Source organism: Bacillus sp. LQ16, assembly GCF_057784645.1.
In genome coordinates this window covers 355,172-412,842 of record NZ_CM173491.1, presented here as the reverse complement: position 1 = coordinate 412,842, position 57,671 = coordinate 355,172, and the positions used below count along the sequence as shown (strand labels likewise).

The window sequence follows — 57,671 nt, the reverse complement described above, 5'->3', positions numbered from 1 at the left end:
TCCACTCAAGTAAAGCAGGATTCGACTTCGCGAATAGTTGCAACGCCTTTTTAATATCCCAACCACTTATATCTAAATCATCACTAATTGGATATTCAATTACATCTCGTTTGTCATGAATTGATAAATACCATTCTACCGGGTGTATATAAACAAACCTAACATCATAATCGCTATCTTTCGATGGAAAACCCCAAGCACGACTCCCTGATTCTACCGCAAATAAAATTTTCACATCATTCTCTTTTTCAATTCTTTCTAACTCCAACTCGATTTTCTCTCTCATTGCATAACACCTCCATTTTTTGATTATTTCCTTGGAAATTCGACAAATACAATACTAATTTTACTACATACCAAAAAAACTGTCAGAAATTACTGACAGCCTAATGAAACGTCTATTGTTGCTTTTCGATTACAGTAGTAGCAATTCGTTCAAACTCTTTTTGAATCTCCTCTTTATATGCATCTACTATTGAAAAATCCATAGCAGCAATATAAATTCGTTCTAATTTATCACGAACCGATTTTGCTTTCGCTAAGAAAGACATCGCCTCATTCATTTTTGCTTTATATTGAATGGAAACATCACGAATTTCCTTCGCATATTTCTCATCCGTCCCTGGCGTAACAATAAGGGCATACATATCAATAATTTCATCACCCTCGCGACTTGGAAAATATTCATGTGGTGCGGTGCTATCAAAAATTGCAAAGCCTAATTCTCTTACGATAACCATATCAAGACTATGCGGGTCAAATCCGCAATGATATACTTCAACTTCAAATCCTTTTTCTTCAGCTGCCTTAGCTAACTTTTTGAGCATCGTTGATTTTCCAGAGCCTGGGCGCCCTTTTATAAAATAACGATGTGGTAACCCTTCTGTTAAATTAGGAACAAAATCAACTGCTCCTTTCGGTGTAGCAGCTCCTAAAAAACGATGTTTTACAAGCGATTGTCTCCCGTTTTTATCTGCAAATAATTTCTGGATTAGCTGATTGGTTAGTTCATTTGCTTTATTAAAATCTATATTATCAATATATATCTTCTCCCACTCATCATGTATAACCAATGCCTCTTTAAAACGTGCGTAAGCAGACTGAAAAGCTTTGCTTGCTTCTGAAACAAATCTTTCAATTTCTAACTTCTGCTTTCTTAGTTTATCTGAGTCCCAAGCAATTCCTAAATTTATATACTCTTCAACAACTCCTGGCATTTTTGGCTCAATAACATGCGGCGATGTCCCATCAACAATTCCTGCTTTTAATTTTGGGATAATTACACCATCAACCGATTTATTATCAGAAGAACAATGCAAAAATTCAATATCATATCCTTTTTCAATCCATTCACGACCTATTGCCTTTATTAAAGAAGATTTTCCCGTTCCTGGGCCACCCTTTAAGATAAATACTCTGTCTAATCCTTTTAAATTCTCTTCGTATAAATTGTGAAATCCCCTAGCTGTATTACCACCAGCATAATAATTTAATATATTTCCTGTCACTGCACTCACTCCTTCGCAGCATTCTATTTACATAAGCTACAATATGCGAGCAGCTTTATTTGGGTGAATACCTATTTTGTATTGCACGAAAAAAGGAAATGAATTACAATTTAACTATCGGAAAATTCAGATTTTAAAAACTGAATACTTCTTTATCAAGAGAGGCAGAGGGACCGGCCCTTTGAAGCCCAGCAACCTCAGTTTATACAAACTGAATAGGTGCTAATTCCTGCAAAATGCATTGCATTTTGGAAGATAAAACTCAACTAGCATGTAAAGCTCATCTTTCTTGATACTGAAGGATGAGCTTTTTATTATTTGAAAAACATATATTGGAGGTATGTAAAATGAAAGTAATTGATCTATCGCAAACATTTGAAAATAATATGTCTCAATTTCCTGGAACACCTAAAATACAACTAGAAGCTGTTACAAGTGTTGAAGAATCAGGCTATCAAGTTACAGATTTTCATTCTGTCGTTCATGTTGGCACGCATTGTGATGCCCCTGCGCATTTTATTTCAGGCGCAACGACCATCGATCGATTACCGCTGGATCAATTTGTAGGCGAAGCTGTTCTTATAGATGTAACACATATTCAAGAACGAAAATTACCTAAGGCAGTATTGCATAATGCTGATATAAAAGAAGGTGATATTGTTATTTTTCATTCTAATCTATCCACCAAATGGAATACAGAAGCTTATGAGAAAGAAGCATTTTATCTTTCTGAAGAATTAGCTAAAGAACTAGTGCGATTAAAAGTAAAATCTATCGGTTTAGATTTCATTTCTCCTGATGAAGTCACAACAGAAACATCACCGATTCATCACATATTACTAGGGAATAATATTTACTTAATTGAAAACTTAACAAATCTAGATGCTATCGAAACAAAACGTTTCTTTTTCTCAGCAGCACCTTTAAAAATTAAAAATAGTGACGGTGCTTTCGCAAGAGCATTTGCTGTTATTTTTTAAACACAGCCTATAAAAAAAGCAAAGGCCACTATTGGTCTTTGCTTCTATATTTTCTATTTAAATTAAGAAAGAATTGTTCCACACGGGGACGCACCCAAGCTAAACAATCTATCTCTTTCTTCTTTGTGCAAGCTATCTCTTCTCCATCTACCATTTCAACAAGTTCTAGTTCTAACAGTTGCCTCGTGAATGCTAACATATTCACTTCTTCGGATGGATACTCTTCTTTTAATTTCTCCTCAATTTCCCCCAATAAAAAACCGTCACGCATCATTGCCAATGCATCAATCCAAAGTGGCGGCATTTCATATTTTTCTCCTGTAATTGTATCTTTTACAATATAATTCTTTTGCTCTTTTCGAAATTGAATCGTGTGTAAACATACAGTCGAATTTAATGTTAATTCCATCATACCACCTCTTTCATAATATCTGCATAGAAAAAAGGATGCGCGTGCACCCCTTCTTATCTTTTCATAACACTACTGAACCGTTACATGAGCAATCAATCTCATGTCGATATTTTCCTCCATTATAAACGAAGTATTTTATAAAAAAAACCCTTCTTGAAACATTTTATAAAATGTTTATATTTACACAACAAGAACACTTTTCTGAAAAATCTTTTCTCCCAATACATTAAACGGTCGGCAGAAAAATTTCTACTTTCGTTCCTACTCCTAGACTACTTTGGATCGTGATACTCCCTTGATGTTCCTTAATAATTTTATATGTAATCATTAATCCAAGTCCTGTACCAGTCTCCTTTGTTGTGTAAAACGCCTTGCCGATTTTTTCTAATTCCTCATTCTCTATACCAAATCCTTGGTCTTCAACAGAAATACACAAATGTCCTTGCGTTTTTTGATATGCACGGATATGAATTTCTCCGCCCTCTGGCATTGATTCTATTCCATTTTTAATGATATTTAATAACACTTGTTTTAATTGCTTATCATCACCGTTTATAGCCGGTAAATTCCCATCTACTTGTATATGACATTTAACTCTATATTGCGTTGCATAACTTTCCATTAGATGCACAACATATAGAAGGATGTCTCGTATATTACACCTTTCATAATTTGTTGGCTTTGGTTTTCCTAACAACATCAATTCACTAACAAATCCATTAACCCTTTCAATTTCTTGTAGCATAATGTCGTAGCTCATCGTATCAGTTGGATTTCTTTCTTTTTGCATTTGCGTAAACCCTTTTAACGCTGTTAGCGGATTTCGAATTTCATGGGCAATTGTTGTAGACATAGTCCCAATCACAGCTAAATTTTCCGTCTCTTTCATATTGTTCATCATTTCAACCACTGTTCTTACATAAGATTGAAATCGTTTTAATAAAGAATGTGAAATAATGAAATAGAATATACATAAAACAAGTGGAATTACCACTTTTAAATCTTGTAATAGCAATGTGAAAAATACGTACTTTCCAATTACACTAAAGGACACTAAATAAAAGTATTTTCTATTCACGAAAACTGGGGCAAATAAAATTAATAACATTTCTACCATACTACCATGTTCAAAAGGTCTATCCGTTCGTAAATAAATCATTAAATTATTCACAAGATTGATAAACATGTACCCAAATAAAAATAAATATTTTACAGAATATACATACCCTCTTTTTTGAAGATATATAGAAATAGGAAATAATGCTATTACAAATATAGGCACACCTATCCCAAGACTACCTTCTGGCCAACCTACCGCTGTTCCACTAATATTCATAGCAGGATATACAAAATAATATATAGCGTCATATAAAAAGAATATAATATAAAATAATAATATAAATACCTTTAAGGCTCTTCTTTCTTCATAAATCAAGCTCTTGTATTTATTCATATAAAAACTCCCCTTGATCGATACAAAAAACTTTCATTGTTATCTCCTTAAAGTATAAGTATGAAATTGCTTTCAGGGCAATATTTAACCTTATAATAATGAAAGGAAGGAGATCTCTCCTTCCTTTTGGTAACAACTTACATCCATCTTACCCTGTCATGTAACAATCCATCCGTAAAATTATTATGCCCTATTACAAAATCCTTCATATATAAATTTAAATACTCACCGTACTTACTTTCTGTATTTAATAACAACTCCTCGACGTAATAAGCACCTTGTTCAAATTGATCTAAAAGTAAACTGGACAAGCCCGCATAAATCCCGCACCCTACCTGAAAATACGTTGCATTCGTTTTATATTTACGAAAAACTTGGCTACTATTCATCACATTATACATATATGTCTCACTATTTTCATAAACGAGTAACACACCGACCAAGTCCTCTCCAGCAACCTCTTCTTCCGCTGGATTAAACACTTTACGATTCCAGTTCCATAAATCTTCTACTTGATCTAAGTTCTGTCTAATTATATTTGTTGTATACTCATTAATTCGGTAAAGAAAACCAACTTCCATATTAAAGTTTTTCCCTAAAATTAATACTTCCTCATGTGGCATTAAACAACCATAGAATTCTTTTTCTCCTAACTTCACTTTATACTCTGAAGCATATACATCTTCATAAAAGTAAAGAGGACGATGATGACTCATATACATCGGATAACTCCAGATTGCTTCATCTAAAAATCGCTCTACTGCCCATGAAGCATAAAGTGTATGTGGCTTTATAAGTGCTGTATCATTCAAAAACGATGTGTCATGTTCTACAATATAACATGCTCTTGGCCTTTCATTTGGTCGTTCCTTCATAAGCTCAACAACCATCCATTGAACAACACCTGGATTCATACCTGAACCTATAATCGCTTTTGTATTTGTAAATTTCTCTTTCTCCTTCTCAAACCTTGTATATCTTTCCGTAAGCTGAAAGCCGATTAAGCTATCGTCCTGATCTACTGCCTCATTTTCCAAGGCTGAGTTAATATAACAAATTCCTAGTTCATTACAGCAGCTTAATACTCTAATTGTATCTGCCCCTGAAACATCAATCACAACACTCGTTCTTTTTTCTTTTAAATGTTGTTTAAATTCCACTACATTTTGAAGATTTATTTCATATAAATATAATTGACTTTTCAAATTCGAAAACAACTCATCATAATAAGTCCTATCTTTTTGTTTTATATCCACCAAATGAAATTTGGCATTCTTTAATACTTCATAAATTGGATCTTTTTCATTTGCTATCGCTTGATTTAAAATTGCTAAAACTGCTTTTGCTGCTCCACCAGCACTACCAAGCAATGTAATTGATAACGAATTCGGAAACTGCTCCACAAACAAAACCCCTTTAATAAATTAGTTGAGCAGCTCCTCCTCAAAAAATAAATTGAATACATAAAAAGATAGCTCGTACACAATTTTTATAAGTTAGTGTAAAGTTACCTTTTAAAAAATCACACTATACTATATTTATATTCAATTCATTTTTCCCCTCATCTTTAAATTAAACTAAAACAAATAGGCTCGACCTTTTCTTCTGCATATAAAAGAAAAAGTCAGCCCTTCCAACTAATCTACGGACAATGGACGGATTTTACATGTTGAATATTCACATACATTTTTGCATCACGTGCTTTTGATATTTCAATATGACCTTCATCAATTTTCGCCATTTTTCCAATTTTATTGGACTCCTCACCTAAATCAAACACCATAATTTTCCCAGTCATTTTAATAAGCTGTTCTTCAAATGTTCTAGCTAATGTAATATTTAACGGATTTACGGGGAGTTCATTTTTATTGAGGGCATACGGTACTTGGTTTTCTTTATACGGAATTAACCATTTTAAATGCTTTAAAGATATATATACCGTTTTATAAACCGGACTATAAAAAACAATATAGTCGTTCATCACACTTGTAACATAACCATGTATTGGAGCATTTCCTGCTACATAAACTTCTGTAAAAATCCCTTTAGAAGTACTTAATACTTTTCTCAAAGAAATTGAAGGGGATTCCCTCTTAATTACAGAATCAACATCTGGTTTTAGTATGTCTTCGTCATGTGGTCTTAAAAATTTATAGTATTGTACATGATATAAAGATATATATACATAGTCTTGTCCATTGTAAAGAACAATAATGTCATTTCCTACGTCTATTAATACACCCTTAAATCTTTTTTCACCGATTAATTTAACATATATATTTTCCCCAATACTTTTGTTTAACTCATTCATCTATATCCTCCTTCCTATAAATTTCAGCTTTCCTATCTTCCGTTTCAAAAAAATAATCAGGGCAATGTTCTGTCTTAATAGTAAGTAATTCCTTTTCATACTATCGAAATAAGAAATTGTTCTTCTCTTTCCCTCATAATGCCCCTCTTATTTATTAAACATTATTCATCTTCATTCTTTTTACATTTCACTACTTGACTCACACTCTTAATATGATAATTAATGATATAAATAACTTCATCACCGTTTACTAGCGTAATACATTCTTCATGCACTTCACTTAATAGGCCTTCTACACACTCTGGGCCGCCACGGTTAATCTTTACCCACTTATACTTCAAGTCACGTAATACATCGACAAAAGTATCATCATCAGAGCAGAAACATGAAACATAGCCATCGCCACATTTACTTTCTTTCACTTTCTTAACTAGACTCTTCACATGTTTCAATTGGTAATATACTAATTCACCAAGAGGAAGTTGTAATGTAAGGTAATCTCTTCCTAACGATACAAGTACCCCCACTCGACTCTCTGGTCCACGAAGATTTACTTTTACAGTCTCACCGACTAAGCCTTTAATTTGTTCACAGCATAATATACTTTCCAAATTTGTATCCTCCTTTCTTATTATCTTCCTCTTCTTGACTGTCTTTGTGCGCGAGCTCGACCCGAATCATCACTTTCACTATTGCTTTCACTGTCGCTTTCTTCGCTTTCTCTACAAGCTACTGCGACACTCTTAATATGAGATACTGCAACTAATATAACTTCTTCTTTTACAATTAGTGTCACAAATTCACAAGAAACATCTTGTAAAATACCTTCAACTTTCTCTGGGCCACCACGATTAATTTTCACCCAGCAATATTTGAAGCTTTGAAGTAACTTTTCAAAGTCATCTTCACATTCACATTCCAACCATCTGCAATCATCTGCTTTACAATCTTTCGCATTTTTTGTAATACTTTTCAGATGACGAATCTGATAGTAATAGAGCTCTCCTTTTTCATTCTTTAATACAAAGTAATCCGAACATACAGCGACTATTGTCCCTTTTTGAGATTCTGGACCACCCCTGTTTACTCTCACAAAAGATCCAATTAAGTCTTTCAGAAAATCACAATGAAATAAACTCACGAGAAAACCCCTTCCATTAATTTATAAGCTTTTGCACTGATAGTATATGTATCTGTACAGGTTACGTTCTCTATGTTTGTCCTAGCTAGAAAAAAATATGCTTTTAACATGGTAGACTACTACCTATCAAAATTTGAAGAAAGGCTAAAAACTCCTTATGTTTTTGATATCTTCAAACAAAAAATCCCTTATGAATATACATTTCTGCATATCTTCATAAGGGATTTTCCATAGTTTAATCTTCGTCTTTAACATCCATATCTTCTGGAATTGGTTCGTTCAATATTTCTTCCACTAATTGCTTATATTTCTCCATTTGTTCTAAATGTGTATTAAATTGTTCTTTATTTACTAAATATTGCTCTCCATCGAATAGCGCACGAATTTTCTTTTGCTGAATTAACTCTTCAATATACGATTTTGGTAAATCCAAATACTCCGCAGTCTCTTCTACTGTTATATACAATGCGTTCATTCCTTTATTATTTTTTCATCTATACTGTATCTTACTTTACTTTATTTTTGTAAACAAATAAAAAAGATTTTGTAAATGCAGTTCAAAAAGCAGGTAGATGCATTCCATATATTGTATAGTATTATATAGTAAGAATTTTTTAAATATAGAATGGTATTACCCATTTACACAAAGGAGAGTTAACATATGGCTACTCGTCACATCATTACAATGTTAGAAAAAACACTACAAGTTGAAACAGAAAACACAATTTCTCATTTGAATGTATCTTTATCTGATCGTTTTCTTTCTCAAAGCACAGCAATACATGAAAACAATTGTTATCATACAATTGGTGAATGGTACAAAAATCATTTTTTATTCCAACAAGATGATTTCCTTTGGGCTAAATATGCTTTCTATGACGCATATTGTGAAGCCATCAAAAAACAAGGCCATCTTACAAAACGCGTCCGTCAAATATTAGAATCATTGGCTCGAAAACATGGAAAACAATATATTGCTTCTATACTAAATATGCCATTTCCTAATGAACGCGCTAAAGGGACAGCGTAATTTAGCCATGTTCTGCGTAAGCAAAACATAGCTAAATTGTTTTCTAAGATGCTTTACCAATAAAAATGTTCATATCATATGAACTGATGAAACCGGTGTCATTATAATGATTGAAAATATAGTAAACAGGAAAACCCCCACGTACATCTCTCATCCATTTGAATAGAGAAGTATGTGGGGGTATACTTGTTCCTTATTATTTTATCATCTGCTTAATCAGTTCGCGATTTCTCTTCTTAAATACTTCATTATGAGAAGAAACCATTCCGTACTCACTTGCATCTGGTTGGATAAATTGCTTTGCTTTATTCACAGCATTTCCAGCATCTTGGAATGCACCTGCAATTAAGTGTAGTTTCCCTTCATGCTTTAAAATATCTCCAGCAGCATATAATCCATCTACTGAAGACTCACTATTTGCATTACCTGCAATATAATAATTATCTATAATTGCAACGTCTAACTCACTATTTTCTAATAATGTAATGTCGCGTTCATATCCATGATTAATAATAACTTCATCAATAGGTAAGTGAGAAACCTCACCTGTTTCATGATTTGTTAATTCTACATATTCGATCGCTTCATGATTATCACCAGCAATTAATTTTGTAATCGATGTATTAAAGAAACACTCCGCTGAGCTGTTCATAAGTTGTTTTACTTGTGCTTCATGACCAGATAATTCTTCTTTTCTATAGGTTACATACACTTTTTTCGCAATTGGTTCCAATTCATTTGCCCAATCAACAGCTGAATTGCCTCCACCGGAAATAATAACTGTTTTACCTTTGAAACGCTTTAAAGATTTAACTGTATAATTTAAATTCGATACTTCAAATCGCTCAGCACCTTCAATAGATAACTTTTGCGGTTTCAATATACCACTTCCCGTTGCGACGATAACTGTTTTTGAAAAGTGTTCTTCGCCAGTACTTGTTTTTAATGTAAAAGTACCATCTTGATTACGAATAATCGATTCTACTTTTGTATCTAATACAACTTCCGGCTTAAATGTTAACCCTTGCTGTACAAGTTGTTCAATTAACTTATCACCTGTAACCGGCAATAGTCCTCCTACATCCCAAATCATTTTTTCCGGATACACATGTATTTTTCCACCTAAATGTGGTTGAAATTCTATTATTTTTGTTTTCATTTCTCTGAGTCCACTATAAAAAGCTGAATAAAGCCCTGCAGGTCCTCCGCCTATCACGGTTACATCAAACAATTCTTCTCGATTCATTCGTGCTCACTCCTCAGCTATTAATCATTGATTATCATTCTCAATAAAATATAACCTGTTTCCGCAAAATTTACAATCAAAATTACTATTGACAATACACCTATATAAAATTATATTATTTAAAGAATCAATAGTGATAATCATTATCATTTTGTTAATAATTAGCAAATTTGAGATTACATCTTCTTTCATTAATATGGTTAATACTATATTATAAAATCTCATATTCAAGATTTTTAATAAATCATTTTGCTTTACCACTACTCTTTCAAAAAGATTACAGTTAAACAAATTATTGTATACACATATCATCTATGTTAAAGGAGAAAGACGATGAAAAAGTTATTTATTTCACTAACAGTTCTTTTCGTTCTTGTTATGAGTGCTTGTAGCAATGGCTCTACAGACAAAAAGAACGATGCAAAAGGTAGTAAATCAGAAACAATTACATACCAATCTGAAAATGGTAAAGTAGAAGTTCCTGCAAATCCAAAACGCGTTGTTGTACTATCATCATTCGCTGGTAACGTAATGTCATTAGGTGTAAATCTTGTTGGGGTAGATTCATGGTCTAAACAAAACCCACGTTTTGATAGTAAACTTAAAGATGTTGCTGAAGTATCAGATGAAAATGTTGAAAAAATCGCTGAACTAAATCCAGATTTAATCATTGGTTTATCAAATGTTAAAAATGTCGATAAGTTAAAGAAAATCGCTCCTACTGTAACATACACTTACGGAAAAGTTGATTACTTAACACAGCATTTAGAAATTGGTAAGTTATTAAACAAAGAAAAAGAAGCAAAAACTTGGGTTGATGACTTCAAGAAACGTGCACAAGAAGCTGGTAAAGAAATTAAAGCAAAAATCGGTGAAGATGCAACAGTTTCTGTTGTAGAAAACTTCAACAAACAGCTTTATGTATACGGCGAGAACTGGGGCCGCGGAACAGAGATTCTGTACCAAGAAATGAAATTAAAAATGCCTGAAAAAGTAAAAGAAAAAGCATTAAAAGAAGGTTATTACGCATTATCTACTGAGGTATTACCTGAATTTGCTGGTGATTACTTAATCGTAAGTAAAAACAAAGATACTGATAACTCATTCCAAGAGACAGAATCATATAAAAACATCCCAGCAGTAAAAAATAATCGTGTATATGAAGCAAACATGATGGAATTCTATTTCAATGATCCACTTACATTAGATTTCCAACTAGACTTCTTCAAGAAGAGCTTTCTTGGTAAATAATACAAACATGAGGAATTCTTAATTTAAGAATTCCTCTTCCTTTATTCTATGAACAGAAAAGATGTGAAACGAATGACAAAAGATCATGATAATCCACGTTCTATAGCTTTTACATACAAACTAATTTTAAGCTTAATTGCATTCTTTCTTATTTTTATGGTTGCAATGGTATTAGGTGCTGCAGATACTTCGATAAAAGATGTATGGTTAGCACTCACTTCCTCCGCTAAAGGAGACAAAATATCTATTATTCGAGAAATACGTTTACCACGTGAAGTTGCTGCTATTTTTGTAGGAGCTGGATTAGCCGTTTCTGGAGCAATTATGCAAGGATTAACACGAAATCCACTTGCGGACCCTGGATTATTAGGGCTATCTGGTGGAGCAAATGCTGCGCTTGCACTAACACTTGCTTTCAATCCTTCCATCAGCTATCTTTACTTAACGTTAGCTTGCTTTATCGGTGCTGCAATTGGCGCAATGATGGTATTTGGAATTGGTATGGTGAAAAAAGGCGGCCTTTCTCCTCTTCGAATTGTATTAGCGGGTGCTGCAGTTTCAGCATTTCTACTCGCAATTTCAGAAGGAATTGGCATTTACTTTAAAATTTCACAAGATGTATCACTTTGGACTGCTGGGGGCGTAATTGGAACAACTTGGAGCCAATTAAAAATTATTATTCCAGTCATTTCAATTAGTATCTTTATCGCTATCTTACTAGCAAAAAAATTGACAGTTCTTAGTTTCAGTGAGGAAGTGGCTATTGGACTAGGTCAAAAAATTATTGTTATTAAAACTATTTTATTTATCATTATTGTCTTACTTGCAGGTGCATCTGTAGCGCTTGTTGGAAATATGGCATTTATCGGTTTAATGGTACCTCACATGGTACGCCCAATTGTCGGTCCAGATTACCGATTTGTTATACCGATGTCAGCAATTACTGGAGCTTCCTTTATGCTACTTGCAGATACAATCGGACGTACTATTAACGCTCCGTACGAAACACCAGTTGCGGCAATTGTCGCGATTGTAGGATTACCATTCTTCCTATTCATTGTACGTAAAGGAGGAAAAACATTCTCATGATGCAATCTATTTTAAGAAAACAGCGTCTCATTATACTCGCTTTACTTATAGTAATCATCACAACCATTGTAGTTGGAATGGGACTTGGTTCAGCATCTTTATCTTATGATCGACTACTCCCAACATTAATGGGGCAAGGGACTTTTAAAGAGGAGTTCGTTTTATACTCTTTAAGACTACCTAGAATTGTCATTACATTATTAGCTGGTATGGCTCTCGCTTTATCAGGGGCTATTCTGCAAGGAATTACCCGAAATGATTTAGCTGAACCTGGTATTCTTGGTATTAACTCTGGGGCTGGTGTTGCTGTTGCTATTTTCTTTTTATACTTTCCAATAGACGTAGGTTCATTTCTTTACTTACTACCTGTCGTTGGATTTATTGGGGCATTTCTGACAGCTGTTCTAATTTACGTATTTTCATATAGTAAATCAACTGGACTTCAACCAATACGATTAACATTAACTGGTATCGGTTTTGCATTTGCACTATCTGGAGCGATGATTGTCCTTATTTCATCCGCTGATCGTATGAAAGTGGACTTTATCTCAAAATGGATTGCCGGAAACATTTGGGGAGATGACTGGACATTTGTTTTAGCAATACTTCCATGGCTAATTGTATTAATCCCATTTGTCTTCTATAAAGCAAATCGATTAAACATTCTAGCATTAAACGAACCGGTCGCAATCGGTGTTGGAATTGAAATTGAAAAAGAACGAAGATACTTATTAATCGCAGCCGTTGCACTTGCTGCCGCTGCTGTTTCCGTAACAGGAGGAATTAGCTTTATTGGACTAATGGCTCCTCACATCGCAAAATCTTTAGTAGGTCCAAGGCATCAAATATTCATGCCTATCGCCGTTTTAATTGGCGGATGGCTATTATTATTAGCAGATACAATTGGACGAAATATCGTTGATCCTAATGGCATTCCAGCAGGTATTGTCGTTGCTTTAATTGGGGCTCCTTACTTTATGTATTTGTTGCTTAAGAAAGCGTAAAAACATCCTCAATTTTGAGGATGTTTTTTCCTTTCGTTTCCTTCTCCTAACCCTTTATTCACCATTCATATTTCCTACCTCAATACAATTCCTGAACAAAATATTTTTGATTATAAACTCTATTAATGTTATATTATCACATATAACTTTTACGTTTTAAGGAGTATCGTATAATGAAAGCTATTTCTATTATTCTTATCTTAATTGGAATTTTTGGTATCTTAATGGGCGGAATGATGTTCGGAGATATCGGTATTGCTGCAATTATTGGTTCATTAGCAGCACTATTCTCAGGAATCGGTTTTTGGAAATTAGATTCGCAACTCAAAAATATATCTAAATAATTAAAATCCTAAAATGGCCATGGAAGAATATATATTCTTTCACGGCCATTTTAATACACATTGAATAACATTTCCGTTAGATTTCTACTGTTGCCCATACCCTTCAAACTTCTTCGCCAAATTCTCCATCTCGTCTTCTGGCAGTAACTTCGGTTCTCCGACGCTTTTTGTTTGATAATAAATTTGAGCACAAAACTCAATCTCTTCTGCAATAGTAAACGCCATTTTTATATTATTTGCCCCAGCAATTAAACCGTGATTCGCAAGTAACACTGCACGGCGATCAATCATGCCTTCAAAAGCAGCATCTGCTAATTGCTTCGTACCAAATGTCTCATACGGCGCACAGCGTACATTCGGGCCTGCAAAAGCAATTAAATACGATACTGCAGGAAGTTCCCATCCTAATGATGCAATCGTCTTTGCATAAGGAGAATGTGTGTGTACAAGCGCATTTATATCTTCACGCTTTCTATAATAAATAAGGTGCATATCTAGTTCACTTGATGGCTTTCTTTCTCCTTCTACTACTTCACCATCTAAGTTTAATATAACTACATCTTCAGGCTTTGTTTCATAATAATCTAAACCACTTGGACTAATCGCAACAAGACCTTGTTCACGATTAAAGATACTAATATTACCTCCCGTCCCCTTTGTTAAACCACTAGAAATCATTTTCTTTCCATACGCTACAATTTCTTCTCTTTCTTTTTGTAATAACATATACATCCCCCTAAGTATGAAGCTTATGATGACTGACTTTTATATTTATCTACTTATTGAAATAGCTTTTTTAAATTCTCCGTAAACGGTGCCTTTACAATCCCTTTTTCTGTAATAATCGCTGTTACATTTTCATGTGGAGTAACATCAAATGCTGGATTATATACTTTACTTTCTTTCGGAGCTGAATATTGTCCGAAACGATTAATCACTTCAGAAGCATCTCTTTCTTCAATCGGAATTTCTTTTCCTGTCGATGTCTTTAAATCAATTGTCGGTGTTGGCGCTGCTACATAAAACGGAATGTTGTAGTACTTAGCTAAAATAGATACGCCTAATGTGCCAATTTTATTTGCTACATCACCATTTGCTGCCACACGGTCGCATCCAACGATTACTGCATCAATCTTCCCTTGTGACATGACCATAGCTGCCATATTATCCGTAATAACAGTAACGTCAATACCCGCTCGCTGCAGTTCTAATGCTGTTAACGTTGAACCTTGTAATCTAGGACGCGTTTCATCCGAATAAATTTTTAAATTCCATCCTTTTTCTTTCGCTAAATACATTGGAGCCGTCGCAGTACCATACTTAGTCGTCGCTAAAGCACCTGCATTACAATGCGTTAATACTCCCATTTCATCATGGAATAATGTTAATGCATGCTCTCCAATTTGACGGTTAATTTCTTCATCTTCTCTATGAATTTCTTTTGCCTCTTCTAGTAATCTATTTTTCAGCTGTGAGATTGATAAGTGAGCATTATCTGTCGCTACACTTTCCATTCTTTCAAGCGCCCAAAATAAATTTACTGCAGTCGGTCTTGATGTCGCCAAGTATGTACATACCTTTCTTACTTCATCCATAAATCCTTCTTCCGTACTTTCAGCAAATTCCTTTATCCCTAAATACACTCCATAAGCAGCTGAAACACCAATCGCGGGTGCACCTCGTACTTTCATTACTTGTATTGCATCCCACACACTTTCAGCTGTTTTAAAAGATTCATAGACAATCTCATTTGGTAATAACGTTTGATCTAACAAAACTAAAGCATCATCTTTCCACTGAATTGGTATTAATTGCTCTTCCATCATATTCTCCCCTTACTTCGCGTAGTGCGTTGACTGTTCTTTTAACGTTTCCACAAAACTTGTGCCCGTTCTATATTGATTCGCTCGTAAAATAAAACTCTTCGCTACTTGAAGACAAATTCGCTCCGCTCTAGCACGTGCTTCCTCATTCCCAATACAAGTAATATCTTTTACTTTCGCTAATCCAACAATACGGCGAATTAATTCCAGACCTGTCACTGCAGCTGTATCCTCTAATACAGATTGCAAATAGACTTCGCTAAAGCCTTCTTCCTTCGCCATAATCTCGGTCACATGAATATCCCAAGCACCTAAAAACTTCTGCTTAAATAAATCAATTACCTCTACCATCGTAGTTTGTAACCAATCCATATACGTATCTTTCTCAGCTCCAGGTGACATCGTTGCATCTGCATTCACCCAAGCAAACATTAAATTCGCCATTACATTCCCAACGTCATATCCCATAGGTCCATAAAAAGCAAACTCAGGATCAATAACCTTTGTAGAATCATCTCTTACAAAAACAGAACCAGTATGTAAATCACCATGAAGTAATGCCTGTGCATTCGTCATAAAAGAAAATTTACGTTTCGCTACTTCCATACGAAGCTCTTTATCACTATAAATATGTTCCCTAATCCATCCCTCATTTAACGGAAATAACTCATTACGCTTATTATGATTGGTAAATGGTTCTGAATATACGAGGTCCTCTGTAATCTCACATAATTCAGGATTTATATAATTCTTCACAAATTCCTTCTTCTCTTTATGATTCATTACAACATCCGATGTTAACAAAAGTGTATTTACCATAAAAGTAGTTAAATCATCCGCAAGCCTCGGAAATATTTGATGATTTATAAGTGCTGTACGTAATATTGTGTGATTCGATAAATCTTCCATTACGCAACAATTCATCACACTATCAAATAAATACACCTTAGGAACAAGTCCAGGTGCTAACTCATCCTCTAACTGCAAAACATCTGATTCTATACGAATACGATTCGTCGACAACTTAAACTCATCTGAAATGCGAGCTGTATCCCCAGCTTGCTTTACGATGACAGACATGTTCTCTTTTTCATCCCAAACGCGGAACACATAATTTAAATTGCCATCACCTATTTCTTTACACTGTAACCCCTTTGCATTTTCAAACTTAGATAATTTCTCTTTCACATATGCAATCACATCTTTAGCTTCCATTAAAAAATACTTCGTGAACTTAGACATGGTTTCCCCTCCATACTAATTGTAAGCGTTTTCTAAAAGCTATAAAAAATAATAGGTTGAATTTTTTCATCCTATAAATATGTATTCTTCTTTTTGAAAGGTATATCTAGGTTTTATTATATCTTGTTAGCACTTTGAGTCAATGTTTCTAACTATCATCGTAATATACTTCCTAATTATATATTTGAGATGACAAAAATTGTTCAAAAATTTTCCGATTCATTTTATTTTATTTATCACAAAATTCTTTGTAAAATAGAAGTAAGCAGTTCCTTTTCAAAACTACAACTTCTAAGAAATATTTCCTTCCCAAGAAATTAAACTTACACACTATCTCTAACGTACACACTAAACTTTCAACTACTCATCTAAAATTTATAGACTTAAAATTACCTTTCCATTCCCTGTTAGTCTTAATTGAGAATAAATATTAATTAAATTGGTATAAAGTTGGTTTATTCTCTTGACAAAATAACCACTTCTATATGATAATTAATATCGAATTAGAATTATTATAGTTAATTAAAAAATATATTTTATGAGCACACTATTTTTTGATGCTCAAAACCAACATTTAGGAGGAATTTTAACATGTTATTAATCGGCACAGAAGTAAAACCGTTTAAAGCTAATGCTTACCATAATGGAGAATTTATCCAAGTTACTGACGAAAGTTTAAAAGGAAAATGGAGTGTAGTTTGTTTCTACCCAGCTGACTTCACATTCGTTTGCCCAACTGAACTTGAAGACTTACAAAACCAATACGCAACTCTAAAAGACTTAGGCGTTGAAGTATACTCTGTATCTACAGACACTCACTTCACTCACAAAGCATGGCATGATAGCTCAGAAACTATCGGCAAAATCGAGTACATCATGATTGGTGACCCAACTCGCACAATCACTACAAACTTCAACGTTTTAATGGAAGAAGAAGGTCTTGCTGCTCGTGGTACATTCATCATCGATCCAGACGGCGTTATCCAATCTATGGAAATCAATGCTGACGGTATCGGCCGTGACGCAAGCATTCTTGTTAACAAAATTAAAGCTGCTCAATACGTACGTAACAACCCAGGTGAAGTTTGCCCAGCTAAATGGCAAGAGGGTTCTGCAACACTTAAACCAAGCCTTGACCTTGTAGGCAAAATCTAAGGAGTTCGATCAAAATGATACTAGATGCAGATATAAAAACACAACTATCCCAATACCTTCAGTTAATGGAGAACGATATTTTACTTAAAGTAAGCGCAGGAGACGATAACGTATCTAAAGATATGTTAGCTCTAGTAGACGAATTAGCTACTATGTCATCTAAGATTACAGTAGAAAAAGTTGAATTAGAGAGAACACCAAGCTTTAGCGTAAACCGCCCTGGTGAAGACACTGGTGTCGTATTCGCTGGTATTCCATTAGGACACGAATTTACATCATTAGTGCTAGCTTTACTACAAGTAAGTGGACGCGCTCCAAAAATTGAACAAAAATTAATCGATCAAATTAAAAACATTCAAGGCGAATATCATTTTGAATCTTATATCAGCCTAAGTTGTCATAACTGTCCTGATGTTGTACAAGCTCTTAACGTAATGAGCGTTCTTAACTCTAGTATTACACATACTATGATTGATGGCGCTGCATTCAAAGAGGAAGTAGAAAGCAAAGACATCATGGCAGTACCAACTGTTTACCTAAACGGCGAATCTTTCGGAAGCGGTCGTATGACACTTGAAGAAATTTTAGCTAAAATGGGTAACGGTCCAGATGCATCAGAGCTTTCTGATAAAGATCCATACGATGTTCTTGTTGTTGGTGGTGGCCCTGCTGGTGCAAGTGCAGCAATTTACGCAGCACGTAAAGGCATCCGCACTGGTATCGTTGCTGAGCGCTTCGGTGGTCAAGTAATGGATACTATGGGCATTGAGAACTTCATCAGCGTAAAAAAGACTGAAGGTCCTAAGCTAGTAGCAAGCCTTGAAGAGCACGTAAAAGAATACGACATCGATGTAATGAATCTACAACGTGCGAAACGTTTAGAGAAAAAAGAACTTATTGAAGTGGAACTTGAAAACGGCGCTATTCTGAAAAGTAAGAGCGTAATCGTTTCTACAGGTGCTCGCTGGCGTAATGTTGGCGTACCAGGTGAAGCTGAGTTCAAAAATAAAGGTGTAGCATACTGCCCACACTGTGACGGTCCATTATTCACTGGAAAAGACGTAGCAGTTATCGGCGGAGGTAACTCTGGTATTGAAGCGGCTATCGACTTAGCAGGTATCGTTAAGCACGTAACTGTTCTTGAATTCATGCCAGAATTAAAAGCTGATGCTGTATTACAAGAGCGTCTTAACAGCTTACCAAACGTAACTGTTCTGAAAAACGTTCAAACGAAAGAAATCACTGGTACTGATAAAGTAAACGGTATTTCTTACATCGATCGTGAAACTGAAGAAGTTCATCACGTTGAATTACAAGGTGTATTCGTACAAATCGGTCTTGTGCCAAATACAGACTGGTTAGGCGAAACAGTTGAACGCGCTCGCGGTGAAATCGTAACAGACAAGCACGGCGCTACAAACGTACCAGGAGTGTTTGCTGCAGGTGACTGTACAAATAATCCGTACAAACAAATCATCATCTCTATGGGTTCAGGTGCAAACGCAGCTTTAGGTGCATTTGATTACTTAATCCGTAACTAATAAAAAAACAGGTGCCTTGGCACCTGTTTTTTTATTACCCTAATGTATAAACTAAAAACCTCTCATTCCCATTCTTCTCATAAGCACCTGACAATCTAACTTCTTTCTTCAGCTCAAACGCAGTCTGATTTTCTAAGAAAAAAATATAGTCCTCAGAAGGATAATATAAAATAATATCCACTTCTCTCCCCGTTTCTTCTACCGAAAGTAAAATGTTATTTACTACATTCATAAACACTTGTACAGAAAACGGATTGAAGAAATAAAAACGGTTATCGCATGGATCAATCTCATATTCCTGCGCTAAACAACATTGGAATTGAATTTTCCCCTTACTGTTTCGTGCCTTTCGTGCATAACGATCTCGATTATCCATTGCTTCTTTATAAAACTCTTCATTCATTTCAATTCCAACTGCTGAAGCACCACATTTATGATGCATATAAAAGTTTAATCGCCCTTTTCCGCACCCAAAGTCTACAATTCGGTCGCTACTTCGTATTTCATATTGATTCAATAACTCATCTAACCCGCTATACGGCGTCGGTTCATAGCGGTGATAATGCATAGACTTGTTAAACCCTTTTTGCTCACCGACTGTTTTTATATGTAAAACTGCATCGTAATATTGTTCGTTCATTCGTTTTCTCCTATTAAAAAATGGTACTTATTATTATACACCATGTACTGAAGGCTCATTTTTCATCAAATTAATAGGTACGTGAAATTATATTAACGATTTTCTTAATATATCTATCGTAACTTCAAATATATCAACGATTTTCTCAATATATCTATCATAACTCAAAATATATCAACGGTTTTTCAAATATATCGATTTGCCGACAATTCACGACAAAAAAACAGGAGCTCTCTAGCCCCTGTCTTCTAACACTTTCAATACAGTTTGTTTCAATATTTCTACCCCATCCATAATACAACTATGATCAAACCTCATATACGGATGGTGTAATCCAGGTTGTAGGTCTGCTCCTAGTCCAAGCATGACAGCTTTTAAATGTGGTCTTTTCACTGTATAGTAATGGAAATCATCGCTTCCCGTCGTATAGAGAGGTCCTGTACATCTCTCTTCCCCATACACTTCGAGAATACCTTTACGCATAAAACGCTCTGCTTCTTCGGAAACCTCTGCTCCTGGTGCAAGATCCATCCATTCGTATGAAGTTTTTGATCCCATCGATGCAGCTGATTCTATTACATGCTCAATCTTTTTCTTTAATTCTTCTAATAGTATATTACTCTCTGCTCTTACATCTAAACTGAAATGACCATTTCCCGGAATAATATTTAAATTATCACCACCAGCTTGGCATCTCGTCATTTTTACTGAATAAGAACTTTGCGGTGGCAGCCAAATATTTTTCAAACCGATATTAATCATGGAAATGACATCAATTGCATTCACACCTTGATGTGGTCTTGCCCCGTGTGCATCCTCCCCATGAATCATACCCTCTAAAAATCCTGCTGCTCCATGGCGAATAGATGGGGCTGCTTGTTTCAAAGATAGTTCTTCAATTGGTCTTAGATGGACGCCAAATAAGAAATCGGCATCATCTACAGCACCTTTCTCCACCATCTTCAAAGCACCATTACCCTTCTCTTCTGCTGGCTGAAAAATAAATCTAACCGTACCACTTTTCCATCTCATATTTTTCAATTGTAAAATAAGTCCCATTACAATGGTCATATGAGCATCATGGCCACATGAATGGTTCGCTTTAAATTCTCCATTTACTTCTTGCCAAAGTGCATCCATATCAGCACGAATCGCAATAACTGGATTCCCGCCTCCAATCTCAGCAATTACACCTGGACAATCATCAAATGTTCTATATGAAATTCCTTCTTCTTTTAAAAAGTCAGTAATATACGCTGTCGTTTCATATTCTTTCCAACTTACTTCAGGGTTTTCGTGTAAATGCTGAAAAATCTCCGTTAAGCGCTCTTGTAGTTCTAATGTTTTCAACGTTCCAGTCTCCTTCCCACATTACAAACGATTCGGGTTAATTATACTTATGAAAAACAGATGTTTTTATGAACATATTGAATTTTAAGAAAAAAGTCAATTATTTATTTTTAAATACTTAAAAAGCTTACTCTGCACTTATATTACAAACTAAACAAACAACTAGAACATTCCTTATTTTCTGTTTTTTATGTTGACGCTTACATAAACTTTTAGTTATCATAACCTAATAAACGTCTATTTTACGACAATTCTAAAAATGCAAACAAACATACGTAACAAGGAGGAACTTTATGAAAAAAGAAATACCTTTTGGAATAGCGATTATCCCTATTATCATTACCGTTGCAGTTATGATGGTTACAATTGTTGTATTAAAACAAACCCCTCACGTTCCACTTATTATTGGTACAACCGTTGCTTCTATTGTCGCTTGGCGTTACGGTTACAAATGGAATGATCTTGAAGAAGCAATGTATAAAGGGATTCGTCTTGCATTACCTGCTATCGTCATTATTATTCTTGTTGGCTTAACAATTGGTGCTTGGATTGGCGGTGGAATCGTCGCAACGATGATTTATTACGGTTTAAAACTTTTAACTCCATCACTATTTTTAGTTTCCATTACCGTCATTTGTTCTATCGTTGCATTAGCAATTGGTAGCTCTTGGTCCACAATGGGCACAATTGGTGTTGCTGGAATGGGAATTGGCCTAAGTATGGGAATTCCAGCTCCAATGGTTGCTGGTGCCATTATTTCAGGCTCTTATTTTGGCGATAAAATGTCACCGCTTTCAGATACAACTAACTTAGCCGCAGGATTAACAAATACAGATTTATTCGCACACATTCGTCATATGTTATTTACTACAGTTCCAGGTTTAATTATTACTCTTATCGTCTACGCAGTCTTAGGAAGAAGCTTCGGCGCTAACAATATTGATGCGAAGAGCATCGATCAAACGTTACAAGTATTGCAACAAAATTTTGTTATCTCGCCTTTCCTACTCATTATACCCGTAGTCGTTATGGTATTGGTCGCTAAAAAAGTCCCTGCTATACCAGCGATTCTCGTCGGTATTATTTTAGGATTCTTATCACAAGTCTTTATTCAAGGTGGTTCTGTCTCAGCATCTGTCGGTGCACTCCAAGCTGGATTTGTTATAGACACTGGAAACAAGCTAGTAGACGAACTATTTAACCGCGGTGGCTTAGATTCGATGATGAATACAGTCTCTATGACAATTGTCGCTATGACTTTCGGAGGAGTATTAGAACATACAGGTATTCTTCGCTCAATTGTAAATCAAATTTTAAAGTTAGCGAAATCAGCAAAAGGGCTTATCGCTTCTACTATCGCATCTTGTTTTGCAACAAACCTTACTTGCTCTGAACAATATATTTCAATTGTTGTCCCTTCAAGAATGTACGCAAATGCATACACGGAAAAAGGACTACATTCAAAAAACTTATCCAGAGCATTAGAAGATGGTGGAACATTAACTTCTGTCTTCGTTCCTTGGAATACGTGCGGTGTATTTATTCTCGCAACACTTGGCGTAGGTGCATTTGAATATGCTCCTTATGCTATTTTGAATTTCATCGTACCTATTATCTCAATCATTTATGGTATAACAGGCTTCACAATTGTAAAACTATCAGACATTGAAAAAGCAGAACTACTAAAGAAACAAAAAGCTCAACTAGAAGCTTAAAAATAGCGGTAAATTCAGTTCATATAGTGCGCGAGGTCGCCCTTGTTGATAGGGCATTTCCTCGCCGCAAATATGAGCATACCCGTAATCAACTAATTTCTTTAACAACCTTTCTGTCGATCTTCGAGTCACTTGTAAGTACTCAGAAAGGTCAGCTGCTGTAAACTTCAATGACGGGTGCGATTGACTAAATTGAATGATTTTTGACAAGTTGGCCGGACTAAGCTTTGTTTCCTTCGCTATTTTCATTAGTTCCGGATTATCATTTTTCAAACTTTGTACTCTCTGTTCTTTCGGGAACGGACCAAACAAATCTTTATCACTTGTTAGTATATAAAAACAACAATCTATTGGATTGTTCTTTGCAAAACTTTGAGCAATTTTTGCATTTTGCTCCGCTTCTTTCACGGTTTTCCCATAACCAAATCCAATAGCTATCGTTCCTTCTACGCTCGCAAACAAGTTATCTATCGCATTTGTTTTAATAATTGATTCGATATCACCACGAGTTGTATACAAAATGCATGTCATTTCATCCACTTGTTTAAATGAACCACGTAGTTCTTTTGAAATGACATCTAGTTTTTCAAGCAAACTCGTTCGTAATTCTAAGGAAGAAATTATACAAGCACCAACAGTAGCTGAATAGCTTTTTGCTAACTCAGCTTTTATTTTTGCATCTTTTAGCCCATGTATAATGGATTGTGTTGGATCAATCATACGCTCTGAAGGAACACCTATTTTTTGAAGCTCGTCGTAAACAGCGTGAATACTAGTTAAAGCTAAATGAGCCTCTCCAGATTGATATTTAGCTACATGAAAATCGATAACTCTATTTATCTCATCTTTACTCCACAGCATATTTTCATAATCCAACACTTGCGGACTTTCTTTTATACCGATATCATGGAACACATTTGTAATAAAAGAGCGGTCTACTAAATCAATGGAAATGTTATGTGGTTGAATACTTTGATGATACATGATAGAAAGAATTGAAGATGCGACAGTTGTCTCGTCTTGCTGTAAGTATGTACTTGGAATTCGTAATTGTTCTCTTATTTCTTTTGCCATATAATAAGGTAAAGCACCTGAGAAAAAGATGACATCACAAGGCTTTAGACACTTTAATAGTTCAGAAGATTCCGCCGGATGAAGGTAAATATATGGATCAATTTCTATTCCCTCTAATTTTTGAGCAATAGGAAAAATGTTCTCCATAAACTCCTTTGAACCGACAACTGCAATTTTTATCATCATTTTCTCTAACTCCTTATCATTAATTAACGACTATTTAACGTCAACTATATCAAATGTATAAAACTATTGTAAACAGGAAGGGGTTTCTATTCAATGAAAATTACAGCTATTCATCTTTACGCAATTCGTTTACCGCTTCGCAATCCGTTTGTTATTAGTTATGGCTCTTATTCTGATATGCCCTCTATTATCGTCAAAATGGAAACAGATGAAGGTATTACCGGTTACGGTGAAGGCGTTGCTGATGATCACGTCACAGGTGAATCATGGGAAAGTACTTTCCATACTTTAAAACATACGCTAGCCCCTGCTCTAATTGGGGAAAATCCAATGAATATCGAAAAAATACACGACATGATGGACAATACAATTTACGGTGTTCCAACAGCGAAAGCCGCAATTGATATTGCTTGTTTTGATATAATGGGCAAAAAACTAAATCAACCTGTATATCAATTAATTGGCGGGCGCTACCATGAAGAATTCCCTGTCACTCACGTTTTAAGTATTGCCGATCCTGAAGATATGGCTGGAGAAGCTGCTTCTATGATTCAAAAAGGTTACCAATCTTTCAAAATGAAAGTTGGTACAAATGTAAAAGAAGATGTAAAACGTATTGAAGCTGTACGAGAACGTGTAGGAAATGACATCTCTATTCGCGTTGATGTAAACCAAGGCTGGAAAAATAGCGCAAACACATTAACAGCACTGCGTTCATTAGGACATTTAAACATTGACTGGATTGAACAACCTGTTATCGCGGACGATATTGATGCCATGGCTCATATTCGTTCTAAAACAGACCTCCCGCTTATGATTGATGAAGGATTAAAAAGCTCTCGTGAAATGCGCCAAATTATTAAATTAGAAGCTGCTGATAAAGTGAATATAAAACTAATGAAATGCGGCGGCATATATCCAGCTGTAAAGCTCGCTCATCAAGCAGAAATGGCAGGCATTGAATGCCAAGTAGGATCAATGGTCGAATCATCTGTTGCCTCTTCAGCAGGATTCCATGTCGCTTTCTCAAAAAAAATCATTACGAGCGTAGAGCTAACAGGACCATTAAAATTCACGAAAGACATTGGAAACTTACATTACGATGTACCATTCATTCGCTTAAACGAAAAGCCAGGACTCGGCATTGAAATAAACGAAGATACACTACAAGAACTAACCGTCTTTCAAGACGTTGTACGCTAAAGGAGGACTATCATATGACGGTTCTATACGAAGGAACATTAAAACAAAATAACGAATCATTTCACGTTACATTACTATCACTAGAGCACATCGAACAAATTTTATCACTACAAAACATTGTAGTTGAAGCACTAGAAGATAAAAGTCGTTTACAACCACTCTCACAAGCAGAATTTCAATACATTCTAGAAGGAAACGGCATGATGATCGGTGCTTTTATCGAAAACGAACTCATCGCATTTCGCGCTCTACTCGTCCCGCCTATCGATGATGAACATTTAGGGCTTAATATTGGTTTGCCAGAAAATGAACTACACCGCGTCATCTATCAAGAAATCTCAAACGTTCATCCGAACTGTCGAGGAAATGGGATGCAAAAAATATTAGCAAACGTCATCATGGACGAATTACAAAAAGAAGATATCAAATATGATTATGTATGCTGCACCGTTGCTCCTTTTAACATCCCGAGTTTGAAGGATAAATTTGCGCAAGGGATGGAGATTGCTGCGCTGAAGGAGAAGTATGGTGGTAGTCTGCGATATGTTTTTGTGAAGAAATTGCGCGGAGATAAAGAAAGAGATTGGACGGATGTTCAAAGTATTCTAATGAATGATGCTAGTGGACAGCAGGCTTTGCTTTCGGAGGGGTATCGTGGGTATGAGATGGAGAAAGTGGATGGAGATTTTGTTGTGAAGTTTGGACGATAATCTATATACTCGAAAAAAGGAGATGTCCCTTGTGACATCTCCTCTTTTCGATTTGTTGAACAATCCTGTAGTAAATGAAATTATATCAACGATTTTTCGAATATATCTATCATAATTCAAAATATAACAAGGGTGTTTTTCGTCGCTTAATAAATTTAACTTAAAATGAAAGTGAATTGAAATAAAGGTGAGCATGAAATCTCGCATATGAAATAGGAATTTATAGGAGATTGCGATTTATAAACAAAAAAATTCATTTGGAAGAAAAAAGATACCGTATTATTGATTAGGGTATTGGGGTCTGTGACTGGGCCGCTGTTATAGAACATAAAATAGAACACAGAGATTTAATACCTCTGTGTTCTTTAAGTTTCTGCTGATTAATTATAGGAAAATTAGGCTTTTATTTAAAGAAAAACATTTTAGCTATGACTTTATATGGGATTGAAAAATACTCTTTATTCTGTTTGTTTTTAACCTGTATATTCTTGATCAGGTATTGATTTAGTTTCTTTATTTAATACGTTTCTCAACCTATATATCTGACGATAAAAAATTATACTAATTAAACCCATTGTAAGAAATATAATTGACATACCAATAGATGGTATAAATGCACCTATTGTTACTGCAATTGAACCTAAAATACTTGCCCCCTTATTTGTCATTCCATTTATAGCCATGTAAGAACCCCTATTTTCTGTGGGGATAATTTCAGCCAACAAAGATTGCTTCGTCGGAATATAGATTAATTCTCCAACTACTACTACTAACATTAAAAAAATCAATAGGATGGGCATATTAATAAAACTAATCATGGAAAAACCAATTGAATAAAAGATAATCCCCACTGTTAGATTACTCTTATCTTTAAATTTTTTAGAAAGCTTATTAATTAAAACAGCCAGAACTAGCACGCAAATAGTGTTTGTAAAGTTTAATATTCCATACATCTTGTATCCATCTACCATAAAATGCATATCTTTGAAATGAAATAATTCTTGGTTCTGCATCTCTTTAACCAATCTTACCCCAGTATAGTTCATTGCTTGTATTTGTACAGCTAATTCTAAAAGGCTTGCCATTAAAAAAATCGTAAAGAGTTTATCCTTAATGACTACTTTATAATTAGTATTTATCTCAGAAAACAGATTAATGGGTTTGTCCAAAGATCTTTTAAGAGGAGTGTACATATCCCGAATAAAAAATAGTAACAAAAATAATGAAGCTAATGAAATGATTGATAAGCTCAAAATCAACTGGAATTTATAATCCTGAAATAAAAAGCCTCCTACAATCCCACCTATTAATAAAGATGCATTCCATAATATATAATCGATGGTATAAATTAATTTCCTGTCATCATTTGAACTCGAATCAATCAACATTGCATCCCCCGCAGGTCGAGAGAACCCAGAACAAGCACTGGTAATAATATTCATAAAAAAGACTATAACTGGAGAGTTTACTATTTCTGTGCAAGCAATAGCCATAATAAATAACGCTATAAATCGACAAATCTCTGCATATATCATTATCTTTCTTCGACCTAATTTATCTGCAAGATATCCACCATAAAGACCAGAGACGAAGCTTATTACAATGTTACTAACAAAAAGTATGCCAGTAATAGCTTCTCCAAATGCTTCTGAGAAATATATAATCATAAAAGGAAAAATCATATTGCCTGCGAGACTACTAGCAAATTGTTCTATCAGTCTCAACTTAACATTCCTATTCAGCTGTTTTATACTATTAATGTTCATTCTTATCCCCCATTATTTAGGCCAACTTATCTAAGCTGACCTAAATAAAACAAATTATATTTTATCAATATTTTTTTGGATTATCTTGCTAATTTCTTGAACATAAGGATTAGTTAACATTACGCCGTGTGTCGAATTAATCTGATGTATATTTAAGTCGCCATCTATATGGTCATCCCAACCGAGAGTAGAGTCTATGTCTTCCTTAATAGCTCTAAAAAAATGTATATCTCCTTTATACAAATTAAGTGGTTTGGGATAAGTAGCAAGAGCCCTATTTAACTTCAGATAAACAGTTAAAATTCTCTTCATCTCTTCAAAATCAACATCAAGCGCTAAATAATTCTGTTTTTTCCCCAACTCTAATATATAAGCAATTCTTTCATTTGGAGACATATTTTCGAACAGCTTCAATTGTTCTGCAGAAAGGTTATATCTTTCAATATAATCAAGAAGTAGTTCAAAATCACTAATACCTGTTTTATAAGGGGGTAGATAAGTATCAAGTAAAGCTAAAAATCCAATTTTTTCTCCAATTTCTTGCAACTGCAAACCTATTTCAAAAGCAATATTCCCCCCTAGGCTATGACCTAACAATATATAGGGTCCCTCTGGTTGAACTTTTTTAATTTCCTTAATATAATAAAAAGCTATATCTATTAAATTGTCATAGTCCCCATATGGATTTGAGATACTTAACCCATAAATTGGATGTTCATTTCCAAGTTGTTGGATTAACTCTAAATATCGGAACCAATATCCACCAATTTGATGGAATACAAAAATAGGAGTTTTACTACCTTTAGACTGAATACAGGTTAAAGGCGATCCTGTTTCTAAATTTATTTTGCCATTTATAATTGAAGATAGGTCTTCAATGGTTGCATTGCTATAGAAAGAGGGCAACGGTATATCTACTTTGTATTTTTTTCTGATTTTTGCTAATAATTGTACTAAAAGTAAGGAATGTCCTCCAATATCAAAGAAGTTATCCATTAATCTAATGTTATTTATACCTAAAACTTCTTTCCACATCTGTTGGATCTCATACTCCAAGATAGTTCTTGGAAGTGATTCCGTTAGAATCTCAAATTTATTTTTCCCACTACTGTTACTTGCACTTATAGTATTCGTATTCTGAAGATGTTTCCTGTCTATCTTCCCATTAGGAGTTTGAGGAATACTTTCAATCTCAACTATTACTGATGGTACCATGAAGTTAGGAAGACTTTGCTTAAGACATTCCTTAATATGCAACATATTTGATCTATTATAATTTTCGCAAGGTACTATAAAGGCAACAAGTCTACCATTTTGAATGATTACAGCTGAATCTTGTACAAATTGACTCTTTTGTAAAGCTTCCTCAATCTCTCCTAGTTCAATTCTATAACCACGTAATTTCACTTGATCATCTGTTCTACCTATTATTTCCACATCCCCGTCATCATTCCATCTAGCTAAATCTCCAGTTTTATATATTTTTTCAACTGTGTTAAAGGGGTTTTGGATAAATTTTTGACTTGTTAAATCTGAATTTTGAAGATAACCTTTGCTGACACCTCTTCCACCGATAAATAATTCCCCTACTACCCCCCTAGGTTGAAGATGTAAATGCTTGTTTAGTATGTAAAAGGATGTATTACTAAGTGGCTTTCCAATAGGTGTGTTAGTAAATTGTGAAAGTGATTTTTTTTCTTTTTTAAATTGATAATAACTTGAATCAATTGTAGCTTCTGTTACACCATAGGAGTTAACAATCTGAATATAATTACCAAATTTCTCAATTAACCATTTGTATTCATGAGCAGGTAACTTATCGGAACCTATAATAAGTAATTTTAAGCAACCAATATCTAATTGATTTTCATACACATACTCCATAAATGGAATAATAAGCATAGGAGTTGACTCCAAAACATTAATATCGTTCTTTCTTATCAAGTTATACAATTTTGAGAAATCTATCCTAAAATCGTCTGGGCATACAAATAAGGTCCCACCGCTTACAAGAACTTTTATTAAATCCCCTGTGAATACATCAAATGATGGACTGGCTATTTGCAAAATCCTAACATCTAGTTCATTTAACCCAAACTCATTAAACCATGAATTTGCAATAGAAGATAACGAATTATGCTGGACCATAACGCCTTTAGGATCTCCTGTTGTACCGGAGGTGTAGATAACATATGCTAAATTATCTACATTAATATTAAGGTTAGGTTTTAGTATTGGTTCATTCTTAAATTCTAAATTAGTATCTAGAGAAATCTTAGTAATGTTGATATCATTAAGATCTTTTAAATAAGATTTTTTTGTGAAAATTGTTGATAAATTACTATTCTGAATCATATATTGTATTCGCTCTCTTGGATAAGAAGGATCTAAGGGAACATAGGCTCCTCCTGCTTTTAGAACTGCTATTATGGAAATAAATGTTTCAATTGATTTCCCCATGTATATGCCTATTAGCGATCCTTTCTTAATCCCTCTTCTTAATAAATAATTTGCTAGCTGATTAGACTTATTCTCTAATTCATAATAGCTAATAAACTGACTTTCATAGCAAATCGCTTTATGATTCGGTTTTTCTTTAGCAATGCGTTCTACCATATCTGTTACTAAAAAATTGTTACTATAGGTCGTTTTTTGATGATTTCCTAAATCTAATAATTCATCTTTCTCGTTATCTCTTAAAATATTAAGGTCATGCAAGGATTTATTGGAATTCAGAGTGATATCCTTAAGTAAAGTTAAGAAATGCTGGCTATACCTTAATATAGTAGAACGATTGAATATATCTTTGTTATACTCAAAATCTGCATAAAGATTGTCTGCATTCTGATAAATATTTAAAGTTAAATCAAATTTGGAAACTCCATTTGTAATTACTTCCGGTGTTGCAGTTAAATTAGGAAGTTCAATTTGTCTGGATGAATCCTCATATGAAAACATTACCTGAAATATAGGGTTATGACTTAGGTTTCTATCTATTTTTAGCTCCTCTACAATTTTTTCGAAAGGAAAGTTTTTATTTTCAAGTGAGGAGATTATTTCCTCACGGGTTAATTTTAATAATTGCTTAAATGTAATTTCCGTAGAGAAATCCATTTTTATCACTAAAGTATTCACAAAAAAACCAATGGTTCTTTCTAATTCTTTTGAATCTCTTAAAGATACTGGTGTTCCAACAAGAATTGTCTCTTGGCTTGTATACCTATTTAGCAATAATCCAAACGCAGAAAGTAGAACAGTATATACAGTAGTATTATATTGAGTAGCTAAATCTACAATATGTTCTTTTATATGTTTGGGAATAACAAAGGAAAAATTCTCTCCATGATAAGTCTGTACAGGAGGTCTTTTATCATCCACTGGTAAATCTATTAGTAAATTTGCATCCTTCAACTTACATCTCCAATACTCTTTTTCTTGTTTAAAATCCCTATCATGGAAACTATTCTGCTGAGTAACAGCATAGTTTCCATACGCAAAGGCTGCTTTAGTTAGGCATTCTGGATTTCCTGTTAGAAAAGATGTGTAAATACTCTCTAAATCTTCGAAAAATATTTTTAAAGATCCACCATCTGAAATAATATGATGAAAATTCAAAATCAATATGTGTTTGTTTTCAGTGAGTTTTAATAGTAAAAATTGAAATAACGGTCCTTTTCTTAAGTCAAATATATGATTAGCAACTTGTTCCCTATATGAGTTAATACTATGTTCTTGGTTTTCCCGATTTAAATTAGTCAAATCAAATACAGGGATATCTACCGTTAAATTTGGAGAAACTTGTTGATAAGGATTTCCATCAATTTCAATAAAATGAGTTCTAAGTGACTCATGATTGCTTACTATTTGCTGAATACTCTGTCTTAATAAAGGGATACTTAATTGCCCATCAAACATTATGGAGTAAGGAATATTATAATTTTTTTTATTTTCCTCTAGTTCGTTAAAATACCAAAGTCTTTTTTGTTGGTAAGTTAAGGGATAAACCTTTCTGTTTATCCCTTTTTTATGCATAAGATCATTTAATAACTTTCTTTTTTCAATTGATGATAGATTTTCTAATATATCTAACTTGTTCATATGAGCACCTTCCTAATCTACTAATTGAGCCAATAATAAGTCTATTTCTTCTTCTGATAAATTATCTAAATTAATGATACTTTCCTCTTGTTTCAGTTCCGAAGGCATTACGCCTTCTGTTCCCAATGAAATCTCTTGAATTTTCTGCTTGATTATTTTAGCTAAACTTTCAACTGTACTAAATTCAAAAATGTCACGTAAAGAAATTTTTATGTTAAATTTTTCATTTAGGGCTATAACTAGTTGATAAGCTAATAGAGAATGACCACCTAGCTGAAAAAAACTTTGGTGTACATTTATACTACTCACTTCTAGTAGATTGCACCATATGTGATAAATTTGTTTCTCAATCTCATCCATTGGTTGTGTGATAGGATTTTTCGTTCTATAACTCTCAAAAGTACTCAAGAGATTTTGAATATCAATTTTGCCATTTGGTGTAGTTGGAAAATCTTCTAAATATATAATATGAGATGGTATCATATATTTAGGTAGTCTCTCATACATGAAAGTATCTAAATCTAAAATTTCTTTCAGGTTGTTTGATATAACAAATGCAATAATATTCATTTTATCCTTAGTGGTAACTATAACTGTATCTTTTACCTGTGAATGCATATTTATTATTGATTGAATTTCCCCAAGTTCAATTCGATGTCCTCTTACTTTGACCTGTCTATCAGATCTACCTACGTAGACAATATTTCCATCACTTAAATATTTTCCTACATCTCCCGTTTTATATATCTTAGATTTAGATGAATCATCAAAAGGATTTGGAATAAAGCGTTCCTTATTTAAAATTGGACGATTGTAATAACCTGTTGATAGTCCCTCTCCAGATATATAAATGTCTCCAGAAACCCCAATCGGAACAGGGTGGAGATCTTTATCCAAAATATATATCTTTACATTATCAATTGGTCGTCCGATAGGAATATATTTTTGATTTCCATTCTTTGAGCAAATAAAATAAGTTGAGTCTATACATGCCTCCGTTGGACCATATAGATTAATTAAGTCTATGTTAAAACCCTTAAAAAATTGTTCTGCAAGATTTGGAGTTAATTCTTCTCCACCACAAAATACTCTCTTTAAACTTATACATTCTAAAAATTTTGGCTCTAATAAAAGCATCTGTAACAATGTAGGTACTACCTGAAGAATTGTGACTTTTTCTTGTTGAATAATACCTGCTAAGTACTCTGGGTCTATATGCTTTCCTTGTTCTGCCAATAGTAGCGTTGCACCAGTTAATAGCGGAGCAAGAAACTCCCATACAGACGCATCAAAACTCAATGGAGTTTTTTGTATTACGATATCATTTGATGTGATAGGGAATGTATCCTGCATCCACATCATGTGATTATATATTGCTCTATGGGGAACCTTTACCCCTTTTGGTTCCCCTGTTGAACCTGATGTATAAATAATATACGCTGTATCTTCTTCATTAATTTCAATCTGGAGGGGCGACTCGTCATATGTTGAAATTAAATCCCAATTCTCATCTATACATACAATGTGCTTGTGAAAATCTGTTAAGTTCTTTTTATATTTACTACTCGTAATTAATACATCACACTCAGAATCCTCAATCATAAATTTACATCTATCTATAGGATAAGAACTATCTATAGGTAGATATGCTGCTCCAACCTTAAGAATCCCTAAGATACTTACAACGGTATCTATTGATTTATCAAAATATATAGCAACTATTTTATCAGATGACAAACCAAGAGATTTTAAGTATTTTGAAATCTGATTAGCCTTTTTATGTAACTCTTTAAAAGAAAGTTCTTCATTCTTATATCTTACAGCAACTTTATCAGGATTTTCTGTAACCTGCTTATCCAATAAGCCATTCAGCAATTTAGGTTGTGGGAAATCCTTGTGTGTATCATTCCATTTGTTTAAGAGTTGATCTTGTTCACCTATAGAAACATTACAGATATCAGAAATTTTTCCATTTGGATTAGAAAGGAGTTTTTCCAATATATCTTTAAAGTTGTTTATCATTCTTTGAATAGTTTCTGGTAGAAATAAGTGAGTATTGTACTCCCACTTACAAAGGTAAGATTCATTTCTTTCTTCTACAATTAAATTCAAATCAAATTTTGCAGTGCCATTATCAACATCTTGTATTATAACTTCTGTATCCGGTATGTTAAGTACTGGTTGATCGAAATTTTGTAACACAAATGCCGCTTGGAAAATAGGGTTATAACTTGCATCCCTATTAGGAGCTAACTCTTTTACTAATGCTGAAAAAGGTAAATCTTGATGTTTGTATGCTTCCAATACCGTTGATTGAACTTTCTGTAAAATTGTTTCGCACGTTAAATCAGTTGTAAAAACAGTACGAATTACAATATTGTTTACAAAATATCCTATTAGTGATTCGAAATTATAATTTGTTCGGCCAGTCACCTGTGTTCCAATTACGATATCTGTTTGCTTACTGTATATACTTAATAATAATTTGTAAGCAGACATTAAAACGATATAAGGGGTAATGTTTCTTTCCTTAGAAAAAATATTAATTTTCTTTGATAGCTCTGTATCCATAAGCCACGTTGTATATTTTCCAATGAATTCTTGCATAGCTGGTCTTGGAAAATCAGTGGGTAGCTCTAAGTATGTGTTTGCTCCATTCAGCTTATCCTTCCAATAATTGAGTTGCTGGTTGATAGCTTGACTATTCAATAAATCTCTTTGCCATACAGAAAAATCTTTATACTGCGTCTGCAACAGAGGCGTGTCTGGTACCTTATTCATAATAATATCGAGGTAGTATTGCGAAACTTCATTGTAAAAAATCCCCAAAGACCATCCATCGAATGCTATATGATGTGCGACTAAAAGTAGCATATACTCTTGTAATTCAGTTCTCACTAATGTAACTCGTAGTAATGGTAGAGAAGATAAATTAAAAATGTAACGAGATTCCTTTAATAACAATTTGTCACATTCTTGTTTTCGGTCTATAAGAAGGGTGCTTAAATCTATATAATTTATCTTCAATTTATGATTAGGAATACTCTTTTGTAAAGGTGTATAACCACTAGTATCGTAATAAGTTCTTAAAATTTCATGACGTTGAATTACTAAGTTAATGCTCTTTTCTAGCACTTCAATATCAATTCTCCCTCGAAGTTTGTAAGCGGAAACTACATTATACGCTGGGTTTTCACACTGCATTTCATCCATTAATAACATTTGTTCCTGTGCAACTGAAAGAGGTGATTCTTTATCAGCTATGGTTGATATTGCAGTGTCTTTGATATCTTCAGAATTAGATGTATGTATTTTTTCTAATAAACCAGATACAGTAGGGTTTTCAAAAAAGTCATACATTGATAGATTCACATTATACCGTTTATTAATCTTAGATAAAATTCGCATTACCTTGAGAGAGTGTCCACCTAAGTAAAAAAAATTATCACAAGGATTTACGGTGTTCACTTGTAATACTTCTTTCCATATGGAACAGATCTCATTCTCAGTTGCAGTATTCCTTTTTATATCATCAACAGAGTTGTTATTACTTAATTTAACTGAATATGGATTAGGTAATGCCTCTTTATCTACCTTTCCATTTTTATTTAATGGAAACTCATTTACCTGTACAAATAGAGATGGAATCATAAATTTAGGAAGAATCTGTTCTAAAAATCCTCTTATTTTTACTGAATTGATTTCTTCATTAGAAGTGAAATAAGCCACTAAGTTTTTCTCCCCAAATCCATCATAACAGACCTTTACTAGACATTTATTAATAGATTCATACCTACTGAGGGCTAGATGAACTTCATCTAATTCAATTCTAAATCCTCTAATTTTAACTTGATTATCAACTCGGCCAATGAATACGATATTTCCATCCTCAAGGAGTTTTACTAAATCCCCCGTCTTATATAGATTTGAATCATTATCCGTATTGTATATGCTTTTTACAAAACTCTCCTTATTTTTCTGTGGCAAATTTAAATATCCTCGGGCTAAGCCATCCCCACCTACATACAGTTCTCCAGGTATCCCTATTGGAACTGGTAGACCATTCTTATCTAAAATTAATACTGTTGTATTTGAAATAGGCTTACCAATAGGAATGCTTCTTACACTAGTATCTAAATTATTTACTTTATAGGTACATGTAAATGTTGTATTTTCAGTTGGACCATAACCATTTAAAAAATGAATTGTAGGGAAAGTATTAATTACTTTTCTTACGTGGTTAACAGATAAAACATCCCCACCTGCTAATAATTTTTTTACTTTATTTAAAATCTGTAGATTTTCATCAACAATTTGATGGAAAAGTCCAGCTGTAAGCCATAAAATAGATACTTCATGGTAATCAAGAACATCTGCAAGTTCATTTAAAGATAAATAATTAGAAGGGATGATTAATTTTGCTCCATTTAATAGGCATCCCCAGATTTCAAATGTAGCAGCATCAAAAGAAATAGATGAAAGTTGTAAAAATACATCTGTTTCGCTAATATCAATAAATGTGTTGTTTATAGTTAATCTAACTATTCCTTTATGAGGAATACAGACTCCCTTAGGTTTACCAGTGGAGCCAGAAGTATAGTTAATATATGCTAGATTTTCCGAATGACAACTTGTAATTGGATTACTAGTATTATAATTTGATAATTCGCATTGTATATGTTCCACATTAATATTCTTGGTATTATCTAAGAGAATATTATGTTCTTGTAACTTTGTGGACGTTTCTTCTGTTGTAAGTATTGCATGCATTTTTGTATCTTCAATAATATGTGAAATTCTATTTGCTGGATATTCCGGATCTATTGGAACATAAACTCCCCCAGCTTTAATGATCGCTAGAATTCCTATTATAAGTTCCGAAGATTTTGGTATACATAAACCAATGAAATCCTCTTCTTTTATACTTAATTCTTCCTTTAAATAATGAGCCAATTGGTTCACTCTTTGATTTAACTCTTTATATGTCAATGTTTTCTTTGGACATACAACTGCTATATTATTTGGAGTAGCTTTTACTTGTTGCTCAAATAATTCGCCAATACAGCTGGTATCTGGATAAGAAGTTCTAGTATCACTTAATTTAAGAAAAATTTCATGCTTCTCTTCCTCAGTCAAATAATCTATAAAGTTAATGTCCTGATAGGGATTATCTACTATACAACATATAATTTTAATAACGTGATTGAAAAAACTTTCAAGTGCTTTTCTGTCAAATAGGTTATCTATATAGTTAACATTTAAAATAATATCTTTATCTTGAGGGCATACGGAAATTAATATCCCTTTATAATCTCTAAAAACTTTATCTTCTTCGAGTATAGAGTTATCGGTAACTACAAAAGGGGAATTTCTAACTGCAGAAGCACTAATCTTATGTGTTGTGCTTCTCTGTAGTTGATTTAGTGCATTTATAAAATTTCTATTTTCATCAAAGTTAATATCGACCTTAGAGAGAACCCTATTATTAATTAGAGGAATATTAATTATTTTTTTATTACAGTACCTATAAACTACCGTAGCTAAAGCGACTAACAAGGTTTCATGTGATGAAATATTAAGCTGTTTAGTAATATTAGAATTTAATATTGCATTGCTTATTTTTATTACTAATGTTTTTCTTCTAATTTCGCAAGATTGTAATACATCATACTCCTTTTGTATGGGTAACTTAAAAAGCATCTCTGAGTCTAAATCATTTATTATTTTATTTTTCATGTTGTCACCACCAATATTTAATCTAATAAATCGTAAAAGTTAATGTAGTTTATTTTTTTTGAAAATTCTTCATCCATTGAGGATACAGCTAGCTTATATCCTTTATCAAACTCATATAGTTTCTGGGACCATACAAGATTACCTAAATTACATACACTAATATTTGTGCTATCAATCATTTTAATTGTACTAGGAGGAATAATATTTAAAGATAGACCTATTCCAATCATTTTAAAAAATGATTCTTTTATAGCCCATGCTGCATAGAATAATTCAATCTGTCTTTCAATACTTTCCCTATAGAATCTTCTTAATTCCCCGTTCAAAAAAACAAAATTAGCCAAATCCGTTATATCTATATTTTTTACTTCTTCGATATCTATTCCGACCTTAGCACAATCTGATATAGCTAGGGCTATCCATTTTCCTGAATGAGAAATATTAAAGTCTCCTTTCCAATTCTCAATGTCCTCAATTAAACAGGGCCTTCCATATGGATTTCGATATAAAGAAAACAAACCCTTTTCTACATTTAATTTCCTGCATATTATATAACGCGTTAGTAAATAAGCACTTAAGGATCTAAGTTTATCCTCTTTTTTTTGCATTCTGTTTATTCTTTTCTTTTCTGATATGGGTATCTGCTCTAGATATGTATTAATTTGATTTTCAGTATAAATCAAAGGGATTTCAACTAAATAAACATTAATCATAAATGTTCTCTCCATTTAACTCGATGAAGTTTACAAATCAAGTGTGTTTTTGTAATTTTTTTGTGAATTTTTTGTAAATAAAAAACTTCAAAATTATGTTAACACATAGCCAATAACTAGTAAATATAAAAAAAAATGGTTGACAGAAAAAAAAGATATTTGCTATCATTTTTAATTGTCAGAACATTTTCTTTGTTTTGGATATTGTTGAATAGTTATTTTAGAAAACTTTTAAATTATTTAGAAGATACAGGGGGCATAAGAATGTCTAATGTTACATTACCTGGTACAACAGGTGTAAGAAATAGGATTTTGGGTCATGCTAGTAGATTAGAATATAGCTGGAAGAGGGGAGAAGTATCTACTAGCGCTCCAGTTTGTATTGAAATTCATCCAACTAATCGGTGTAATTTAAAATGTGTTTTTTGCTCATATAATGATATCAGACAGGGTGAATATTTACCGGTACCAGCTTTTAGAGATCTAGTAACAGACTTAATAAACTGCACTCCTACAGTAAAATCAGTTATTTTATCAGGTGGTGGTGAACCGTCTGTACATCCTTATTTTTCAGAAGCTGTTCACAGGCTAGTTGATGCTGGGATTGAAGTAGGGGTCATTACCAATGGTGTATTATTAACTGAAAAAATTAAACAGGCGTATTTGAAATGTTCTTGGATAAGAATTTCCATTGATGTTCCTTGGGAAGAGACATATGTAAGACTTATGAGTCCACATAAACCAGAAAATTTCAAACAAGTTATCAAAAATTGTAAAATTTTGTCAGATGAGAGAAGGAGACTAAATCAAGATTGGCCTACAATTGGTTTGGCATACATAATGACTAAGGATTCCCAATCAGATGAAGCTTTCTTTAAGTGTATAGACATAGGTGTAGAGTCTAAAGCAGATTACATAATGTATCGTGCCTTATTAGACTTAGAATCAGAGCAGATCACACGTCCCCTATCAGAACTAAGGGAACTACTCCCAAAATTAGAAAAATACGCTAATAATGTTGGGATGCCTCATCAGTTTGAACATTTCCTTAATGAATTTAACCAAAACTCTCAAAAGCATGTTCCGACGCATCTTAAAGAATGTCCGATTGTACAAGATGGAATTTATGCTTATGTAGCTGCTACTGGTGATGTAGTTCCTTGCTATGCAATCTATAAGGAACTTATGGACGATGAATGGAAATATGGGAATATTAAGGATATGAGTTTTAATGAGATTTGGAATAGCAAACTCAGGGAAGAAGTAATAAAAAGAATTAATGCTAGTGCCTGTCCATTTTGTCACTTCCAAGTTCAAAATAAGATCCTATCTGAAATTGATGAAAAGTATGCAGTGAATGTAGAAAAGGAAATTCAGATGGAAGACATTCATTGGAAGTTTCTCTAATGTGAGTATCTTAGTCATTAAATAAAGGTAATTCTTAAAAAGAATTACCTTTAACTAAACTCATTTACTAATTTGAGGTTCTCTGTCTAATATAGAGATAAATTCACTGGGATAACTTTCGGAGAAATCAAAGTATTTCTTTAAAATATTTATAATTCTTTTTGAAGCTTTACCATCTCCAAAAGGATTCTCAGAGTTCTTCATACTGTTATATAAAGAATTATCAGTTAATAAACGATTAGTAAGAGAGTATATGTTTTCTTCTTCGGTTCCTGCTAATACAACAACGTTAGCTTCAACAGCTTCTGGTCTTTCAGTGGTATCTCGCAGTAGTATAAGCGGTTTACCAAAAACAGCAGTCTCTTCTTGAAGGCCACCAGAATCACTCATTATTAGATGAGTACGACCTAAAAGGTTAATCATATCTGGATAACCCAAAGGTTCAATTAATTTGATACGTTCATGGCCTTTTAAAATAGGGTAGGCAATGTCTCTTACTGTTGGACTTTTATGAATTGGATAAATTAAAGTAACATCTTGGTGTTCATCTACTATCCTCTTCATAGCACTAAATATTTGTTTCATAGGCAAACCATAATTTTCACGACGATGTACAGTAGCCGTTATTATTTTATTTGCAGCAAAATCTATCTGGTTCAATGTAGAATTTTCAAATACATGTTCATCTTTATATGTATCAAGAGCGGCGTCTACCGATGTTTGACCAGTAACAAAAATCTGTTCATTTAGATATCCTTCTTTTGATAGGTTGTCTTTACTCATAGAAGTAGGTGCAAAAAGTAAATCACTGATAGAATCAGCAATACGTCTATTCATTTCTTCGGGCCAAGGAGAATATTTGTTGTAAGTTCTCAATCCAGCTTCAACGTGCCCTGTAGGGATTTTATGGAAATAAGCGGCTAATGATCCGCAAAGTGCAGCTTGGGTATCACCATGAACAAGAACCATGTCAGGTTTCTTATCTTCTATAACTTCACCTAATTTAATTAAGGATTCAGATGTAATATAGGTCAATGTTTGTCTTTCACGCATTATGTTCAGATCAATATCAGGCTTTAAATTAAAAGCATCTAATGCTTGATACAACTGTTCTTGATGTTGCCCTGTTAGCACTAATAATGTTTCAAATTCTTCATTGTGTCTATTCAATTCTTGAATAACTGTACACATTTTAGTTGCTTCTGGACGTGTCCCTATTACAACCATTATTTTCTTTTTATTCATAATTTCTCCTTCTTTCTTTAAGATGGGAATAAAATGCCTATAAAATATAGAACTATATAAAAATATAAATTATTCTTTTTCCAAAAGTCAACATTTTTTAAAGAATGTATCTAATTTAAAATTATTAAAATATTCAAAACACTTAACTCTATGTATAGTTATAAAAATATTTATATAAAGGAAAGGGAGAATAGATGATGATTGAGTTAATTAAACCAGTTATGTTTAGTAATATCAGGGAAGTAGAGGAGTGGATTGATATTAATTTCAATTCCATAAGCACTAGTAATTTAGAAAAAACAAAAAAACTTTTAGAACCTGTATGTACCAATGAGCAATTGATTATTCTGTTGAAATCTCTTCTTAATGATCAAGAAAAACTAGCAGAAATAGCTAGTAAATCGTATACTCATGCTAATGGATTTGACAAAATTGTTTTAATTGAAAATTATGAGGTCGGATATAGACTTCGTCTGCACATTTGGCGGCCAGACCATGTATTGTTTCATGCGGAACACGTACATAACCATCCTTGGGACTTTAGCTCTAAGGTTTTAACAGGTGCTCTTACGTTTAAAACATATAAGCTTAATGAACTATTTGGGGAGGAGCTGTATCATTACAGAACATTACCTTTACCCTCAGGAGAGGTCGGACATCAATTAAAAGATTTGGGGAGAGAGAATTTAAACTGGGTATTTGATGCTACCATTGAAGCAGGGTCCTTCTATACTCTATCAAAGGAGGTTATACATAGAGTAATTAAAGAAAGTGATCGACTCACTTCTACAATTATGCTACAAACCCCAATTGAAGGCATCGTTTCTGATTTGTTTACTGAAGAGCCTTATAAAGATGAAAAAGAGTTTGTTCATAAGTTTTATGATGTTAACACTCTTGTTAATTTACTGCATGTAATGATAGATGAATTATCTAAAAATACAAAGTGAATTTTCAATTTTTAGAATGGCATATTTTAACAAAATTAGCAAACTGTTATCTTTTTAGATTTAGTTTCATTTGCTATTTAAACGATTTCATCACAGTCCCTCATCAAGATTAACTTGAATTTACATGCATAGATTGTCATCATTAGTTTAATAGGAACGAGTGAGCTTCAGCAGAATAATAAAGCTCACTCGTTTCTTAATTTCAAAATTATCAAAAATTGTAATGTTATGTTTATAAATTATAAACTAAAGATTTTAAATTTTCCTTCTTCGATAAATCCTTTATAAGATTGGACTTCTCTGCAAGGTCGAATAATACACTATTTTCTCTTAAGAAAATCCCCCCTGTATAAAGACCATATTTAGGATCCTGTTGAATAACTTCTGTATAATCATTGTTAATTTGATATGAATTATTTGTATCCAACGTATCCCAGAATAAGTTATCTTCCTTAGAAAGATATTTATTACAAAGTCTTTTTAGTTGATCGTCATATTCTTCATCTCTCCAATGGATGATACTCTCTAAAATATAGGAATCAGTTAACTCCGTATATTGTTCAACACTCCACATGCTCTTACTATTACTCAGTATAGGAATCAGATAGTTAGGTATATGTTTCAATTGGTTAATTTTAAACAAGTTCGAAGCCTGCTTAAAGATCATCTTTAATAATACATCTTTTCCGATTACAAACTCACTAGCAAATCCTGTATTAAATAAATTTTTCTTTATCACAAATAGCTTTTCTATTTCATTAATAATTGTGGGAGAAATAATAACTTTATCTTGCTGAATCTTACTTCCTTTAATTATCTTATTAATATTTATATTCTCTAATTGTATTAATCCAGAATAAAATAAATCTCTGCTAAAGTAATCTAGTTTATCAGCTCCAAGATTAGAGAATAGAAGCCCTTGTATAACAGGAAATTTATTATCTTTGGATATAACAGAAATAATATCTTTTTGGATTCTTGGGTTTTTAAGAAAAACCTTTTTCATTTCAGTATGCTCCTGGATAATCCTTCCACTCCAAATTTCATGATTTAATCCAGTAATATTTTCAAAACAGTGTGAAAAGGGTCCGTGTCCTATATCGTGTAATAAAGCGGATAATAGCGCTAATCTTTTTTCATAATCTTCAATATTATATCCTTGTTGTTCTAGATTTTGTAACATCAGTTTCATGACATGATATACACCTAAAGAGTGAGAAAATCTATTGTGAATCGTACCAGGGAGTACAAAGTGCGTATTACCCTGCTGTTTTAAATTTTTTAATCTATGAAACACTTTAGTTTCTATAATTTCCAGAGCGTATTCATCATCTATGAAAATTTCTCCATGTATTTCGTCAACATACTTCATGTTTAATCCCCTTTTAGTAATTTTTTGCTTCATGTAATCTTTACTATCTGAACAATACTACAATTATACCAGTTAACGCATATAATATGGTTGTTTCTTTTATTAAATACTGAAGGAACATCCAAACAACCACTATTTTAGTATAAAGTTGAAGCATTGATAAACTTAAGGTTATATTCTCTTTATGACGTTATATGTAATTATAAAGATAAATTGATGACATCTGTAATGTCCATAAAAAATTCGTCTATGCTGTATTGGTGAAAACCCTCAATAGGAACATATTGTAATGCTAATTTTGTTATGTAATTGGAGCATTTAATATAAGTTCCCATAATTAGATTTACCGCAAGAATGTCTTTTCTTCAAGAAATCTCGTATAATCTTGCCATTTTCTTTACGCCTAAGGCTTTTAAGGGGGGAGTTGCGGCTAGAACAATTTATCCGTTTTTCCCCATTTACATCACTCACTACAGCTAATTTTGTATGCATGGGACCTAATCCCATTTTGATACAGCTTATTGAAGCATAAAAGCTTCGTAAATCAACACATAAGATGATTCTATTCGATAGGATTGAATAGTCATATATCGCGATTCCTCCTAAAAATAAAAGAATATTTACTCTCACCACAAAAGTACGTTCTTTTATGAAGAGAAATTGTACTATATTAAGGAAGTTTATAATTCAGGGGGAGTTTACACAATTAATCGTTGCAACTAACTTTTGAATAAAGCATTGCTAATACTAAAAGGTAGAAGTGAAAAGTTGTTCTACCTTTTAGTATTTAATTAAAATAGGCTGTATCCTCTTATAAAGAATAGTTGATAATCATTTTGAATCCGAAAAATTTAACTTTTAGATAAAAAGTTTTTGTTTGATTTTGCATAATATAAAACCTCCCTTCTACACATGCATTTTACTCACTTTATCTTGAAATTCTAAGGGTATTTTTAAGGAAATTCAAAAAACATAACAAAAAGGAGCTCTTTAATATTAAAGAGTTCCTTTTTTGCTTGCTCTACAACATTTTTACGATAACATATAATAAAATCAACCTTTACTTAGACCAGAATTAACTAATATACCAAGCTCTATTTGAATCTCCTTCTGGTACATCGGCAGTTTTAACTAGTTTCTTATCATTTTTTAAATCAATAGCAATGCAATAAATCTTTGAATCATTTCGCTCTGCTTGTTCATTATCAATTTCAGTTACATTTAAACGATACGGCATACGCCCATTAGCGAACATGTTGTTTAACAGAATATTCTATCTATATGTTTCTATCGCTTCAACTTTTTTTATTACTTTTCATGTGACTTAACTCATGAATTTGCATATCAATAACCCATAAATTTGTGGAATTGGACCAAGGTATTTTTGCCCATCAACGATTCGACAAGAAATATCGACTTACCGACAAGTATTGATAATAATCGCCCCCTATATAAAGCGCACCACTAAACCGTCATTTTCCAACTAGATAACGCTAGCCAGTTCTCCATTTCCTTATAATCAGGCATGATCTTCCCGACAAGACGCCAGAAAGATCGATCATGATTTAAATGAACCATATGACACATTTCATGAACGACTACATAATCAATTACCCGCTGTGGTGCCATCGCTAACTTCCAATTGAATGTTAATTGCAGATTTGAATCACAAGTTCCCCACGTACGACTACTATCTGTAATACGAATAGAGCGCGGTTTTGTTTTGAAATTACTTTGATGCGCTTTAATACTCTTCTCCACTAATGACTTACACTGCTTATAGTAAAATCGTTTTAAAGCTTGCTGTATTTTCTCATCCTTTAGCTCTTTCACATAAATATGTAACTTATCTCCCTCAAATACTGCATTATCTTGCGTAATGCTTGCATCTTGAGAAATTTGTATCGGATACGTACTTCCTAAATATAGAAAGCCCTCGCCTTGATCGTAATCCTTTTCCTGTGGTCCACGCGCTCGCTCCGCCATTTCCTTACGTGTTGTCTGAATCCAATCCCACTTCTCTTCTAGCAACTGGACTAAGTATTCAACAGGTGTCCCTTTTGGAGCTTGCACTTCCACATTTCCGTACGAATCTACAAAAAGACGCACAGACTTTTTCTTTTTATAAGTTATATGAAAATGAATTGTCTCACCTAAATATGTATGTACCATTTCATCACCTAGTGTATTATTTTTACAAGTAAAAAAGAGTAGGATACAAACGTCCTACTCTACCTATTATATCATTTGCTGCTTTAACAAACTCATTACCCTCTATACTTTACACCTAATCCCTTAATGAAATTCCTTGCGTATCTATCGCCGCACTCTTTGTAATTTTTATGACCTTTTTTTCTTAATAGAGCGCCTAACTCTCCTTTTGTTACCGTAACGCCTACGCTATCTAATATATCAAGTACATCCTCACTCGTTAAAGATAGTGCGATTTTCATTTTCTTTAGAAGAAGGTTATTAGCACTTTCTTTGCTTTGTACAGGTGCCGGTTGCCCTGGTTTCGGATCTTGCTTACCTCTTTTTAAAGTAATAAATCCATTTAAAAATGCCTCTAACATCATCATATCGCATGTTTTTACGTACTCATCTTCTTCCACATCAGGGTTTTCAGGTTCGTGCTGAGGCGCTCTCTTTATTTTTGTAAGCATATCAACTACGTCTTCTTTCGTTACTTCCATTCCGCCAAGTTTAAAAATTTCTACCATATCTATATCTTTTATATCTAAAGCATATCTTACTCTTTTTAATATATCGTTGTTGCTCATTGCCATTGGGTTTCCTCCTGAAATGTTGATTATTTATTCAGCAGTTAAAGTTTATCCTTTAATGTGCTTTAAACTATCATGTTTAATATAATTTTTTAGTTAATATCCGCTAAATTATTACTTTAACATTTTAGAGGTGTATTTTGTAGTCTTATCTGAATTAATACCTGTGTAGATTATACTAATCCACCCTAGAAATATACATTACTTTTTTATGAAGAAGTTAATTGTTAATAAGAAAAAAACACCCAATGTAAAATAGAGATATAAAATGCTATTAAATCAACATTTTACATCTCTATTTTTTAGCAAATAATTTTTGAAATAACCATATCAAATGTTACCATTAAAAACTTTAATTGCTTAATACTAAACTACAAAAAGATTCAATAATATTTTTATAAGCTAGCTAGTTATTTTATTAATCCATATTCCTCTAACATATGTAATAAACTTGTATTAATTACATACATTCCATCTTCATCTTTTAATTTATTACATTGCTTATCACATAATATTTTGTACTTTTCTTCTTCCTCATAGTCTAATCCTTCTAATAAATATTCTAATTTAGCATTGTGCATTTTCAATAAAATATTAGCTTGGTTGGAGTCTATAGTATGTATCTGGCCAATACAGGAGCTAGAATCGACCAATCGTTTATATCCACTAGTTCCTCCTACTCTTCTCTTTAAAACATCTATATGCACTGTAGAGTCATTAAATAATGGATCTGCTAGAGAATGAATATGTTTAAAGGATTCTATCATTGGATAATTTAAAAAAAGCTTTCCCCTTTCAGTAGAATCAGAAAAATTATCCAATAACACTTTTAATTTCAGAGCGTCAAATTGTGGGTCATGTGGATCAAAATCAAATATTAAAATTATATCGCTAAAATCTGCTTCATTTAATAGGTTTTCTTCATCTAAATCAAAATATTCATTTAAAAATAGTGGGATATCAATAAATTCAAATTCAATATTCCCATCACTATCAGGATAATCTTTTTTCAATCTATTGTAAAAGGCATAAATATTCGTCTTATATGCTATAATTTCTATATTATCTATTCCGTACAAACTATAAAGATGTTGAAATAAGTCTTTTTCTACTTTTTCACCTTCTACTAATAACAAAATTTTAGATTTCTCCACAATAGCTTTCTCTCCTTCTTAATTAAACTCGCCGCTTTGATATAATTTTTCTAAATTATGTCCTTGCCTTAATTCTCTTAATGTCGCATCTGCAATTGCCTTTATCGTATTCGGCATCATGAGTAAATAACAATCTGGACGCATAAACTTATTATTCATTAAGTCTGTATTATGAGTAGTTACAAGTATTTGACAATCGCTTTGTGTCTTAATTTTTTGTAGTATTTTTTCTGCTAATTCGAAATGAAAATTAGCATCAAATTCATCTATAAAGAGAAACTTTATTTTATTTAAATTTTTTATTATTAAATATATACCGGTTAATGCTTTTGTTCCACTTGAAGCATTACTTATAAAATCAATAGGACGATTATAATCAAAGTATAACTTCTTCTCACCTTCTGGAGTTATATCAACTTTTAATTTAATTTTCAATCCACAATCATTTAAGAATTCCTCAAAATCCTCAACTAAACCAGCTTCTATAATATTATTGATTACTCCCTTATCGACTACGACCCTAGGGCCTCTGAACTGGACAACATTATCTAAGGGTCTTAAAATTGCCATTCCTTCTATAAAATTACTTAATTCCTTTAAAATAATTAATTTATTTAATTTAGCATTTGTCAAAATATATCTCAAAATTGTTATTTCATTATCCCATTCCTCAAAATTCAAATGCTTAAGTTCATCATAATTTGTTAAATTATTTAGTTCTCCATCTTGAGATTCAAAATTAAAAGCATATAAAATTTCATTATTTATTCTTAAACTTTCGCATTTAAGCTCCGTACTTGATCTTTTTTCATAAATATACTCTATTTCCTTATTTTCAATAACAAATGTATATTCAAATCGAGCAAACTTCCTTGTACTATTTGCATTTAAGAAACTAATATCATTATTTTGTGCTCTTTCATTTGGAAGAATGGTATATCTAATATCAATTAAAGCTTGACCTAAATTCGTTTTTCCAACAGCATTCCTTCCATACATTATAGCTTTATTTATAAGTCCACCCTTAATACATTCCTCATTAAATTTATAATCTCTAACATTTGAAAAATCTATTGTAATCGGCTCATCAAACGCTCTATAATTAGAAACAGTAAATTTTTTCAGCATCCTCTTCACTCCCGTAATTTTTTTACGACACATTACTCATTATATGATAACAAAAAGAATCATATACATCTAATAAAAAATCTAACCTTAACCGGATTAATTCTTGGTAACTCATATTAAATTGGTATATCGTCCCCATTTAAATTACAAATATAAAAAAGGCAACTTTCACAAAGGAAAATTGCCTCATCCTAAAATCAAACCGTACAATTCATGTGCAAGATTTGTATATCTTTCAAAAGCTAAACCGTCTCACTATCCTGAGCCACACCAACACTTGCCTCAAACTTATCCAACAAAGCACGCACCTCATCCGTCGACTTCGTACTCATCAATTGATTTCTCAATTCAGCAGCTCCAGGGAAGCCTTTTACATAAATTTTGAAGAAGCGATGTAGTCCTGTGATGGAGCGTGGTAATACTTCTGCATATTGATCTTGAAGATCAAGTTGTAGTCTTAAAAGATCTAGGTGCTCTTTACTGCTATGCTCTCTTGGCTCTTTTTCAAAAGCAAATGGATTTTTGAAGATGCCTCGTCCGATCATTACGCCATCAATGCCGTATTTTTCAGCAAGTTCCAGCCCCATTTTACGATCAAGAATGTCCCCATTGATTGTTATTAACGTATTTGGTGCGATACGGTCACGTAATTTTTTAATTTCCGGAATTAGTTCCCAATGCGCATCTACTTGGCTCATTTCTTCTCTTGTGCGTAAATGAATAGAAAGGTTTGCAATATCTTGTTTGAAAATGTGAGTTAACCAATCTTCCCACTCGCTTAACTCTTTAAAGCCAAGTCTTGTTTTTACACTGACAGGTAGTCCGCCCGCTTTTGCTGCTTGGATAAGTTCTGCTGCAACGTCTGGACGTAGAATAAGGCCACTACCTTTTCCTCTTGATGCAACGTTCGGAACTGGGCAACCCATGTTAATATCGATACCTTTAAATCCTAGCTCTGCCATACCGATACTCATTTGACGGAAGTATTCAGGATTGTCTCCCCAAATATGTGCTACCATCGGTTGTTCATCTTCTGTAAAAATCAAACGGCCACGTACACTTTTCATACCTTCTGGATGGCAATAGCTATCCGAGTTTGTAAACTCTGTGAAGAATACGTCCGGACGACCTGCTTCACTTACTACGTGACGGAAAACAACGTCTGTCACATCTTCCATTGGTGCAAGTACGAAAAATGGTCGTGGTAATTCACGCCAAAAATTATCTATCATTTCAAATTCAAATCCTCTCACTATGAATACAATTTCAAAATATAAAGCCAAATAGCAGCAGTACATTTGGACACTTATATTTTGCGAAAATCAGCAATATTTATTTTAACTAAAATCATTGCTAAATGGTATCTTTATAAACCAAAAAGCAGGTGGTATAGATTTTTTCTATATCAACTGCTTTTCTATTATACCAACTCCAATCCGAACCACATACACCCTCCACATGTGCAGGATGTATGTGGGGGGTGCTAGTGGGTTTATTACAATCTTAAGACCCTTTTCTTTCAGATAACATACTTTACCAAAACAAAAGTTGCCGCTCCAAAGGAACTTGAAACTGAATAAAATAAGTACACATAAGTTGATTTGATTCGTTTTATCTTAACCTTTTGAGTGTTATATCATCTCACTTCCCCTGTCACATCAACACTATTTTCCAAATTCATCAAGAAATGCACGCACTTCATCAATTGATTTCTTAATTCACCAGCTCCATGGAATCCTTTGATATAAAACTTGAAAAAGCGATGAAGCCCTGTGATAGAATGTGGCAGTGCTTCACCATTTTGCTCTTTTGACTCTTTTGGCTCTTTTTCAAAAGCAAACGGATTTTTAAAAAATATCTCGCCCAATCATAACGCCATCCTATCAATTGGCAGCGAGACTCTCTCCTACCTTACTTTCAAACAAGATTCCACCAATTGGCTTATTTTGTTTTTGTTGCTTCGCATCACCCTGCTTGAACATATCAAATAATAAGAATGACTGCTCCTTCCAGCTAAATGAACCATTACGGCAACACTTATTTCTTCTATTAGTATAATCACCTAATTTGTCTTCAAATGAGCTCCACCAAGCCTCATCATATGTGTCTTTGCCAATCATCTCCATTCTTCGGCCAAGCTCCGAACCATTATTTTTCAGAATGGTATCAAAAGCACCCAATGTTAGTTCCTTATTTTTCGCATCTTTTAAAGCAATTCTATCTCTTCCTTTTCCGACTCCTTTAACCTTATAATTTGGGAAGATTTCTTTTAAACTCACTGTAAAGCAATCCTTCATTTGCAATTCCATTGCCTTGCAGAAAAGAATTGCACAACATGATGCATCCAACTGATCATTCAATTTGTATACCGGCTCTAGCAAGAAGAAAAGTTTCATGCCAAGAAGCAGATTTTCTTTAACCTTTACAGAGAAACCATCCAAATCTTTCATATCATTAAATCCAAACCTTTCAAGTTGCTCTGTAGATAACTCTGTCTTAAGAAACTCCTCATTTAAACCTTTAATCAGCCCCGAAGTATCAACACTATAATCAACGACACCATTCTCAGCCCCTATTTCCATTACTGAAAATGAAGTTACTGGCGGTAATCCTCTCGAAGCCTCAACTAAAGCCTTCTGCAATTCTTGCTCTGACAAATCATCTTCAAGAATTGCCTTGATTTCCTTTATAGCTAATGTATCCATTATTTCCTTTGCCATGCTGACACATGTAGAAGATTTCCAAGCATCTTCATCACCAATCACATATAGACGAAATTTAGCACGTGTAGCTGCAACATTTACAATGTTTTTATTTACCCATCGTATTGCACCTTTAGCGCCTTCGCTTGTATCGCAACCAAGAAGGAAAATAACCTCTTCAGCCTCTTTACCCTGGAAAGTATGAACTGTTCCAATCTTCTTCCGATCATTTTCAAGAATATAGTCACTGTTAATCTTTGTAGTACCGCTATTCTTATCGCAATATTTTTTAATATAGTCCTTTATCCCAGAAACAACAGTTGTAAATGGACTAATAATATAAATACTCGGATCAGGATTCTTAGAAAATGCTATCTCTAATAGTTCACAGACCTTTTGTCCCTGAGCTTCAACAAAATGATTCTTATTACCTTTCTCGGAACCTTTAACATTAATCCACTGCGATTTGTCATAGATGAATTTTTTTGCCTTTTCTGGTTTTGGCAACCTTGTCTGCTGTTTCATAATACCGTTGTAAGATATCTCATTTGAAACATCATACATCGGTGAAATGCAACGTCTATGTACCAACAAAGGACATCCAACCCATTCTGGATAATCAGTCCCGTTGTCTAAGTAGGTTCCAAAGGTATTTAAACGATCTGCAAATCCCTGAACAGAAAGAGACTTTTTCTTGTATTGCTTTAATGCCTCATCACTATACGCTTTTTTCAGAAGCATCAAATCATCTGTGACAACTGGCTCAACCTGTTTAGGATCTCCAACAATCACAGCACTACGGCTTCTATATAAAGCACCCAATGCCATTTGCGGCTGAGCTTGACCTGCCTCATCAACAACCAGCATACCTATAACCCCAGGTTGCTTCACATCCCTTAAAAAAGTACCAACAGATGCAAATGTGGATGAAAGCACAGGTACTAATAAAAATAGTGTTTGGAATAAAGCCGGAATCAAAGCCTCCTTGTCTTCTTTATGGAAAATAATTCTTTCGTTCTCATCTCCTGCTTTTAATCCCCAGTAATAAGACAAAGTAACAAAGTTATCCCTGCAGTGATTAGAAGATACAACAAACTCCTTATTCATCCGCATAGCATAACCAAATAATTTTTCTCTTTCACGATTATACCTTTGCGTAAACCATGGATTTGAAACCTGTGCAATTGTTGATTCATCTACATCATTCGATAACAAATGCCTTACAAATTCTTCGTCTATTATCAGACCTGTATCTACAGCATCTGTCCCTGTAAATTTAGCAATTTCGGACTCATACCCTTTCTTAAAACTTTCTAATTTAGTATGGGCTTTCGATATCGTTGACTCACAATCCACAATCTTCTTTTCTTCTGCAGAAATAGTTTTTGAATAACTATTAATCTCCTCTTTTAGTTCATCATATTCTCGCTGTGTCTGATTATAAAGAACTTCTGCCTGCTTGGAAGTCTCTGTAAGCTGTTTTATTTCTGAATCCAATGAACTCACTTGATCCCTCTGATTCTCAGATTCTTTCCTATATTCATCTGCCAATTTCATGGTAGCTTCATATTTAGCCTTATTGAGAAATTTTTTCCATAAAGGCATTGAATTTCTTGTGCATACTTCTTTTTCCAAAAATTCTTTTATTTTTGACTTAGCAGTTTTCAATTCTCTTTTTTTATTGCTGAGTTCCTCATCTACTTGACGAAATGCAATTTTACAAGAAACTGCTTTTGTACGATGTTTTTCTTCTCTGGCAATTAATTCAGTTATTCCTTTTTTTGTACTTTCAATTTTTTCCCTACTTGCTTGAATTAACGCATTACAGCTTTCAACAGTTTCATACACCTCTCGTTCTGCTGCTACTTTCTGCGCAAATAAATTTCCTGCCTTTCTAAGAGTATTCTGCATATCTCTTACAACTTTAAGCTGTTCTTCAAATTTCTTTTTTGAATCCTTATATGATTTAACCCTATCTGGAGCCATATCCTTATTTTTATAAAAGTCACGTCCTAATGGATAAAGCACATGATTGTAAAAATTACTTAGATTGGATTTCTTTCCTAATGATGCTGCAACTAATCCCCATGCCTCACTATTCTCTAGGAGATTCTGTGCATACTTTGTAAAATAAACGTCCTTATAGGACTCACCTTGATAAGGAGTTTCCATCACTTTCGATTCAGCAGGATCAAAAAGCTTTCCAACCTCTGCAAGCATATTCCTTAATTCTTCAGGATCATCATCTAACGGTGCCAAATCACCAACCATACCCTTAGGGAGTTCTTTAGAAATATTTTCAACAGCCGCATTATTACAGGATGTTACCAACATACTAAAGTTATTTATCGCGTCATTTTTCAAACTATACCAATGCCGTGTATATGTAGAATATGCATTTTCTTCTCTTTCTCCATGAATAAAATCATGTTGCATAAAAGCATCGTTAGGGTCATCATACTTTGATAATAAAATAGCCCTCTCTATAATATTACTTACAACGATTTCCTTAAGAAGTGTTGTCTTTCCAGTACCTGGAGGGCCATTTACCGAAAATACCTTGCCATTTATCTCATATAGATTAGACGTACCTTTACCTATAGCTAAATTAACTGCCATTTGCTGCATAAACGCAGGCATAAATCTTGAAGGCCACTTTCCTACAGGTGCATTTTCAACTGATAAAATCTCGTTAATCTGACTTAGATACTCCTGCTCTCCTTGCTCCTTTGGATCTACCAAATCGATTCGATTATTCTTGGTCGTATCCTCGTCTTCTAATACAGTAACGTATTTAAGGATGTCACTTCCCATGTATCCCTCTTTAACTAAAGCTCCACTTCGATGCCTCTCGATAACAAGCTTTATATCATCTGAATAATAATCATGACTTAATCCAGAATAGTTATCATCCTCCTTTTTCTCTTTTGTAGTCTCGTCTGCAAATAATTGGAAACTGATACCATAAATCTCTTCATAGGCATCCTTATCATCTTCTGTATTCTGAATGTTTCCTTTAATATATTTTTTCTCTACTTCTTCATATAAATCATGCAGCTTTCTAAGAGAAATAGCACTCGCAGAAAATATCTGTAGTTTTTCTTCCTCATCAGCATTCTGATCAGAAGCATTTATTTCCCGCTTTTCCCCCTCGTTATTGTTTGCATTTAATGTAGATTCTTTATTAAAGAACTTTTTTTCAAGTTTTTCCTTTGCATCGTTATATAGTTTGTCATCTAGAGAATCGGAGATATTCCCCTTTGCATTTTCAATCTGATTTAGAGCCCAGATTATTGTGGATAAGGACAAGGAATGCTCTACATAGTTTCCATCCGGAGAAAGTTGCAAACTAACCCATGCAATCTTGTCCGAGCTTTTTTCCGGTCTATTTTCATCCTCTGGATCAAATGGTAAAATTTTCGAAATGCACTCAATACACTTCTCCCTTTTTACCTTGCCTATATAAATGGTCAGATTTCCCCATTTTTTCATTCCACAAGCATAGGCCTCTTTCGAAAGTACTTCATATAAGTCTTCATTACCACTTAATGATATGAAATGGGATATTGTTTTATTTTTATTTGTCCCAAGGCGCACCTTTTTTTTGTGGATCTCGATTCTATTTCGCACATCCCGGCTTTCAGGATATGAGTCCTGTGATAGGAATTCTAATGCAAACCAATAGTCTAATACCTTTTCAGCCAAATTACCCTTCCCCATATATCCTCCCTCTATAAACTAATAGTTTTCTTAAAAATACTCCTGCTTTCTCAGTTTTTCGCATTGATTTATATATTAATGGCAAAAGACCTGTAGATGATAATTGAATTTCTTGAAATATTTAAGTAGTAGGGAAGTGGAAATAGAGTTCACCGACTTTCCTTTTAATGGTAAAATTAATATTTATTACAATTGCCCAAGTGAATGTCCACATGGCTCACAGCGGTATACCCTCCAATGTCTCGCAGATTCAATGCTCATATATTCTTTCGTTCAAGCTATCATCATAAGGTGTATGTCAGAAATCTCCTATGTAGGTGCGGTGCCTGTAAGGATTAATTTTGCTAATTTGGACCCCTCTTTGATGCCTTGTAATTCCCAAAGAATTATGCACCTCTAATATTATTAGAACTTTTCCCTTCCAAAATTTATCTATTATTTTTTTCATGGAATGGTTATGTTTTTTTCTGCCGGTGGAGGAACTGCCGAAACAAAATAAACTTCCAGGAGGAACATAAAATCAGCCAAAACCATTCCACCTTCAAATACAATCCGGAACAATACTGAACGAGCTATCAATCGTTTAAAGCTAAGGGGCTTCGTTCCCTGATGGAGAAGATCATTGTAAGAATGAAGGCAACGTCCGGTGGGCTAGTTGCCTTTCTTTAAAATGAGTTTCGAGATACATTCCACGTGAATAGTATGCAGGAACATATCAACAGGTTGTACTTCCTGTATTTTATATCCACCTTCTTCTAGTACTTTTAAGTCGCATGCTAATGTTGCTAGGTTACATGATACATATACGACGCCCTTTGGCTTCATTTCTATAATCGTGTTTAGACTTCTTTATTTTTGCTGAATTTTGAAGTAGGGGCTTACTGCCCGTAAATAGCGTGACAAACCAAAAAGCAGATGATATAGATTTTCCTATATCATCTGCTTTCCTATTATACTAACTTAAGCCAAGCCACACACTCCACATGCGTCGTATGCGGGAACATATCAACAGGTTGTACTTCCTGCGTTTTATATCCGCCTTCTTCTAGTACTTTTAAATCACGTGCTAATGTTGCTGGGTTACATGATACGTATACGACGCGGTTTGGCTTCATGTCGATGATTGTATTTAGTAATGCTTCGTCACAGCCTTTACGCGGTGGGTCTACGACCATTGTGTCGGCGATTACACCTTCTTTGTACCATTTTGGAATGACTACTTCTGCTTCTCCTACGCCAAATTCAGCGTTTGTCATGTTGTTTAGTGCTGCGTTTCGGTTTGCGTCTTCGATTGCTTCTGGGACGATTTCAACGCCGTACACTTTTTTCGCTTTTTGCGCTAGGAATAACGAGATTGATCCGATTCCGCAATAGGCATCAATTACTGTTTCGTTACCGTTTAATTTTGCGTATTCTAACGTTTTATCGTATAGCACTTTCGTTTGTTCTGGATTTACTTGATAGAATGAACGTGCTGAAATCGCAAATTTAATGTCACCGATAAAGTCATAAATATATTCTGATCCGTATAATACTGTCGTTTTGTCTCCGAAAATTACGTTTGTACGCTTCGTATTTACGTTTTGAACAATCGATTTTACTTCTGGGAATTTCGCTGCAATTTCTTCAATAATTGCTTTTTTGTTCGGCAATTCTGCTGTACGTGTAATGAAGACAAGCATAATTTCTCCTGTTACTTGCCCGTAACGAGCCATTACGTGACGAAGTGTTCCTTTGTTACGCTCTTCGTTGTACGCAGTGATACCGTGCTTTTCACAAATACGTTTTACTTCTTGGATTAATGTATCGTTTTCTTCAGCCTGAATTAAGCATGATTCCATATTAATGATGTCATGCGTTCCTTGGCGATAGAAACCAGCTACAAGTCCGCCTTCACGTTCTCCGATTGGTACTTGTGCTTTATTGCGGTACACCCACGGATTTTGCATGCCAAGTACAGGATGAACAGGAACATCACCTAGTCCTCCAATGCGCTGCATAACGTCACGTACTTGCTTTTCTTTCGCCTGTAATTGTCCCTCATATGATAAGTGCTGAAGCTGACAACCGCCGCACTGATTATATACTGGGCATTCAGCATCTTTACGATATGAGCTTTCTGTATGAAGTTTCATTAAACGACCAAATGCAAAGTTTTTCTTCACTTTAATAATTTTAATTTGCGCTTCTTCACCTGGTAATCCGTTTTTAACGAAAATAGGATAGCCCTTTACTTTCGCAACACCGGCACCATCATGTGTTAAATCTTCAAATATTACATCTATAAACTCGTTTTTCTCAACTGGTGGCGTCATTTTAGTACTCATTTTCCGACCTCTCTTTTTCATAACACTGCGTTACATTTTATCATACTTATATGGTCTTTTTCTATTGGAAGAAAAAAAGCTATTGACGATACTTCTCTGTTAATGTTACGCTACTACTAATTTAATACGGACGATGTTACCTCATATATACTTGATAATATG

Annotated in this window: 43 protein-coding genes, 3 pseudogenes and 2 riboswitches (2 of these 48 running past the window's edge); of the genes and pseudogenes, 13 read left to right on the top strand and 33 right to left on the bottom strand. The window is 33.7% G+C overall.

Going from position 1 to position 57,671, the window contains the following annotated elements:
* Window positions 1-286 carry the beginning of a nucleotidyltransferase domain-containing protein gene (locus AC3EMB_RS02125; RefSeq protein WP_071731326.1) on the bottom strand. The gene continues 497 nt to the left of window position 1, outside the view, so only the first 286 of its 783 coding nucleotides appear in the window; the start codon lies at window positions 284-286; its stop codon lies beyond the left edge, outside the window.
* Window positions 287-398: 112 nt separating this feature from the next.
* A complete protein-coding gene (locus AC3EMB_RS02120; protein ID WP_488517428.1) occupies window positions 399-1,508 on the bottom strand; it encodes a PRK06851 family protein in 1,110 nt (369 codons plus the stop codon).
* A 149-nt stretch (window positions 1,509-1,657) separates the two neighbouring features.
* Window positions 1,658-1,770: riboswitch (SAM riboswitch) on the top strand.
* An 85-nt stretch (window positions 1,771-1,855) separates the two neighbouring features.
* Between AC3EMB_RS02120 and AC3EMB_RS02115 the strand changes: the two genes are divergently transcribed.
* Window positions 1,856-2,488, top strand: a complete 633-nt coding sequence (locus AC3EMB_RS02115; RefSeq protein ID WP_053565367.1) for a cyclase family protein — start codon at window positions 1,856-1,858, stop codon at window positions 2,486-2,488.
* A gap of 28 nt (window positions 2,489-2,516) precedes the next feature.
* Here the strand turns inward: AC3EMB_RS02115 and AC3EMB_RS02110 are convergent, their stop codons facing one another.
* From AC3EMB_RS02110 to AC3EMB_RS02080, 7 genes are all read right to left on the bottom strand, one after another.
* A complete protein-coding gene (locus AC3EMB_RS02110; RefSeq protein ID WP_000424116.1) occupies window positions 2,517-2,897 on the bottom strand; it encodes a hypothetical protein in 381 nt (126 codons plus the stop codon).
* 229 nt (window positions 2,898-3,126) lie between these two features.
* Complete coding sequence (locus tag AC3EMB_RS02105; protein ID WP_089170327.1) at window positions 3,127-4,353, bottom strand: ATP-binding protein; 1,227 nt, start codon at window positions 4,351-4,353, stop codon at window positions 3,127-3,129.
* A gap of 137 nt (window positions 4,354-4,490) precedes the next feature.
* Window positions 4,491-5,756, bottom strand: coding sequence for a hypothetical protein (locus AC3EMB_RS02100; RefSeq protein WP_000434728.1), 1,266 nt, complete (start codon window positions 5,754-5,756; stop codon window positions 4,491-4,493).
* Between the two features lie 239 nt (window positions 5,757-5,995).
* On the bottom strand, window positions 5,996-6,664 hold the full coding sequence (locus tag AC3EMB_RS02095; RefSeq protein ID WP_089170326.1) for an LSm family protein: 669 nt from the start codon (window positions 6,662-6,664) through the stop codon (window positions 5,996-5,998).
* A 161-nt stretch (window positions 6,665-6,825) separates the two neighbouring features.
* Window positions 6,826-7,275, bottom strand: a complete 450-nt coding sequence (locus AC3EMB_RS02090) for a hypothetical protein (protein ID WP_000443836.1) — start codon at window positions 7,273-7,275, stop codon at window positions 6,826-6,828.
* 20 nt (window positions 7,276-7,295) lie between these two features.
* The gene (locus tag AC3EMB_RS02085; protein WP_000051528.1) at window positions 7,296-7,805 is read right to left on the bottom strand and encodes a hypothetical protein; all 510 of its coding nucleotides are present in this window, start codon (window positions 7,803-7,805) and stop codon (window positions 7,296-7,298) included.
* A 235-nt stretch (window positions 7,806-8,040) separates the two neighbouring features.
* Window positions 8,041-8,280 (bottom strand): helix-turn-helix domain-containing protein, encoded by a 240-nt coding sequence (locus AC3EMB_RS02080; protein ID WP_488517427.1) that lies wholly within the window; start codon window positions 8,278-8,280, stop codon window positions 8,041-8,043.
* A gap of 186 nt (window positions 8,281-8,466) precedes the next feature.
* Here AC3EMB_RS02080 and AC3EMB_RS02075 point away from each other — a divergent pair, with 186 nt between their 5' ends.
* Window positions 8,467-8,835, top strand: a complete 369-nt coding sequence (locus AC3EMB_RS02075; RefSeq protein WP_000235474.1) for a hypothetical protein — start codon at window positions 8,467-8,469, stop codon at window positions 8,833-8,835.
* A 196-nt stretch (window positions 8,836-9,031) separates the two neighbouring features.
* Here AC3EMB_RS02075 and AC3EMB_RS02070 read toward each other — a convergent pair whose 3' ends face one another.
* Window positions 9,032-10,081, bottom strand: a complete 1,050-nt coding sequence (locus AC3EMB_RS02070; RefSeq protein ID WP_001078267.1) for an NAD(P)/FAD-dependent oxidoreductase — start codon at window positions 10,079-10,081, stop codon at window positions 9,032-9,034.
* A gap of 333 nt (window positions 10,082-10,414) precedes the next feature.
* Here AC3EMB_RS02070 and AC3EMB_RS02065 point away from each other — a divergent pair, with 333 nt between their 5' ends.
* The 4 genes from AC3EMB_RS02065 (at window position 10,415) to AC3EMB_RS02050 (ending at window position 13,769) form a co-directional block, all read left to right on the top strand.
* Entirely contained in the window at window positions 10,415-11,332 is a 918-nt protein-coding gene (locus AC3EMB_RS02065) for an iron-hydroxamate ABC transporter substrate-binding protein (RefSeq protein ID WP_000732579.1), read from the top strand.
* A gap of 48 nt (window positions 11,333-11,380) precedes the next feature.
* A complete protein-coding gene (locus AC3EMB_RS02060) occupies window positions 11,381-12,421 on the top strand; it encodes a FecCD family ABC transporter permease (RefSeq protein WP_141241124.1) in 1,041 nt (346 codons plus the stop codon).
* Window positions 12,418-13,425, top strand: a complete 1,008-nt coding sequence (locus AC3EMB_RS02055; RefSeq protein ID WP_095691485.1) for a FecCD family ABC transporter permease — start codon at window positions 12,418-12,420, stop codon at window positions 13,423-13,425. Before AC3EMB_RS02060 ends, AC3EMB_RS02055 begins: the two co-directional genes overlap by 4 nt.
* Window positions 13,426-13,598: 173 nt before the next feature.
* Complete coding sequence (locus AC3EMB_RS02050; RefSeq protein ID WP_000644466.1) at window positions 13,599-13,769, top strand: hypothetical protein; 171 nt, start codon at window positions 13,599-13,601, stop codon at window positions 13,767-13,769.
* A gap of 84 nt (window positions 13,770-13,853) precedes the next feature.
* Here AC3EMB_RS02050 and AC3EMB_RS02045 read toward each other — a convergent pair whose 3' ends face one another.
* Genes AC3EMB_RS02045 through mtnK form a run of 3 tightly spaced genes read right to left on the bottom strand, consistent with a single transcriptional unit; the run spans window position 13,854 to window position 16,834 of the window.
* A complete protein-coding gene (locus AC3EMB_RS02045) occupies window positions 13,854-14,495 on the bottom strand; it encodes an L-fuculose-phosphate aldolase (protein ID WP_000926548.1) in 642 nt (213 codons plus the stop codon).
* A 53-nt stretch (window positions 14,496-14,548) separates the two neighbouring features.
* Entirely contained in the window at window positions 14,549-15,595 is a 1,047-nt protein-coding gene (gene mtnA / locus AC3EMB_RS02040) for an S-methyl-5-thioribose-1-phosphate isomerase (RefSeq protein WP_061666185.1), read from the bottom strand.
* 9 nt (window positions 15,596-15,604) lie between these two features.
* Window positions 15,605-16,834: an S-methyl-5-thioribose kinase gene (gene mtnK, locus AC3EMB_RS02035; protein WP_089170322.1), complete on the bottom strand. Its 1,230-nt coding sequence runs from the start codon at window positions 16,832-16,834 to the stop codon at window positions 15,605-15,607.
* Between the two features lie 591 nt (window positions 16,835-17,425).
* Between mtnK and ahpC the strand changes: the two genes are divergently transcribed.
* A complete protein-coding gene (ahpC, locus tag AC3EMB_RS02030; RefSeq protein WP_000924420.1) occupies window positions 17,426-17,989 on the top strand; it encodes an alkyl hydroperoxide reductase subunit C in 564 nt (187 codons plus the stop codon).
* 14 nt (window positions 17,990-18,003) lie between these two features.
* Entirely contained in the window at window positions 18,004-19,530 is a 1,527-nt protein-coding gene (ahpF, locus tag AC3EMB_RS02025) for an alkyl hydroperoxide reductase subunit F (RefSeq protein WP_000599499.1), read from the top strand.
* Window positions 19,531-19,564: 34 nt separating this feature from the next.
* On the opposite strand, the gene AC3EMB_RS02020 is transcribed toward ahpF, so the two are convergent.
* Together AC3EMB_RS02020 and AC3EMB_RS02015 are read right to left on the bottom strand one after the other, a co-directional pair.
* A complete protein-coding gene (locus tag AC3EMB_RS02020) occupies window positions 19,565-20,170 on the bottom strand; it encodes an SAM-dependent methyltransferase (protein WP_095691488.1) in 606 nt (201 codons plus the stop codon).
* A gap of 234 nt (window positions 20,171-20,404) precedes the next feature.
* Window positions 20,405-21,520, bottom strand: coding sequence for a M20 peptidase aminoacylase family protein (locus AC3EMB_RS02015; RefSeq protein ID WP_000853516.1), 1,116 nt, complete (start codon window positions 21,518-21,520; stop codon window positions 20,405-20,407).
* Window positions 21,521-21,813: 293 nt separating this feature from the next.
* Here AC3EMB_RS02015 and nhaC point away from each other — a divergent pair, with 293 nt between their 5' ends.
* Window positions 21,814-23,235, top strand: a complete 1,422-nt coding sequence (gene nhaC / locus AC3EMB_RS02010) for a Na+/H+ antiporter NhaC (protein ID WP_000711525.1) — start codon at window positions 21,814-21,816, stop codon at window positions 23,233-23,235.
* Here the strand turns inward: nhaC and AC3EMB_RS02005 are convergent.
* Window positions 23,224-24,495: a transcriptional regulator gene (locus AC3EMB_RS02005; RefSeq protein ID WP_095691490.1), complete on the bottom strand. Its 1,272-nt coding sequence runs from the start codon at window positions 24,493-24,495 to the stop codon at window positions 23,224-23,226. The two genes, nhaC and AC3EMB_RS02005, sit on opposite strands and share 12 nt — an antisense overlap.
* Before the next feature lie 93 nt (window positions 24,496-24,588).
* Here AC3EMB_RS02005 and AC3EMB_RS02000 point away from each other — a divergent pair, with 93 nt between their 5' ends.
* Together AC3EMB_RS02000 and AC3EMB_RS01995 are read left to right on the top strand one after the other, a co-directional pair.
* Entirely contained in the window at window positions 24,589-25,698 is a 1,110-nt protein-coding gene (locus AC3EMB_RS02000) for a mandelate racemase/muconate lactonizing enzyme family protein (RefSeq protein ID WP_095691491.1), read from the top strand.
* Between the two features lie 14 nt (window positions 25,699-25,712).
* The gene (locus AC3EMB_RS01995) at window positions 25,713-26,408 is read left to right on the top strand and encodes a GNAT family N-acetyltransferase (RefSeq protein ID WP_488517426.1); all 696 of its coding nucleotides are present in this window, start codon (window positions 25,713-25,715) and stop codon (window positions 26,406-26,408) included.
* A 473-nt stretch (window positions 26,409-26,881) separates the two neighbouring features.
* Here AC3EMB_RS01995 and AC3EMB_RS01990 read toward each other — a convergent pair whose 3' ends face one another.
* Genes AC3EMB_RS01990 through AC3EMB_RS01975 form a run of 4 tightly spaced genes read right to left on the bottom strand, consistent with a single transcriptional unit; the run spans window position 26,882 to window position 38,721 of the window.
* On the bottom strand, window positions 26,882-28,174 hold the full coding sequence (locus AC3EMB_RS01990) for an MFS transporter (protein ID WP_488517425.1): 1,293 nt from the start codon (window positions 28,172-28,174) through the stop codon (window positions 26,882-26,884).
* Between the two features lie 54 nt (window positions 28,175-28,228).
* Entirely contained in the window at window positions 28,229-32,272 is a 4,044-nt protein-coding gene (locus AC3EMB_RS01985; protein ID WP_270697761.1) for a non-ribosomal peptide synthetase, read from the bottom strand.
* Window positions 32,273-32,284: 12 nt separating this feature from the next.
* Complete coding sequence (locus AC3EMB_RS01980; protein ID WP_488517424.1) at window positions 32,285-38,008, bottom strand: amino acid adenylation domain-containing protein; 5,724 nt, start codon at window positions 38,006-38,008, stop codon at window positions 32,285-32,287.
* A gap of 17 nt (window positions 38,009-38,025) precedes the next feature.
* A complete protein-coding gene (locus tag AC3EMB_RS01975; RefSeq protein ID WP_181419338.1) occupies window positions 38,026-38,721 on the bottom strand; it encodes a 4'-phosphopantetheinyl transferase family protein in 696 nt (231 codons plus the stop codon).
* 264 nt (window positions 38,722-38,985) lie between these two features.
* On the opposite strand from AC3EMB_RS01975, the gene AC3EMB_RS01970 reads away from it, so the two are divergent.
* Window positions 38,986-40,128 carry a radical SAM protein gene (locus AC3EMB_RS01970; protein ID WP_181419337.1) on the top strand — a complete coding sequence of 381 codons (1,143 nt, stop codon included), beginning with the start codon at window positions 38,986-38,988 and terminating at the stop codon, window positions 40,126-40,128.
* A gap of 60 nt (window positions 40,129-40,188) precedes the next feature.
* Here the strand turns inward: AC3EMB_RS01970 and wecB are convergent, their stop codons facing one another.
* On the bottom strand, window positions 40,189-41,373 hold the full coding sequence (gene wecB / locus AC3EMB_RS01965) for a non-hydrolyzing UDP-N-acetylglucosamine 2-epimerase (RefSeq protein ID WP_110497438.1): 1,185 nt from the start codon (window positions 41,371-41,373) through the stop codon (window positions 40,189-40,191).
* Window positions 41,374-41,570: 197 nt separating this feature from the next.
* Here wecB and AC3EMB_RS01960 point away from each other — a divergent pair, with 197 nt between their 5' ends.
* Window positions 41,571-42,323, top strand: coding sequence for a hypothetical protein (locus AC3EMB_RS01960; RefSeq protein ID WP_110497436.1), 753 nt, complete (start codon window positions 41,571-41,573; stop codon window positions 42,321-42,323).
* Window positions 42,324-42,555: 232 nt separating this feature from the next.
* Here AC3EMB_RS01960 and AC3EMB_RS01955 read toward each other — a convergent pair whose 3' ends face one another.
* The 12 genes and pseudogenes from AC3EMB_RS01955 to rlmD form a co-directional block, all read right to left on the bottom strand.
* Window positions 42,556-43,695 carry an HD domain-containing protein gene (locus AC3EMB_RS01955; RefSeq protein ID WP_181419336.1) on the bottom strand — a complete coding sequence of 380 codons (1,140 nt, stop codon included), beginning with the start codon at window positions 43,693-43,695 and terminating at the stop codon, window positions 42,556-42,558.
* 209 nt (window positions 43,696-43,904) lie between these two features.
* Window positions 43,905-44,286 (bottom strand): annotated as a pseudogene (locus tag AC3EMB_RS01950) (Y-family DNA polymerase); the annotation flags it as partial.
* Window positions 44,287-44,770: 484 nt separating this feature from the next.
* Entirely contained in the window at window positions 44,771-44,950 is a 180-nt protein-coding gene (locus AC3EMB_RS01945) for a hypothetical protein (RefSeq protein WP_258375783.1), read from the bottom strand.
* A gap of 209 nt (window positions 44,951-45,159) precedes the next feature.
* Window positions 45,160-45,867 (bottom strand): M48 family metallopeptidase, encoded by a 708-nt coding sequence (locus tag AC3EMB_RS01940; protein ID WP_488517423.1) that lies wholly within the window; start codon window positions 45,865-45,867, stop codon window positions 45,160-45,162.
* A 95-nt stretch (window positions 45,868-45,962) separates the two neighbouring features.
* Entirely contained in the window at window positions 45,963-46,481 is a 519-nt protein-coding gene (locus tag AC3EMB_RS01935; RefSeq protein WP_488517422.1) for a YehS family protein, read from the bottom strand.
* Between the two features lie 407 nt (window positions 46,482-46,888).
* On the bottom strand, window positions 46,889-47,632 hold the full coding sequence (locus AC3EMB_RS01930; RefSeq protein ID WP_488517421.1) for a hypothetical protein: 744 nt from the start codon (window positions 47,630-47,632) through the stop codon (window positions 46,889-46,891).
* Between the two features lie 18 nt (window positions 47,633-47,650).
* Window positions 47,651-48,760, bottom strand: coding sequence for an AAA family ATPase (locus AC3EMB_RS01925; RefSeq protein WP_017762744.1), 1,110 nt, complete (start codon window positions 48,758-48,760; stop codon window positions 47,651-47,653).
* 242 nt (window positions 48,761-49,002) lie between these two features.
* A complete protein-coding gene (locus tag AC3EMB_RS01920) occupies window positions 49,003-49,992 on the bottom strand; it encodes a tRNA dihydrouridine synthase (RefSeq protein ID WP_488517420.1) in 990 nt (329 codons plus the stop codon).
* Window positions 49,993-50,396: 404 nt separating this feature from the next.
* Window positions 50,397-50,640 (bottom strand): annotated as a pseudogene (locus AC3EMB_RS01915) (tRNA-dihydrouridine synthase); the annotation flags it as partial.
* A 3-nt stretch (window positions 50,641-50,643) separates the two neighbouring features.
* Window positions 50,644-55,182, bottom strand: a complete 4,539-nt coding sequence (locus AC3EMB_RS01910; protein WP_488517419.1) for an AAA domain-containing protein — start codon at window positions 55,180-55,182, stop codon at window positions 50,644-50,646.
* Window positions 55,183-55,833: 651 nt separating this feature from the next.
* A pseudogene (locus tag AC3EMB_RS01905) lies at window positions 55,834-56,025 on the bottom strand (23S rRNA (uracil(1939)-C(5))-methyltransferase RlmD); the annotation flags it as partial.
* Between the two features lie 107 nt (window positions 56,026-56,132).
* The gene (gene rlmD, locus AC3EMB_RS01900) at window positions 56,133-57,509 is read right to left on the bottom strand and encodes a 23S rRNA (uracil(1939)-C(5))-methyltransferase RlmD (protein WP_488517418.1); all 1,377 of its coding nucleotides are present in this window, start codon (window positions 57,507-57,509) and stop codon (window positions 56,133-56,135) included.
* Between the two features lie 121 nt (window positions 57,510-57,630).
* Window positions 57,631-57,671, top strand: a riboswitch (purine riboswitch); it runs 61 nt beyond the window's last position.

Coding starts and splice junctions, on each gene's coding strand:
- AC3EMB_RS01990 (WP_488517425.1), bottom strand. CDS start 28,174: ATGAACATTAATAGTATAAAACAGCTGAATAGGAATGTTAAGTTGAGA.
- ahpC (WP_000924420.1), top strand. CDS start 17,426: ATGTTATTAATCGGCACAGAAGTAAAACCGTTTAAAGCTAATGCTTAC.
- mtnA (WP_061666185.1), bottom strand. CDS start 15,595: ATGATGGAAGAGCAATTAATACCAATTCAGTGGAAAGATGATGCTTTA.
- AC3EMB_RS01925 (WP_017762744.1), bottom strand. CDS start 48,760: ATGCTGAAAAAATTTACTGTTTCTAATTATAGAGCGTTTGATGAGCCG.
- ahpF (WP_000599499.1), top strand. CDS start 18,004: ATGATACTAGATGCAGATATAAAAACACAACTATCCCAATACCTTCAG.
- AC3EMB_RS01960 (WP_110497436.1), top strand. CDS start 41,571: ATGATTGAGTTAATTAAACCAGTTATGTTTAGTAATATCAGGGAAGTA.
- AC3EMB_RS01955 (WP_181419336.1), bottom strand. CDS start 43,695: ATGAAGTATGTTGACGAAATACATGGAGAAATTTTCATAGATGATGAA.
- AC3EMB_RS02060 (WP_141241124.1), top strand. CDS start 11,381: ATGAACAGAAAAGATGTGAAACGAATGACAAAAGATCATGATAATCCA.
- AC3EMB_RS02055 (WP_095691485.1), top strand. CDS start 12,418: ATGATGCAATCTATTTTAAGAAAACAGCGTCTCATTATACTCGCTTTA.
- wecB (WP_110497438.1), bottom strand. CDS start 41,373: ATGAATAAAAAGAAAATAATGGTTGTAATAGGGACACGTCCAGAAGCA.
- AC3EMB_RS02005 (WP_095691490.1), bottom strand. CDS start 24,495: ATGATGATAAAAATTGCAGTTGTCGGTTCAAAGGAGTTTATGGAGAAC.
- AC3EMB_RS02105 (WP_089170327.1), bottom strand. CDS start 4,353: ATGAATAAATACAAGAGCTTGATTTATGAAGAAAGAAGAGCCTTAAAG.
- AC3EMB_RS01935 (WP_488517422.1), bottom strand. CDS start 46,481: ATGGCAATGAGCAACAACGATATATTAAAAAGAGTAAGATATGCTTTA.
- AC3EMB_RS02065 (WP_000732579.1), top strand. CDS start 10,415: ATGAAAAAGTTATTTATTTCACTAACAGTTCTTTTCGTTCTTGTTATG.
- AC3EMB_RS02070 (WP_001078267.1), bottom strand. CDS start 10,081: ATGAATCGAGAAGAATTGTTTGATGTAACCGTGATAGGCGGAGGACCT.
- AC3EMB_RS02095 (WP_089170326.1), bottom strand. CDS start 6,664: ATGAATGAGTTAAACAAAAGTATTGGGGAAAATATATATGTTAAATTA.
- AC3EMB_RS02075 (WP_000235474.1), top strand. CDS start 8,467: ATGGCTACTCGTCACATCATTACAATGTTAGAAAAAACACTACAAGTT.
- AC3EMB_RS01910 (WP_488517419.1), bottom strand. CDS start 55,182: ATGGGGAAGGGTAATTTGGCTGAAAAGGTATTAGACTATTGGTTTGCA.
- rlmD (WP_488517418.1), bottom strand. CDS start 57,509: ATGAGTACTAAAATGACGCCACCAGTTGAGAAAAACGAGTTTATAGAT.
- mtnK (WP_089170322.1), bottom strand. CDS start 16,834: ATGTCTAAGTTCACGAAGTATTTTTTAATGGAAGCTAAAGATGTGATT.
- AC3EMB_RS01940 (WP_488517423.1), bottom strand. CDS start 45,867: ATGGTACATACATATTTAGGTGAGACAATTCATTTTCATATAACTTAT.
- AC3EMB_RS01995 (WP_488517426.1), top strand. CDS start 25,713: ATGACGGTTCTATACGAAGGAACATTAAAACAAAATAACGAATCATTT.
- AC3EMB_RS01970 (WP_181419337.1), top strand. CDS start 38,986: ATGTCTAATGTTACATTACCTGGTACAACAGGTGTAAGAAATAGGATT.
- AC3EMB_RS01985 (WP_270697761.1), bottom strand. CDS start 32,272: ATGAACAAGTTAGATATATTAGAAAATCTATCATCAATTGAAAAAAGA.
- AC3EMB_RS01945 (WP_258375783.1), bottom strand. CDS start 44,950: ATGTTCGCTAATGGGCGTATGCCGTATCGTTTAAATGTAACTGAAATT.
- AC3EMB_RS01980 (WP_488517424.1), bottom strand. CDS start 38,008: ATGAAAAATAAAATAATAAATGATTTAGACTCAGAGATGCTTTTTAAG.
- AC3EMB_RS02045 (WP_000926548.1), bottom strand. CDS start 14,495: ATGTTATTACAAAAAGAAAGAGAAGAAATTGTAGCGTATGGAAAGAAA.
- AC3EMB_RS02000 (WP_095691491.1), top strand. CDS start 24,589: ATGAAAATTACAGCTATTCATCTTTACGCAATTCGTTTACCGCTTCGC.
- AC3EMB_RS02050 (WP_000644466.1), top strand. CDS start 13,599: ATGAAAGCTATTTCTATTATTCTTATCTTAATTGGAATTTTTGGTATC.
- AC3EMB_RS01975 (WP_181419338.1), bottom strand. CDS start 38,721: ATGATTAATGTTTATTTAGTTGAAATCCCTTTGATTTATACTGAAAAT.
- nhaC (WP_000711525.1), top strand. CDS start 21,814: ATGAAAAAAGAAATACCTTTTGGAATAGCGATTATCCCTATTATCATT.
- AC3EMB_RS02110 (WP_000424116.1), bottom strand. CDS start 2,897: ATGGAATTAACATTAAATTCGACTGTATGTTTACACACGATTCAATTT.
- AC3EMB_RS02020 (WP_095691488.1), bottom strand. CDS start 20,170: ATGAACGAACAATATTACGATGCAGTTTTACATATAAAAACAGTCGGT.
- AC3EMB_RS01920 (WP_488517420.1), bottom strand. CDS start 49,992: ATGATAGATAATTTTTGGCGTGAATTACCACGACCATTTTTCGTACTT.
- AC3EMB_RS02080 (WP_488517427.1), bottom strand. CDS start 8,280: ATGAACGCATTGTATATAACAGTAGAAGAGACTGCGGAGTATTTGGAT.
- AC3EMB_RS02115 (WP_053565367.1), top strand. CDS start 1,856: ATGAAAGTAATTGATCTATCGCAAACATTTGAAAATAATATGTCTCAA.